The organism is Salinicola sp. MH3R3-1 (genome assembly GCF_001937155.1).
Classification (GTDB): domain Bacteria; phylum Pseudomonadota; class Gammaproteobacteria; order Pseudomonadales; family Halomonadaceae; genus Salinicola; species Salinicola halophyticus.
In genome coordinates, this window is sequence record NZ_MSDP01000004.1 from 113446 (window position 1) to 170625 (window position 57180).

The window sequence follows — 57180 nt, forward strand, 5'->3', positions numbered from 1 at the left end:
AAGAAGTGGAAGGCCAGCGCGGTGAAATCCGAAGGGCCATAGCCGGGAATCAGCCCCGCAGAGAGCCCGACGAAACCGATGATGCCCGCCACGATACTGCCGGGAATCAGGCTGGCACGCAGCCAGGGGAGGCGGCTTCGCAGCAGGCTGCCGACAACCAGCAGGGCGGCGATCAGCGCAAAGGCGATGACGCCATGGAAAGTGCTGCCCATGATGTAGTCCTCGTGATTGACGTTGTTATGGTCGGGTCATGCGAAATCGTCGAGTCATACTAAAGTTCGGGTGCGTGGCACTACAGGACAGATTTCCGATCTCGTCGAGACAGGCCTTGAGGCCGATTTTTCGGGACCTTGCCACAGACACAGACTCAGGTCTCGAACTGCGGCACCGAGAATAGCGTAGCGAGTCGGTGAAGTGGCTGGTCGACGAAAAAGGAACTGGCGCAAATCTTGCAGCGTATGGAGTTCAGCCACGGGGCGGGACTCGGCATGCTCGATCACTACTTTCATCTCGATTTCGATATTCAGCGTGGCCTGCAGGAACAGCTGCGCGAGGCGCTGCTGGATGCCATTCATACCGGAACGATTCCCGCCGAGGAGGCGCTGCCCTCGTGCCGCAAGCTGTCGCTGCAGCTGGGGATTTCGCGCAATACGGTGGCACTGGTCTACGAAGGGCTGGTGGAAGATGGCTATCTGATCAGCCGGCCGCGCAGCGGTTACTACCTGCACGATGCCTATCAGGAATCCGGCGCCTGCCACGAGTCCGATGCCCTCGAATCGGGCCGAAGAATGGGCGACGAAGTCGTGGATGCACCAAGCTGGGGCGGCCGGTTCACCCATCGGCCCAGCCATCTGCAGGGCGTCCTGCGCCCCGGCAACTGGATGAACTACGAATTTCCCTTCGTTTACGGCCAGCTCGATACCCGGCTGTTTCCCCTGGAGCAGTGGCGCGAGACATCGCGACGGCTGCTGGGCGGACGGCGCGAGCGCCATTGGCTGAGCGATCGCTACGATCAGGACGATCCGATGCTGGTCGAGCAGCTGCGAACCCGAGTGCTGCCCAAGCGCGGCATCCATGCGCGCAGCGACGAGATCCTGATCACCCTCGGCTCCCAGAACGCGCTGTTTCTGATCGCCCAGCTGCTGTTCGATGCGCGGACGCGGGTGGCGATGGAGAACCCCGGCTATCGCGAAGCCGCCAACGTCTTCCTGCGCCAGGGGGCTCAGCTCAGTTATCAGCCGATCGACGGCGAGGGCATGTGCCTGGACGCCGCGGCCGCGAAGAGCGATTACCTTTACGTGACGCCCAGCCATCAGGGACCCACCGGGGTGACCATGAGTCGGCGGCGGCGCGAGGCGTTGATCGAGCAGATCCAGCGTCGCGATCAGATTGTGCTGGAGGACGACTACGATGCCGAAGTCAATTTCGATCGCCACGCCCAGCCGGCATTGAAGGCGAGCAGGGCCGGCTCCCGTGTGATCTACATGAGCAGTCTGTCGAAGCCGCTATCGCCGGGCCTGCGGCTGGGCTACGTGGTGGCCGACGCCGAACTGATCGAGGAGCTTCGCGCCCTGCGCCGGCTGATGTATCGCCACCCGCCGACCGGGCTACAGCAGCAGCTGGCGCAGTTTCTGTCCCAGGGGCATTACGACCGTTATCTCAGGCTGTTCGCCGACGAGATGCGTCATCGCTGGGAGATCATGGATGCCGCCATCGGGCAGGATCTACCCGCCTGCCGTCGAGTCGGCGGCGACCATGCCAGCGTGTTCTGGCTGGAAGCCCCCCAGTCGGTCGATACCCAACGGCTGGCGTGGCAGGCCGCGCAGCATGGGGTGCTGATCGAGCCCGGTTTCCAGCACTTCTTCGATCAGGCCCCGCCGCGTAACTTCATGCGCCTGGGGTTCGGCGCCATCGATGCCGAGCACATCGCGCCGGGCATCAGCCGATTGGCCCGCGCTTTCGGTTAGGCAAGCCTCTTGCGCGCATTCAAACGCCTGCGTTCATCCAGATGACGGCGACCGGCATGTCGCCGGTCGCGTGTCTGTGTCTGGTCTTATGAGACCGATCAGCCAGCCGCAAACTCGCCCAGCACCTGATCGAGAATGCCCAGACCCTCGGCGACTTCCGCTTCGCTGACGATGCACGGCGGTACGACGTGGATCCGATTCTCGACCACGAACGGCAGCAGGCCCTTGGCGATCAGCGCGTTCTTGATCACCCCCATCTCCTTGGCCGGTAGCGGCGTGCGGGTGTGGCGATCGCTGACCAGCTCGAGGGCGTGGAAGACACCGAGGCCGCGGGTTTCGCCGACGATGGCGTGATCCTTCACGAGTTGCTGGAGCCCGGCGGCCAGCGAGCCGTTGCCGACACGGTCGGCATTTTCCACGATGCCTTCGTCGCTCATGGCATCCAGCGTGGCGACGATCGAAGCCATCGCCAGCGGATGGCCCGAATAGGTCAGGCCGCCGAAGAACATGTGATCGTCGAAATGGCGGCAGATCGCGTCGGAAATGATCACCCCGCCAGCCGGCACGTAGCCGGAATTGACGCCCTTGGCGAACACGATCAGATCCGGCTTGGCGCCGAAATGCTCGAGGGCGAACCAGCGTCCGGTGCGGCCGAAGCCGGCCATGACCTCATCGAAGATCACCAGAATGCCGTATTGATCGGCGAGCTTACGCACGCCTTCGAGATAGCCCTTGGGCGGAATCAGCACGCCGGCGGTGCCGGGAATCGACTCCAGCAGGATCGCGGCGATGGCGGTCGGCCCCTCGCACTCGATCACTCGTTTGAGATGCTGCAGCGCTCGCTGGCACTCCTCTTCTTCGTTGCCGGCCCAGAAGTCGCTGCGGTAGAGGAACGGGTTGAAGAAGTGAGCGTGTCCGCGGGCGAATTCGTTAGGAACGCGGCGTGGATCGCCGGTAGCGACGATCGCCGCGCCGGTATTGCCATGATAGGAGCGATAGGCAGACAGGATCTTGTCGCGGCCGGTGACGCTGCGCGCCATGCGCATGGCGTTCTCGTTGGCATCCGCGCCGGCGTTGGTGAAGAACACCTTGCCGAAGCCGGATGGCGCGCGTTCGAGAATGCGCCTGGCCGCTTCCCCGCGGGCCAGGTTGGCGTGCGCCGGGGCGACGGTGGTCAACGTCTCGGCCTGGGCCTGGATGGCGGCGATCACTTTGGGATGCTGGTGACCGATGTTGGTATTGACCAGCTGGCTGCTGAAATCCAGATACTCCTTGCCGGCATAATCCCATAGCCGGCAACCCTTGCCCCCCGCAATCACCATCGGCGACAGATTGCCCTGCGTCGACCACGAGTGGAACACGTGCTGGCGATCGAGCTGGTGGACGTACTCATTGGACACGTCTTTGCGGGTGATGGTGTCGGTCATGGCGGAGTTCCTGCTGTTGAGGGTGGCTGACTAATATCCGGTTGCCGAAGCGTGTCGGGTTGCTGGCGTAGGTCGACGGCTAGACGACGAGCAGATCAGGAGAAAAAGGGCCGACGCCTCCGGTCGAACGCGACAGCTCTGGCGATGATTTCGATATCCTGATTCAAGACTAGGGGGCGAGGATCGAATCGCGTAGAGCCAGAATTCAGCGGCGGTCGTGACAGTCGCGTGCTGAGTCGCTCACCAGGCTATGTCGTAAGGGCGGCGCGGCGATGTCCCGCTGCGGGGAGGAAACTGGCTCTACCCCGGCGCCGGGTGGCTGGTTAGGGTTACGGCTCGCGGCGTGAAGCGCCGTGGACGCTCGAAACCCACAGGCCAGCGGAGGAGTCAGCAGTATGATGTCATCGGTGCCCCAGCTGTGGCCGGCCATCGGTCTGGCGTGCTTTGCCGGACTGGTCAGGGGATACTGCGGGTTCGGCTTTGCCATGCTGCTGGCTCTGGGGCTGACGTTGTTTTTGCCGCCGATCGAAGCCGTGCCGTTGGCGTTGCTGCTGGATTTGGTCACCAGTGCCGGGCTGTGGCGCCGCGCCGTTCGGCTGGCCGACTGGCGACGCCTTCAACGGCTACTTTGTGGCATGGTAGTGGCGACCGGGGTCGGCGTGAGCCTGATTGCGACGCTGCCGGCCGCGCCGATGCGGATTGCGGTCGCCCTGCTGGCGCTGGCCGGTGCGTCGGCCCTGCTGCTGCGGCGTGAACCACGCCCGGACATGGGCGAGATCGAATCGGGCCCGACCGGACGCGAAGCGAAGGGAGGCGGCTGGCCGAGCGTGATGGCCGGCGGCGTTTCCGGGCTGTGCATGACGTTGGCCTCGTCCGGCGGGCCACCGTTGATGCTCTACCTGCTGCATCAGCGCCTGCCGCCGGTGGGCTTGCGAGCCACGGCGATCCTGTTCTTCGCCGCCAGCAGCAGTGCGTCGCTGGTCGGATTGGGCCTGGCCGGCGAGTTGAGCCGTGAAACGCTGGCACGGGCTGCATGGCTCCTGATACCGGCACTGATCGGCAATCTGCTGGGGCAATGGGTGTTCGAGCGCTCGAAGCCACGCTCGATGAAAGTGACCGTGGCGCCGCTGCTGATAGCGCTATCGGTCTGGGTGCTGGTTCGGGAAGCGCTTGCTCGTTGAAGGCGCCCGGAATCAACGCCGCCGATAAATGACGGGTGCGGATAAGCACCCGTTCCATCGAAGTCTGACGAGGAGAATATCGTGAACGATGTCGTTTTCATTACCGGGGCCACCTCCGGATTCGGTCGCGCCGCTGCCCATCGGTTTGCTCGTGCCGGCTGGTCGCTGGTGCTGTCCGGGCGTCGCGGCGAGCGGCTCGATGCGCTCAAGGCCGAGCTGTCCGACAAGGTAGACGTGCACACCGTGGTGCTGGACGTGCGCGACGACGAGGCCGTGCAGCGGGCTGTCGATGCGCTGCCGGAAGCGTTCAAGCGCGTGCGTACGCTGATCAACAACGCGGGGCTGGCGCTGGCGCCGCAGCCGGCACAGAAGGTGGCGCTGAAGGACTGGCATACGATGATCGATACCAACGTCACCGGGTTGGTCAACGTCACCCATGCGCTGCTGCCGACGCTGATCGAAGTCGGTGAAGGGGCGACGATCGTCAACGTCGGTTCCATCGCCGGCCAGTGGCCCTATCCGGGCAGCCATGTCTACGGCGCGTCCAAGGCGTTCGTCCAGCAGTTCAGCTACAACCTGCGCTGTGATCTGCAAGGGACCGGCGTGCGGGTGACCGATCTGGCACCGGGCATGGCCGAGACCGAGTTCACCCTGGTGCGCACCGGCGGCGATCAGACGGCTTCCGACAAGCTGTATAACGGCACCACCGCACTGACCGCCGAGGATATCGCCGAGCAGATGTTCTATATCTCGACCTTGCCGGCGCACATCAACTTCAATCGTCTGGAAGTGATGCCGACGCGTCAGGCCTGGGCGGCTTTCGCGGTCGATCGCGACGACTGATGGTGGTCCGGGAGCCGGCGCGGTAACGTGCCGGAGAGCGGGCCGGCGAGCGTGCCGGCGAGAGGACATACGCAAGAGGCCCGAGTCTGTCATTGACAGGCTCGGGCCTCTTTTTTAGGCGCTTATTCCAAACGCTCTGGCATCACGGCTGGCCAGATGCCAGGCGATGAAGCTAGACACTGGGGTTCTGCTCGATGCCCTGAACGTACCAGGGAGAGCCATCGCGCAGCGCGCGCTTCAGATGCCAGGTCTCGTTGAACTCGGTCTCTTCACCGTTCTCCTCGAGCACGCCATGGAACAGTACGGTCGCTTCGGCTTCGTCCTTGATCTCCTGCACGCTGCCCAGTTCCGCGAACAGACGCACGATCTCGGTGCGGTTGTTGGCCGGCTGCGCCATGCGCTCCGCCTTCAGCAGATTGTAGAGCTCGGGGGTCACATACTCCTGGATCTGGCTCAGGTCGTTGTTGTCCCAGGCGCGCTGCAGGGTAGTGAAATGCTCCTTGGCACCGGTCAGGAAGCGTTCGCGGTCGAACCACTGCGGCTCGGTGGCGATGCCGCCGGTGCTCGTTCCGGTGGCGTTGCCGCCCATGAACGCGGACGGCTGCGACCGGGTCTCTAGCGGCTGAGCTTCCTGCGATGCGTCGCGCGGCTGACCGCCGTCGCGATGGCCGGCCGGGGCATGGCGTCGACGCCCCGCAATGAGCCGGAAGGCGATGAATGCCACCAGCGCGATCAGCAGCATGTCCATCATCCGGAAGCCGTCGAAGGCACCGCCGAAGAACAGCGATGCCAGTAGGCCGCCCGCCAGCATGCCGGCCAGCGGCCCGGCGAAGCGCGACAGGCCGGCGCTCGGCTGACGCGGCGGCGCGGCAGCGTTGCTGCGGGTCGTGGTCGGCTGCTGTACCGAGCGCGAGTAGGAGCCGAAGCTCTTGCCGCCGCCCATTCGGCGGGCTTCGGCGTGATCGACCGCGGCACCGAAGCCGAGCAGGCCGACCATCAACATGACGAGCAGATGCCGCATGGCGTTCTCCTGAAAATCATCGTTATCCGGGACGAGTGCCGGCTTCTCGATCGGTATCGATCAGATGCACTCGTTACTGCGAGCATTATTGCAGACCCTCATGAATGGAAGCTGAACGAATCGGCGTGGGACCGGATTCTTTAGTCGGGGTCGTTCAACCTCGGCCATTCAACCTCGGCCATTCAGTCACGGCTGTTTAGTCACGGCTGTTCAGTCACGGTCCTGCTCGCGCCGACGGAAGACGGGTTTGCCCGGTTTCGATTGGTCCGGCGCGTAGCGATATCCGGCGACGTCGAACCCGGTCAGTGCCGCGGGCTTGTCGATCCGTTCACGGATCAGCCAGGCCGCCATCAGCCCGCGGGCCTTCTTGGCATAGAAGCTGATAATCTTGAACTGGCCGTTCTTCTCGTCCTGGAATACCGGGGAGACGACTTCGGCCTCGAGCGTCTTGAAGTCGATCGCCTTGCTGTACTCGTTGGAGGCGAGATTGACCAGCGTCGAACTGCCGCTGGCGGCCACCGCCTTGTCCAGATCCTGGGTCAAGCGATCCTGCCAGTAGGCATACAGGTCCTTGCCGGCGGCATTCTCCAGACGGATCCCCATTTCCAGCCGGTAGGGCTGGATCAGATCCAGCGGTCGCAGCATGCCGTAGAGCCCGGACAGGATCCGCAGGTGGTCCTGAGCGAAGGCGTTGTCAGCCTTGCCGAAGCTGGCCGCTTCCAGGCCGACGTAGACGTCGCCCTGGAAGGCCTGCGCCGCGGGCTTGGCATTGTCGAGCGAAAACGGCGTCTTCCAGTCGGCATAGCGGGCGGCGTTGAGCCCGGCGAGCTTGTCGCTGATGCCCATCAGTTCCGACAGCTGCTGGGGAGAGTATCCACGCAGGATGTCGATCAGTTCCCGGCTCAGATCGAGATAGTCGGGCTGGGTGACGGCGGATGTCGTCGAGGGTGTCTCGAAGTCCAGCGTCTTGGCCGGAGAGAGGATACTGAGCATGGCGTTGCCTACCGTAGCGTGTGGAAGTCGGGAAACAGGTCTTCGGCGGATATCAGGGGCAGGGGTTGGAGATCCGCCGGTGCACGCCCTCGATCGCTTCCAGCACCTCGTCGGAGAGCTCGAGCGAGTCACTGCCGATATTGGTCTCGAGCTGCTCGAGCGTGGTCGCGCCGATGATGTTGCTGGTGACGAACGGCCGCGACGTGACGTAGGCCAGCGCCATCTGAGCCGGATCGAGGCCGTGCTCGCGGGCGATGTCGACGTACGCCTGGGTCGCCTCGTTCGCCAGTTCGGAGGTGTAGCGGGAGAAGCGTTCGAACAGCGTCAGCCTGCCCTTGGCTGGCTTCTGGCCGTCGAGATACTTGCCCGAGAGCACGCCGAACGCCAGCGGAGAGTAGGCCAGCAGGCCGACGGACTCGCGATGAGCGATTTCGGACAGGCCGATCTCGAAGCTGCGGTTGAGCAGATTGTATGGATTCTGGACGCTGGCGACCCGCGGCAGGCCTTGGGTTTCGGCCAGATGCAGGCAGCGCATGACGCCCCAGGGGGTGTCGTTGGAAAGCCCCACGGCGCGGATCTTGCCGGCATCCATGGCCTCTTTCAGCGCGCCCAGGGTCTCTTCCAGCGGTGTGGCATCGCTGTCGTCGCCGGGCAGATAGCCCAGCTGGCCGAAGCAGTTGACGTGCCGGTCCGGCCAGTGGAGCTGATAGAGATCGAGATAGTCGGTCTGCAGGCGCTTCAGACTCGCGTCCAGTGCCTGGTGGATCTGCTCGCGGGTATGGCGCGGGCCACCACGCAGATGCTCCATGCCCCGGCCGGCCCCTGCTGCCTTGCTGGCGATGATCAGATCGTCGCGCTTGCCACGTTTCTGTAGCCAGCTGCCGATATAGGCTTCGGTGCGTCCCTGAGTCTCGGGCTTCGGCGGCACCGGGTACATCTCGGCAGCGTCGATGAAATTGATGTCGGCGGCGATGGCGCGGTCGAGTTGCTCATGGGCTTCGGCTTCGGTGTTCTGCTCGCCGAAGGTCATCGTGCCGAGGCACAGGCGCGAGACCTGCATGTCGGTGTTGCCGAGAGGGCGTCGCTGCATGTTGCGCTCCAGAGGGTAAAAACGCCGGGTCGAGAGGAACCGGACCGTGACGAAAAAGGCGGTGAAAATCGTATGTTACTGGCGCCGCTGTGAGGCGGCAAACCCGGCCCGGGCGTCAGGGGTTGAGTCGCTGCCCGGGCAGGCGTATTCTTGCGGCCTTTCGCCGCTCGGCCCCGGTCGAGCGCGCCTGTGTAAAGTCGATTCCGACGCGCCATAGATTGTAAGAAGCGGCACGCTGTCCAGGCAGCGTGCGCTCATAGAGAACAAGAGGCGTCCAGATCGACACGGTAGTTCGGACCGTTAACGGATCCCAGTCTCCAGGGTCACTGTCAGTTATGCCACAGACGTTTTCTTTCTTTACGCGCTTCGAGTTTCAGCTGGCCACGCAGCTTAGCCATACGCGCTGGATGACGGGCTCGCCGGGCAAGCAGCGCTTCATGCTGCGCTGGTTCAAGCGTTGCGCCGACGCCGGTCACGTACCGGCGCGTTCGCTCTACGGTCGCGTCCTGATGCATCGCGGGATCTCGCCGAGGGACAAGTCGACCGGTGCTCGCTATGTGCTGCAGGCGGCCCAGCAGGGCGATAGTCACGCTCAGTATCAGGCCGGACGCATCTATGAGCTGGGCTGCTCGCAGTATCAGCCCAACGTGCATCACGCAGTGACATGGTATGCGCGGTCCGGCGAGAATGGCCATCTCCAGGCGGCGCAGCGGCTGGCCGATGCGTATCGCCGCGGTGAGCTGGGCTTGCCCCATGACCCTGCGCGCGCGGACGAGTGGCAACGCTGGGCGCTCAATCTCGCCGCAGACGGACCCAACGGCGAGACGCCTGCCGCGCTCGCCACGCACTGACCGCCCGCAACCGTCGGAGCACTCCGCTTGCATCCCGTCACCCTCCGGTGGCGGGATGAAGTCACGCCCCAACGCTGTCATGATGATGCCTCATCGGCGTCGCAAGATGAGACGGCATCATGGAGAGGGAGCCCGCAACGTGTTGCTGCCCACCCTGCTAGACATCGAAGCTTCCGGTTTTGGCCGTGGCAGTTATCCCATCGAGATCGGCCTGGCCCGGCCCGATGGGAGCCGCTGCGCGTTTCTGATTCAACCCGGCGAAGAGTGGACGCACTGGGATCCCAAGGCAGAGCTGCTGCATGGTATATCCCGATCGCGACTGATGCGTGAAGGCCACCTGCCGATCGAAGTCGCTCGCTGGCTCAACGACGAACTCGCCTCCATCGGCATTGCCTACAGCGATAGCTGGGGCTACGACAATACCTGGCTGTCGCTGCTGTTCGACCAGGCCGGGATGCTGCCGCGATTTCGCCTGGAGGCGTTGCGGCGGTTGCTGAGCGAAGCGCAGACCGAAGGCTGGGCCGCGGCCAAGGAGCGGGTCATCGAAGCCCACGGCATCCGTCGCCACCGGGCCGGCGACGACGCCCGCCTGCTGCAGCTGACCTACAAGGCGACGCTGAATCTCGAATAGCGCCTTTCTCGAATAGCGCCTCCTCGAACGGCCACTCATCGAACAGCGTGCGGGGCGGGCGGAACGGCCCGCGTCGATTGCCGCGCGCCAGGTCGCCCCATGTTCATGCCCCAGGCTCATGAAGGCGCGGCGACGACTCAACCCTTGCCGCTGACGCTCAACAGGATCTTGCCGATATTGGCGTTGTCCGACAGGTGCTGCATCGCGGTTTCCGCTTCCTGCACCGGCCAGGTGCCGGCGATCAACGGTTTGATCTCGCCGCGGCTCAGTCGGGGCCAGACGTGCGCGTACAGCGCATCGAGAATCGCGCCTTTGGCCTTCGCCGAACGAGAGCGCAGGGTCGATCCGATCAGCCGTTGACGCTTCATCAACATCCGGCCCAGATTGACCTGCGCTTCCAGTCCGCCCATCAGGCCGATCAGCACCAGGCGGCCATCGGCGTTCAGAACCGCCAGATCCTGGGCGATATAGTCGCCACCCACCGGATCGAGAATCATGTCTGCACCACCCCAGTCCTTCACCGCGTCGACGAAGCTGCCGTCATGGCGATTCCAGCCGGCGTCCGCGCCCAGCCGATAGCAGGCTTCCAGCTTGTCGGCGCTGCCCGCGGTGACGAAACAGGGGTTGCCGAACGCGCGGCAGAGCTGAATCGCGGCCGTCCCGACGCCGCTGGCGGCGGCGTGCAGCAGTACCCGCTGGCCCGTCTGAACCGCGCCTTCCATGTAGAGGTTGAGCCAGGCAGTCGCGAAGACTTCGGGTAGCGCGGCGGCCTCGCGCAGCCCCAGCTCCTGGGGAATCGGCAGTACCTGCGCTTCGTTGACCACCACCTGCTCGGCGTAGCCGCCGCCGGCGAGCAGGGCGCAGACCCGGTCGCCGTGTCGAAAGCGTTCGACGTCACGGCCGGTCTCGGTAATCGTTCCGCTCACTTCCAGTCCGGGAATCTCGGACTCCCCCGGCGGCGGCGGATAATTGCCGCCGCGCTGCATCAGATCGGCGCGATTGATGCCTGCCCAGGCGACATCGATGCGCACGTCGTTGGCGCCGAGCGGGCCCGGATCCTCGTGGTCGCGCCAGATCAGCCGCTGGTCGTCGATGGCAATGGCTTGCATGCGAAATCCTCCTCCTTGATGGATACGGTGGCGTCGATGAGGTGACGGTCGCGTCACGGGCTCGGTGCTTGTCGAACCGGCGCTGCCGAGAATCGACGCTTTCGGCGACCGTCGCTTTCGCTGACCGTCTCTTTTGAACGGCGCTCGGTTTGAACGTGGCCTTTCGATACGCCGCCGATACTAGACATTGGCACCGTCAAGTTTGGCACTTTCGGCGAGCCGGTCCAGCAGGGTTTCGATATCGCCCTCGGCCAGCAGCGTGCGGCGGGTCGAAACGTCGAGGAAGCCGTGTTCGACCGTGGTGTCGAGGAAGGTCAGCAGCGGCGAGTAGAACTCGGCGACATTGAGCACGCCGAGCGGTTTGGTGTGGAGGTCCAGATAGCGCCAGGTCCAGATCTCGAACAGCTCTTCGAGCGTGCCGATACCGCCGGGCAGGGCGATGAATGCGTCGGCATGTGCCGCCATCGCGGCCTTGCGCTCGTGCATGTTGTCGACCCGGATCAGCCGGCTCAGGCCGTGATGCGAGACTTCGCGCTGCACCAGATGCTCGGGCATTACGCCGATCACTTCACCGCCCTCGGCGAGACAGGCGTTGGCCAGTTTGCCCATCAGACCGTTGCGGGCGCCACCGTAGACCAGGCCCCAGCCGCGCCTGGCAATCGCCGCGCCCAGAGCTTCCGTCGCCTCGGCGAAACGTGGATCGTTGCCTTCGCGTGACCCCAGATAAACACAGATTTGCACGCTGTCACTCCTGAACGAAGAAAGAGGATGGGAACGGTGGCGATCAGGGAATGCTGGCAGCGACGTCGTACTCTGCGTCGAGCCAGCGACCGATGGCGTTGTCGCCGCAGAGATGATGGGCGTACTGCGTATGCAGGCAGCGCACCTGATCCCAGTTGGTGATACCGCCGACGCCGCGTTCACGCATCAATTGCGAGTAACCGCGCTGTTCGACCGCCTCGCGTTGCGCGTCGGTCATGAAATTCCAGCGCTGGCGGACATAATCGGCGTGGCTCTGGTGATAGCTGGCGAGCCATTCGGGCTCCTGTTGCAGCCGAGCTTCCAGCTCCTTGATCACGCCGCTGGCCTCGAGCCGCGACAGCACGACCTTGAGCCGCTCGCAGGAGAGCCAGTAAAGGGTCGGGAAGGGCGCGTCATCGACGATCGGTGCCATTCGCAGCACCAGCGGGCGGCCGAGGCCATCGGTGGCGGCGACTGCCTCCAGGCCTCGGGGCGGGCGACCCAGCTGCTCGGCGATCGTCGCCAGTTGCGCTTCGGTCGGTGCCTGATCGGGATGAATCACCATGGGAAGAATCCCGTATGGCTAGGTCCGGTATGGCTAGGTCCGTTATGGCTTGGGCCAGTATGAATTAGTCCAGCATGACCTCGGTCCAGCATGATTTCAGTCCAGTATGATCTTGTGGGAGCGAGCCACGGCGCGGTAGAAGGCCTGGCTCAGCTGCATCGGCGTGGGCGAATAGAGGTAGTCGCGCAGCAGATGGTCGCGGGCACGCTCGACCAGCACGGTATGCAGCCGATTGAACGGCGCATCATAGTCGTAGGGATCCGGGCCCGGCAAACGCAGGTGCGGATAGTCGGCCAGACGCTCCAGGAAATAGTGCTCCAGCACACGCTCGACCGCACGATGGCGTTCATGATCGTCGGGATCGATCCACAGGTCGAAGTCGATCGACATGCGAGGGTTATCCTCGTCGCGCCAGATCCGCAGTACGAGCTGCGGTCAGGGCGATCAGGTCGGTGGTTGCCAGCGACAGCTCCAGGCCGCGACGACCGCCGCTGACATGGACCGTTTCCAGGTTGATGGCGCTCTCATCGATGAAGGTCGGCAGCGACTTCTTCTGGCCCAGCGGGCTGATGCCGCCGACCAGATAGCCGGTGCTGCGTTCGGCCGTGGCGATCTCGGCCATGCGCGCCTTGCGCGTGCCGGCGGCCTTGGCCAGCGCCTTGAGATCCAGCGAGGCATCGACGGGCACCAGCGCGACCACCAGACGACCATCGTCGAGCTGAGCGAGCAGCGTCTTGAACACACTGGCGGGAGTTAGCGCGAGCGCCCGAGCGGCGTCCAATCCGTAGGATTCCGAGTCATTCTCCAGCTCGTAGCTGGTGACCTGGTGGGCAATGCCGTGGGACTCCAGTAGCCGTATCGCGGGTGTCATGAACCAACTCCTGGGGCCTCGACAGCGGGCGGGAAGCCCGGACATGTTGCCAAGCTGATCACGCGATGGCGACGCCTTTGTCGTCGACGCTGCCATGGCGATGAATGGACGATGTGCCCTGGCCGATCATTATGCAAGACGCGAGACGTGACTGTCGCATGCCGAGTTGCGGGCTCTCTCGATGACCGGCTCGACGATGGCCGGCCCGATGATTGGCTGGCCCGACGATTGCCTGGCCCGAGGATTAATTGGCTTAGTGTCGGTCCGGATCCCGGGCTCGTCACTACACCAGGCGCTGGCCGCGATAGTCCTGCCATGCTTCGGCCAACGGTGCCGCGAGACACTCCCGCAGATGGGCGGGCAGTGAATCGCGCGCCGTCTCGAACGCCTCGAATTCGCGATTGTGCAACCAGCAGTAGGCCCAGGCACAGGCCTCGTCGTCGTCCCGGGGGCGGGGCTTTCCCGGCATCTGCACCAGCAGGAACAACGACGTTCTCGCGGCCCAGCGCGGCGGGGTAGCGTCGCCGCTCCAGTGCGTCAGCGTGGCACCGTCCGGCGTCGATTCGGGCTCCCCCAGCTTGGCGATGCGCGCCGTATCGGCCAGAATCATGGCCAGACGGTCGGGATCGGCCTGTCCCAGCAGGAGCCAGTGCCCGACCAGTTTCGAGTTGCCGGCCAGCACCCGAGCGTAGAAGGGTCGGGGGGAAGCATTGTCCGCAAGGTCAGGCCGCTCGCACATGTTCGTCAATCCATTTCGATGATGAGATCACTATCGTGAACTTCGATTTTGCCACGCGTATCGATCGCCGCCAGCACCCTACCAAGAAGTGGCAGCAGTACGATGAAGATGTCCTGCCGCTGTGGGTCGCCGACATGGACTTCCGCTCGCCACCGGCCGTGCTCGACGCGCTCGAGTCGCGTGTCGAGCACGGCGTGTTCGGCTACGGCGGGGTGCCGGAAAGTTTAAAGCAAGCGCTGAACGACTGGAGCCGACACCATTACGACTGGACGATCGACACCGCGTGGCAGCTGTGGGTGCCCGGTGTGGTTCCGGCGCTCAATCTGGCGGCGATGGCGTTCAGCGAGCCGGGCCAGGGCGTGCTCACCGCGACTCCGATCTATCCGCCGTTTCTGAGCGTGGCCGACAATGTCGGTCGCGAGGCGCAGACATTCGAACTGGCCGAACCCGTGACAGCCGGCGGGCCCTGGCGGCTCGATCTCGAGGCGCTGGAGGCGGCGATCCAGCCCAATACTCGCGTGTTGCTATGGTGCCATCCGCATAACCCTACCGGGCGCGTGTGGAGTGCCGATGAGCTCCAGGGGCTCGCTAGACTGGCGGTGCGTCACGATCTGATCGTCGTTTCCGACGAGCTGCACTGCGATCTGATTCTCGATCCTTCGCAGCCGCACCGTCCGCTGGGCCAGCTGTGCCCCGAGCTGGCGGATCGGCTGATCACGCTATGGGCACCGTCCAAGACGTTCAATATTGCCGGGCTGTCGGCCGCCTGTGCAATCATTGCCGACGATGACCTGCGGCGGCGGTTCCAGATCGCGGCTGCCGGCCTCATGCCCGGCGTCAACGTGCTCGGCTTGAGCGCATCGCTGGCGGCCTATACCGACTGCGAAGCGTGGCGTCAGGCGTTGCTGGGCGAGCTGCGAGACAACCTGGCCATGGTGGAAGCGCATGTTTCGCGCTGGCCGGGCGTCACGATGTCGACACCGGAGGCGACCTATCTGGCATGGCTGGATTTTCGTCACAGCGCGTTGGCCGATTCGCCGCAGCAGCACCTGCTCGAGGAAGCACGGGTAGCGCTCTCCGACGGTGCCGATTTTGGCTGGCCCGGATTCGTCAGGCTCAACTTCGGTATGCCGCGGAGCTGGCTGGAGGAAGCACTGCTACGGCTGGATCGTCTGCTTTCCGATTGAGACCAAGAAGATAGCCGGCGCCGAGAACGTTGGGCGCCGGCTATCGTCGGGCGTGTTCAGTAATCGAGCATGTTCAGTAAAGCATGGCGAACAGTCGGCGGCGGTAGGTGACCGTCAGCGGATGCTCGGCACCCAAGGCGTCGAAAACGCGTAGCAATGTCTTGCGGGCGGCGTCTTCGCCATAGGCGCGGTCGCGTTTCATCACCGTCAGCAGCGCCTCGAGTCCGGTCTCGTACTGGCCGTCGGCGATCTGGCGCATGGCACGCTGATACTGGGCTTCGCTGTCGTCGCGTTCACCCAGCGCATCGATCTCGGCCTGACTCAAGGCTTCCTCGCCGAATTCGATACGCGCTCGCACGCCGCGCGCCTTCGCCGCATCGCGGTGTTCCGGCGGCAGATTATCGAGAATCTGCTTGGCCTCGTCGGTCCGGCCGGCGGCCACTCTTACGCCGGCGAGATCGATCTGGTAATCGTAATGTTCCGGATACTGCTGGATCAGTTCCTGATAGATCGCCTCGGCGGTGTCGGTGTCGCCAGAGGCCAGTGCCGCTTCGGCCATCTCTTCAGGGCTCTGCGACGCTTCGGCCGGCGCCTCGAGATACTTGCCCAGCCATTCACGTATCTGCTTCTCGGGCAGCGCGCCCTGGAACTGGTCGTAGAGCTGGCCCTGGGAAATCAATTTGACGTCCGGCACCGAGCGTACGCCCAACTGCGAGGCGATCTGGGGAAAGGCCTCGGTATCGAGGCGCGCCAGCACGAAGGCCCCGGCATACTCTTTGGCGAGTTTCTCCAGCACCGGTTTCAGCGTCTGGCACGACTCGCTCGAATTGGCCCAGCTCTGCAGCAGCACCGGATGTTGCATCGAACCATCGAGCACGACCTGCTGAAAGTTTTCCAGCGTGACGTCGACGATGACGTCTTCCGCGGCAACGGTGTTGCCGGCGCCATTCTGACGGCTTTCTTCGGGGCCGGTCAGCGGCTGTCCGGTACGTGGATCGACGATAGCCATGTGAAAAACCCTTGATGTTCGATTCGAGATTGATGAGTGTTATGTGGGTCATGAGTCGCCGATTCAACCCCCGACGTTCGACTCACCCTTTGGAATCCGCTATCTCGATGGATTTATCTCGCCTACTCAAGCGCACGCTGGTCTTCGTGCTGGCGCTCTTGCTCTTCATCGTCGTGCTGCTGTTGGGACCTGGCTACATGCTGGCTTCCCAGCAGGTGCCGATGCATGCCGACTGGCAGGGCGCCGATCGTTCTTCGAGTGGATTGGCGCCGGATCCGGGAGAGGCTCGCGAGGCAGTCGTTCAGGTCTATGCGGCGCGCACCTTCGAGTGGCGCGGCGCATTCGGCGTGCATACCTGGATCGCGACCAAGGCCGAGGGTGCCAGCCGCTATCGCGTCTATCAGGTACTGAGCTGGCGTCGGCCCACGGTGGAAACGGGCTATGCGCAGCCGGATCGCCAATGGTACGGCAATCCACCGACGCTGCTGGCGGATATCCGAGGAGACCAGGCGGCGCGGGCGATCGACGGGATCGAGCGTGTGGTGCCCGACTATCCTGATTCTGATCGATACCGGATCTGGCCCGGACCCAACAGCAACACTTTCATCGCCTGGGTAGTGCGGCAGGTGCCCGAACTGTCGGTGGACTTTCCGCCCAACGCGATCGGCAAGGATTATCTCCCCGGACAGCTCGTGGCGCGAACGCCCACCGACACCGGCTACCAGCTATCGCTGGGCGGTCTGTTCGGCGTCATGCTGGCCTGGGACGAGGGCTTCGAGCTGGACCTGCTGGGGCTGACGGTCGGCGTCGACTGGCAGTCGCCGGCGCTCAAGCTGCCCGGTATCGGCCGCGTCGGCATGGCGCAGCCCACCGGCAGTGCCGGAGAGCGCGAAGTCGAGCAGGAGATGCCGTAGCGCCATGTCTCCGCGTTCCGGCTCGCCCTCTTTTGCTAACCATCTCTTGCTCGTCGCGTCATGCCGCTCGTGGTCGCCGGGTCATTCGGTCGCGGCGGCCTGAGGAATCTCGTCGACCCCGGCACGGGCTTCGGCCTCGACGAAGACTCGCTTGACGCTCTCGTTTTTTTGCTTGATCTCGCTATCCAGCTTGGCAATGGTGCTTTCGATCCGCTCGGCGGGCGTGCCGCGGGCGAAACGCACGCTGAGATTGACCAGGATGAAGTTCGGACCCATGTGCATGGTCAGCACCTCATTGACGCCTTCGACACCGTCGGCTTCGGCGGCAAGCTGGCGAATGCTCTCGACGACGTGCGGATTGGCACTCTCGCCGATTAGCAGGCCTTTGGTCTCCATCGCCAGCCAGATTGCAGTACCGCCGAGGATCAGGCCGATGATCACCGAGGCGATACCGTCGAACAGCAGAATGCCCGTCCACTGGGACAACGCCACGCCTGCCAGTGCCACCAGCAGGCCGAGCAGGGCGGCGGAGTCCTCGAAGATGACCACGAACATCGAGGGATCCTTGCCCCGGTGCACGGCCTCTACGTAGCTCCATTTGCCCTTGGTCTTGCGGAATTCATTGAGTGCGAAGGCCCAGGAGGCGCCCTCGAACAGAATGCCCAGGCCGAGCACGATATAGTTGACCAGCGGCGACTCGATCGGCTCGGGGTGGAGAATATGCATCACCCCCTCGTAGAGTGAGACGCCGGAGCCGACCGCAAAGATCAGCAGGGCGACCACGAAGCTCCAGAAATAGACTTCCTTGCCATGACCGAAGGGAAATTGCGGGCTGGGTGGCTGTTTGGCCCGTTTCATCCCGAACAGCAGCAAAACCTGATTGCCGGTGTCTACCACCGAGTGGATGCCTTCGGAAAGCATGGCCGAGCTGCCGGTGATGGTGGCTGCGACGAACTTGCTGATGGCGATGAGCAAGTTGCCGCCCATGGCGGCGTAGATGACTGGTTTGGATTCCGCCATGTCATTGACTCCCTGTCAGATGGTTTGCAGTTCGGTGGGTACGCTGTGATCAGCGACCCGAATCCGGCCAGTCGATGGTGTTTTCACGACCGTCCGGCAGTACCTGCCAGAAGCGGTCGGGGTCGTCACCGGGTTGCCAGCCGCCGAGAGAACAGCGTGCCTCGCAGCCCAATTCACGCGCGGCGTCGCGGGCGCAGTCGGTATCTCGCGGCCACGGCGTGGCATCGCAATCGAACCACAGGCTGGCATAGCGGTCTGCCGCACGCTCGACGAGCATGACGCCGATGGCGCGTTCGGCGCCCGCTGCCCTGCCGCGCCAGATTCCCTTGCCGGCGCGGTCGAGGGTCATCTCGCCATCGCCGAGTGCCTCGCGCAGCCACCGGGTGATGGCGTCGATATCGGCGACCGCCAGGTAGATTTCGATATCAGGAAAACGCTCCATGGGTTCCTCAGGCAAATAGCCGCTCGAGTGTGGCTTCGTAGATGCGGCTCAGGGTATCGAGGTCGTCGGCACGGATGCGTTCGTTGACCTGGTGGATAGTGGCATTGACGGGACCCAACTCGATCACCTGTGTGCCCAGTGTAGCAATGAAGCGACCGTCGGAGGTGCCGCCGGAAGTCGAGAGCGCCGGGCGGTGCCCGGTGATCGTCTCGCAGGCTTCCTGCGCGGCCTCGAGCAGCTCGCCCGCCGCGGTCAGGAAAGGCTCGCCGTTGAGCGTCCAGTCGAGCTGGTAGTCGAGCCCGTGCGCGGCGAGCTTTTGCTCGACCCGCTCGCGCAGCTGATCCTGGGTGACTTCGCTTGAGTAGCGGAAGTTGAACGTCACTTCCAGTTCGCCGGGGACGACATTGGTGGCGCCGGTCCCCGCGTAGAGGTTGGAAATCTGGAAGCTGGTCGCCGGGAAGAAGTCGTTGCCGGCATCCCACGGTTCGTTGACCAGCTCGGACAGCACCGGCAGCGCCTGGTGAATCGGATTGCGCGCCAGATGCGGGTAGGCGACGTGGCCCTGAATACCGCGCACGCGCAGCACGCCGCCCAGCGATCCGCGGCGGCCGTTCTTGATCACGTCGCCGAGCTGTCGGGTCGAGGAAGGCTCGCCGACGATGCAGTAGTCCAGCGGCTCGTGGCGCTCGCGCAGACGCTCGACGACCGCGCGGGTACCGTGGATTGCAGGCCCTTCCTCGTCGGCCGTGATCAGGAAGGCGATCCGGCCGTGATGATCGGGATGGGCGGCAACGAAGCGCTCGGCTGCCGTCACCATGGCCGCCAGGCTGCCTTTCATGTCGGCGGCGCCGCGACCGCAGAGAAAGCCGGCGTCATCGATGACCGGCTCGAACGGCGGATGATCCCATTCGCGCTCCGGGCCGCTGGGCACCACGTCGGTATGGCCGGCGAAGGCCAGCAGCGGGCCGTGCTGGCCGCGTGTCGCCCAGAAGTTTTCGATGCCGCCGATCGTCATCCGCTCGATCTGAAAGCCGATGTGCTCCAGGCGTTCGATCATCAGTGCCTGGCAGCCGTGATCGTCCGGGGTCACCGACGGTCGCTCGAGCAGTTCGAGCGCCAGCGCCAGCGTGGCCGAGCGGGCGGTAGACGGTGACGCTATCGTCCGTGACGCTTGAGACATGCCTTTCTCCAGGGCGGCCGACCGGCAGGGCCGGATCAATTGTGAGCGTGAAGGGATTCGTTGAGGGCGACTGCACTCTTGTTGGTGCGGCACTCCAGGCGACCGGTCACCGAGTGTCGCATGAACAGCAGATCGTCCTGGCCCGCGAGTTCCCGGGCAGCGACCGTTTGGACCGCCTCGCCCCGATCGTCGAGCACGGTGACCTTGGCGCCGGCCGTGACGTACAGCCCGGCTTCGACGGTGCAGCGGTCGCCCAGCGGGATGCCGAGGCCGGCGTTGGCGCCAATCAGGCAGTTTTCGCCGATCTTGATCACCACGTTGCCGCCGCCCGAGAGCGTTCCCATCGTCGAGCAGCCGGCGCCCAGATCCGAGCCCTTGCCGACGAACACGCCAGCGGAGATACGGCCTTCGACCATGCCCGGGCCTTCGGTGCCGGCGTTGAAGTTGCAGAAACCCTCATGCATGACCGTGGTGCCTTCGCCCAGGTGCGCGCCGAGACGCACGCGGGCGGTATCGCCGATGCGGATCCCTTTGGGCACGACGTAGTCGGTCATCTTGGGGAACTTGTCGACACAGTCCACGGAGAGCGGACGTCCGGCGAGACGGGCCTTGAGACGACGTGCCGGCAGCTCTTCGACATCGATGGCGCCTTCGTTGGTCCAGGCGATGTTCTTGAGCAGACCGAACATGCCGTCGAGCTTGACGCCATGGGGCTTGACCAGTCGATGAGAGAGCAGATGCAGCTTGAGATAGACCTCCGGCACGCTGGTCGGCGCGCGATCCTCATCCAGAAAGACCGCAACCAGCGGGCGCTGCGCGTCGGCAAAGGCCTCGGCGATGTCGGCCTGATCGTCGTCACCGGCGTCGCGCAACGCCGTCGCGAGCTTGGCGGTGTGTTCCGGCAGAAAGCTGACGACGTCGGCGGCTTCGTCGGCGCCCAGCGCCTGGCGTGCGGCCGTTACGAGGTTGTCGTCGGGCTGGTGCAGCGGTGCCGGATAGTAGATTTCGAGCCAGTCGCCCTGGCTGTTCTGGGTGCCGATTCCTAGCGCGAAGCTCAGCATCGCAGGTTCCTCATGATGGTCGAAAAGTCGTCGAGATCGTCAGTGCGGGCGGCATCGCTCGGGTCTCTCTCAAGAGACCAGCATGCTCAAGAGACCAGCGCGGCGTAGCGGTCGGCGTCGAATCCGACGATCAAGGTGTCTTCGCTGCCGCTCTCGGTATGCTGCCGGTCCGTTCGTTGCAGGATCGGGCGCTTGATCAGGGTCGGGTTGGCGAGCATCAGCTCACGGGCCCGCTCGGCGTCGAGTGGCTGCTTGTCCGCGGGGTCGAGCTGGCGCCAGGTGGTGCTGCGAGTATTGAGCAGCGTCTGCCAGTCGGCGCCGGCGAGGAAGGCATCCAGTTGCCGTGGATCGAGGCCATCCTCGCGCAGATCGTGAAATCGATACGCCACGTCCATCGCATCGAGTTGGCGCCGGGCCTTGCGGCAGGTATCGCAGGTCTTGATGCCGTAAACGGTGATGGTCATGTCACGAGCCCGTTGTGCGCTTCTCAGAAAGCGGCCGATTATAGGCGCCCGCGGACGGGAGCTCAAAAAATCGTCAGAAACGACGTTTGATATGACGGCAGACGCCCGAAGAAACGCTGCCAAGAACAGTGGCCGCCCATGGCGGCGAACAGACGGCTTCGCTGCCGCGGCGGCGTGCTACACGTCGAGCACCTCGTACAGGCGCGCCCGCAGACGCGCCTGGGCTTCCGGGTCGGTCAGCGGTTGCCCGCGCTTGTCGGTGATGAAGAAGACGTCTTCGACTCGCTCACCGAGGGTGGCGATCTTCGCCGTCGACAGGGCGATGTCCTGCTCCATGAAGATGCGACCGACGCGGGCCAGCAAGCCGGGGCGGTCGGGCGCGATCAGCTCCAGCGAGGTGCGGGCGTTGGCCGGGTCCTGCTCGATGATGACTTCGACCGGGACCCGAAAATGCTTCAGCTGGCGCGGGGTGTGGCGGCTGACGATCTGTGGATAGTCATCGGGATCGTCCAGCTCTTCCACCAGATGGCGACGAATCGTTTCCAGGCGCGCGGGATCGCGGATGGCGTCGTCGTCGTCATCCAGCAGGATGAAGGTGTTGAGCGTCCAGTCGTCGCTGGAGGTGGCGATGCGGGCATCGTGGATCGACAGGCCCAGCTGCTCGATGGCGGCAGCGGTGGCGGCAAACAGGTCGTCCGCCGAGCGGGTATGGATGAAGAGTTTGGTGCCGCCTTCGGTCATGTCCTCGCTGGGGGCGCTGACCAGGATCAACGGCAGATGATCGTCGTGATGGGCGAGGATGCCCTGGGTCTGCCAGGCGACTTCGCTGGAGGTGTACTGCAGGAAGTAGTCTTCGCCGAAGGTTTGCCACAGCCGGGTGACGCGTGCCACGTCGGCGCCGACTGCCCGCAGCAGCCCCAGTGCTTCCTGGCGGGTTTCGCTGACCCAGCCCTGGCGATCGACGGTGTTATCGAGGCCGCGGCGCAGCACGCGGCGAGTCTCGGTGTAGAGCTGGCGCATCAGCGACGCGCGCCAGCCGTTCCAGAGCGTCGGATTGGTGGCGCTGATGTCGGCGACGGTGAGTACGTAGAGGTAGTCGAGATGAGTTTCGTCGCGCACGGTGCGAGCGAAGCCATGAATCACGTCCGGGTCGGAAATGTCCCGCTTCTGGGCCGTCTTCGACATCAGCAGGTGATGTTCGACCAGCCAGGCGACCAGCCGGGTGTCCCAGTTCGACAGCGCATGACGGCGGCAGAACTCGGCGGCATCGACCGCGCCGAGCTCCGAGTGGTCGCCGCCGCGGCCCTTGCCGATATCGTGATAGAGCCCGGCGATCCACAGCAGCTCGAGCTTCGGCAGCTTTTGAATGACATCGATGGCAACGGTGTATTCGTCGGTGTCGCGCTCCTCGCGAAACCGTTGCAAGAAGCTGAGCAGGCGCAGGGTGTGCGCATCGACGGTGTAGATGTGGAACAGGTCGTGCTGCATCAACCCGATCGCCTCGCCGAACTCCGGGAGGTACTTGCCCAGCACCCCGTAGCGGTTCATGCGCGTGAGCTGGGTCGGCACGTCGCCGCCGCTGCGCAGCAGTTCCATGAACAGGCTCTGGTGGCGCAGGTCGTCGCGGAATGTATCGTCGATCAGATGGCGGTGATCGCGGATCTGGCGAATGGTGTCGGCGCGCACGCCCTCGATCTCCGGATGCTGGGCCATCAACAGGAACAGCTCGAGCAGCGCGTCGGGCCGATGCACGAAGACGTTGGGGTGGCGATGCTGGATGTAGCCGCCTCGAATTTCGAAGCGAGCGTTGATCGGCTTGATCGCCAGTGATTCGCCAGCGTGGAGAATCACTTCGTCGAAATGCTGCAGCAGCATGTCGTTGAGGCCGGCCAGGGCGGTGACGTGCCGGTAGTAGGCTTTCATGAACTGCTCGACGGCCAGTCGCTGCGGCGTGTCGACATAGCCGAACAGCTTGGCCAGAGAGCGCTGATGATCGAACAGCAGTCGATCTTCGGCACGGCCGGCGATCATGTGCAGGCCGTAGCGAACCTGCCATAGAAAGGCCTGACCCTGGCTCAGAATTCTGAGTTCGGCATCGTTCATGAAGCCCTGGGCGACGACATCCTCGTAGCGCAGCGGCCCGAAGTGGCGCTTGGCGACCCAGCCGATCATCTGAATGTCGCGAAGTCCTCCCGGCGCGCTCTTGAGATTGGGCTCCAGGTGATACTCGGAATTGTTGTGCTTGTAGTGACGAGTGATCTGCTCCTGCCATTTGCCCTCGAAAAACGCTGCCGACGACCACATCTGCTGGGTCGACAGGCGTGCTCTCATGGCTTCGCGCAGGCTTTCCGGTCCCGCCAGGGTCCGGGTTTCCAATAGATTGGTGATGATGGTGATGTCGCCGCGGGCCTCGCGTTCGCAGTCGGCGAGCGAGCGCACGCTCTGTCCGACCTCGAGACCGATATCCCACAGGAAGGTGATGAAGCCGGCCAGCGATTCGCGGTAGGGCGTGTCATCGTCGTGTCTCAGCAGCAACAGCAGGTCAATGTCGGAGTGGGGATGGAGCTCGCCGCGGCCGTAACCGCCCACCGCGAGCAGGGCGACGTTGGCATCCGGCCAGTCGAAACGCTCCCAGGCGACCTGCAGCAGCCGGTCCAGGCACCAGGCGCGGCCGTAGACCAGGTCGCGCACATCGGCGCCGTTGCGGAAGCGTTCATCCAGGCGATCGCGGATCGTCTGCAGTGCCTGCTTGAACAGCGGGATCGGGTGCCGTTCCAGCGCCAGCGCCTCGCGAAAGGCCGCTGCATCGAAAAGGGTCGTGTCCGGATGAAAGCGGTAGTGATGCAGCAGCATGCGGCGGGCGTCTCCCAGGGTGAAACGGTAGCGGGACGAAGCGGTGGCGGGGCGATCAAGCCTTCAGAAAGCTGAAGTCTTCATCGGAGCGGGCGGTCAGGACTTCCACCCCGGACGCGGTCACCAGCAGGGTGTGTTCCCACTGAGCCGACAGGCTCTTGTCCTTGGTGACCGCGGTCCAGCCATCCTTCAACACCTTGGTGCGATAGCCGCCGGCGTTGAGCATCGGCTCGATGGTCAGGCACATGCCCTCGGCGAGTTCGGCATCGGCCTCTTCGGCGTAACCGTCGTAGTGCAGCACCTGGGGTTCTTCGTGGAATCCGGCGCCGATACCATGGCCGCAGAAGTCCCGGACCACGGAATAGCCGGCTTTCTCGGCATGATCCTGGATGACTCGGGCGATGGTCGACAGCTTGACCCCCGGGCGAACCTCGGCGATACCTTTATACAGGCTCTCCCGAGTGACACGGCAAAGGCGCTCGCCCTGGATGGTATCGCCGATCACGAACATCATGCTGCTGTCGCCGTGGTAGCCGTCCGGCGTCTTCACGGTGATGTCGATATTCATGATGTCGCCGTTCTTGAGCTTCTTGTCGGCATCGGGGATACCGTGACAGACGACGTGATTGATCGAGGTGCAGATCGACTTCGGAAAGCCGTGGTAATCGAGGCAGGCGGAGACCGAGCCGAGCTCCTGAACGATGAAGTCGTCGCAGAGTCTGTCCAGTTCTTCGGTGGAAACGCCGACGCGCACGTGGGGCGTGATCATTTCCAGTACCGCGGCGGCCTGACGGCCGGCTTCGCGCATCTTTTCGATCTCTTCAGGCGTCTTGCGTGGAATGTTCATGCGTTCTCGCAATGGGGGGCGATGGGGAAGATGAAGAGTCGCGAAACAGGGTGGACGTCCCCCGGGATGCCGGGGTTAAGACGTCTGTCGGCTTCATCTTGCGTGCGTTCTATGGTATAAATCCGCGCGCTTGACTGCAATTGCCCGTCTATCAGTCCCGAAGACTGCCTGTCTGTCAGTCCTCGAGACGAGACGGTCAGGATGGCCTGCGACAGCATTCCATCGGCACGAGCGAGTAGCGACGACGGCATTCGAGTGAGTGCTGCGTCATAAAAAACACACACGCACCGGCACATGGTCCCGGGTGCCGCGTTGGCCTAGCCAAGCGGTCGGATCCATGGGGTGTGTGGAAGCCTAACCCGATTCTTCAGGAGTCATCATGGCACAAGTCAATATGCGTGACCTGCTCAAGGCAGGCGCACACTTCGGTCACCAGACCCGTTACTGGAACCCGAAGATGGGTCAGTACATCTTCGGCGCACGTAACAAGATCCACATCATCAACCTCGAGCACACGCTGCCGGCTCTGCTGGAAGCAACCAGTGTCGTCGAGAAGATGGCGTCTTCCAGCAACAAGATCCTGTTCGTCGGCACCAAGCGTTCCGCCAGCAAGATCATCAAGCAGGAAGCCAATCGTGTGGGTCAGCCGTTCGTCAACCATCGCTGGTTGGGCGGCATGTTGACCAACTTCAAGACCATTCGTCAGTCGATCAAGCGTCTGCGCGAACTCGAAAGCATGCGCGAAGATGGCACGTTCGAGAAGCTGACCAAGAAAGAAGTTCTGATGGCGACCCGCGAGCAGGACAAGCTCGAGCGTTCCATCGGCGGTATCAAGGACATGGGCGGCCTTCCGGACGCGCTGTTCGTGATCGACGTCGACCATGAGCGCATCGCGATCAACGAAGCCAACAAGCTGGGCATCCCGGTTATCGGTGTCGTCGATACCAACTCCAACCCGGATGGCGTCGATTACGTCATTCCGGGTAACGATGACTCCATTCGCGCCATCCAGATCTACGTTCAGGCCATCGCCGATGCCTGCGGCAAGGCGAAGGAAGGCAACCCCGACGAATTCGTCGAGGTGAGCGAGACTGACGAGACCAGCGAAACCAGCGACGCCGCCCAGTAAACGAGTTGGAAAACGGCGTCGAGTCTGCGCTGGGCGTGCCATCCAAGGGTGGCAATCGTCTGGCTGATACCGGCCAGATCAACAGCGCAGACTAAAAGGGGGCCCAAGAGCCCCCTTTTTACACCCGCGACGACGCACAGCTAGCGCCGTCGCTAGATGAAACCGCGATTCTCAGGGGTAGAACATGGCAGCTATCAGCGCTTCTCTAGTCAAGGAACTGCGCGAGCGTACCGGTCTCGGCATGATGGAGTGCAAGAAAGCACTGACCGAAGCCGATGGCGACATCGAGCGTGCGATCGAAGATCTGCGCAAGAACTCCGGCCTGAAGGCCGCCAAGAAGGCAGGCCGTATAGCCGCCGAAGGCGCGATCCTGACCCAGGTTGCCGAAGACGGCAGCTACGCCGCGATGCTGGAAGTCAACTCGGAAACTGACTTCGTGTCCCGCGACGACAACTTCCGTGGCTTTGCCAACAAAGTGCTGGCCAAGGTTTTCGAGACCAAGTCCGAAGACATTGCCGCGATCATGGATGGTGAGCTGGAAGACGCTCGCAACCAGCTGGTGCAGAAGATCGGCGAAAACATCTCCGTTCGTCGTGCGGTTGTCGTCGATGCGCCGGAAGGCGGTGTCGTCGGTGCCTACGTCCATGGTGATCGTATCGGCGTTCTGACCGTGCTCACGGGCGGCAACGCGGAAGTGGCCAAGGACATCTCCATGCACGTGGCCGCGATCAACCCGGTCGTCGCGCGTCCAGACGATATGCCGCAGTCACAGCTCGACAGCGAAAAGGCGATCATCCTGGCCCAGCCGGACATGGCGGGCAAGCCAGAGCAGATCGCTGAGAAGATGGTCCAGGGCCGTCTCAAGAAATACCTGGCGGAAAACAGTCTGACCGAGCAGCCGTTCGTCAAGGATCCGAACCAGACCGTCGCCGAGTATGCCAAGACGGCGGGCGGTGAAGTGGTCGGTTTCACACGCTTCGAAGTTGGTGAAGGTATCGAGAAGGAAGAAGTCGACTTCGCCAAGGAAGTGAGGGAACAGGCTCGCCGCAGCTAAGTCCGACAGGCTGCGTCTTGCAGGGCCAAGTTTCAAGCAGTGCCCGGAGCGGGGGCGTCAGGTATCATCCCCTGGCCTCGGCTCCATCCCATGGCGTGCGCGAAAGCGCACGCCATTGCGTATCCGGTAGATGAGAAGCCATCTAGCCGATTGCCGAACCGACTCGCTATCTCCAGGAGAGAGAGACATGACCGACGTCATCGACCGAACCGCCAAGCCCAGTGAGCGTGGCGATAAATCCGAGCGCGGTGATAAATCCAAGTACAAGCGCATATTGCTGAAGCTGTCGGGCGAGGCGCTGACCGGCGAGCAGGAGTTCGGTATCGATCCCAAGGTGCTCGATCGCATGGCACTGGAAATCGGGCAGCTGGTGGGTATCGGTGTCCAGGTCGGTATCGTGGTCGGTGGTGGCAATCTGTTCCGCGGCGCTGCACTGCACGCGGCGGGCATGGATCGGGTCACCGGCGATCATATGGGCATGTTGGCCACGGTGATGAACGCGCTGGCGATGCGTGACGCTCTCGAGCGCTCCAACATCCGCTCGCGGGTGATGTCGGCGATTCCCATGAGTGGTGTCGTCGAGCATTATGACCGCCGTTCCGCGATTCGCTATCTGACGTCCGGGGACGTGGTCATCTTTTCGGCGGGTACGGGTAATCCGTTTTTCACCACCGACTCGGCGGCTTGCCTGCGCGGTATCGAGATCGATGCCAACGTGGTGGTCAAGGCCACCAAGGTCGACGGTGTCTACGACAAGGATCCGGTCAAGCATCCGGATGCCGTCAAATATGAGCAGCTCAGCTACGATGACGTACTGGACCAGAAGCTGGGAGTGATGGATTTGACCGCCATCTGTCTGGTGCGTGACCATGACATGCCGGTTCGTGTCTTCGACATGACCAAACCTGGCGCCCTGTTGAATCTGGTGGTCGGTGGGCGAGAAGGCACGCTGATTGATTGAGGTTTAGGACATGATCGACGATATCAAGAAAGACGCTGGCGCGCGGATGCAGAAGAGTCTGGAAGCGCTCCAGAGCAATTTCCACAAGATCCGCACGGGGCGAGCACATCCGAGCATCCTCGACGCGGTCATGGTGGAGTACTACGGCAGTCACATGCCGATCAACCAGGTCGCCAACATCATCATCGAAGACGCCCGTACTCTGGCGGTGACGCCTTGGGAGCGTTCGATGGTTCAGAAGGTCGAGAAAGCGATCATGACGGCGGATCTGGGGTTGAACCCGGCCACCGCCGGCACCGTGATTCGCGTGCCGATGCCGCCGCTGACCGAGGAGACTCGCCGCCACTATATCAAGCAGGCGCGTGGCGAGGCCGAGAATGCGCGGGTGGCGATCCGCAACGTTCGGCGTGACGCCAATGGCGATCTCAAGACGCTGCTCAAGGATAAAGAGATCACCGAGGACGATCAGCGTCACGGCGAAGAGGAGATCCAGAAGTTGACCGACAAGCACGTCAGCGAAATCGATCGCCTTCTGGAAACCAAGGAACACGACCTGATGCAGGTATAAGGGTCGGGGCGCCCCGGTTCGTCCGCGGGCGCCACCAACCACCTGTCTTGCGAGCTATCATGACAGACATGCAGTCGCGTGACGCTCAGGCGCTGCCGTCGATTCCACGTCACGTGGCGATCATCATGGACGGCAATAACCGCTGGGCGCGCGCTCGGGGTCTCTCCAGCGCACAGGGGCATCGTGCTGGTGTGGAATCGCTGCGCGCGGTCATCCGGCGCGCGGCGGAGCGGCGTATCGAGACCCTTACGCTATTCGCCTTTTCCAGCGAAAACTGGCGCCGACCGTCGGCCGAGGTCAGTGCGCTGATGGAGCTTTTCATGCTGGTGCTCAAGCGTGAGGTCAGGAAGCTCCACGAAAACGGCATTCGACTCACCATCATCGGCGATCGTCAGCGCTTCTCGTCATCCTTGCGAAAGCATATGGAGCGTGCCGAAGCGCTGACGCGCGACAATTTCGGGATGCACCTCGTGGTGGCCGCCAACTACGGCGGTCGCTGGGATATCGCCTCTGCAGCCCAGCGCCTGGCGCGCAAGGTCGCCGATGGCACGATGAGTGCCGAAGCGATCGACGAGGCGGCGCTGGATCGGGAGATATGTCTGAGCCAGGAACCGCCGATCGACCTCTGCATTCGTACCAGTGGGGAACAACGAATTTCAAATTTCCTGTTATGGCAGTTGGCCTACGCGGAGCTCGTCTTTGCCCCTGAGCTGTGGCCCGACTTCGATGGATCGAGGTTCGACGCGGCGCTGGAGACCTATCAGCAACGTCAGCGCCGATTCGGCATGAGCCAACAGCAAGCCGAGGTTCAAGGTGCTTAGACAGCGCATCCTCACGGCGCTGGTTTTGGCGCCGCTGGCTCTGGCCGGCCTGTTCGGGCTCTCGGGCGGCAGCTTCGCCGCATTTACGGCATTGGTGCTGCTGCTCGGTGCCTGGGAGTGGGCTCGGCTGGCTGGTTTCGACGACCTCAAGCCTCGGCTGATCTATACCGTGGTGCTGGGGCTGGTACTGCTGATGGCCTGGTGGGCGGACTGGGTATCGGCGCAGTGGCCACTCTGGATTGCCGCTGCCGGCTGGCTGGCCAACGCCTGGTGGGTCTCGCGTTATCCCCAGGCGAGCGATCAGTGGCAGCCGCCGTGGCGTCGTCTCGCCATGGGTGGCTGGGTGCTGGTTCCTTGCTGGGTAGGGCTCTACCAGTTGCGCCAGGACGGCAGCGAGTGGTTGCTGTTCGTGCTGCTGCTGGTCTGGGTCGCCGACATCGGCGCGTACTTTTCCGGGCGCCGCTTCGGGCGTCGCAAGCTGGCGCCGCACGTCAGCCCCGGCAAGTCCTGGGAAGGAGTCTACGGCGGCTGGGTCGCGGTTGCCGTCCTGGTTTTCCTTTATGCGCTGTGGCTTTCGCTCGATCTTCATCAGACGCTGGCGCTGCTGGTCGTTGCGCTGGTGGTGGCTTTCGTCTCCGTCATCGGCGATTTGCTCGAAAGCATGCTCAAGCGCTTTCGCGGCCTGAAAGACTCCAGTCAGCTGCTGCCGGGGCACGGCGGCATTCTCGATCGTATCGATAGCCTGACCGCTGCCGTTCCGCTCTTCGCTCTGATTCGCCCCTGGCTGGGATAGCGCACCGATGCCTTCATCTTCTACCCGCAAGGTCACCCTGCTGGGGGCGACCGGTTCCATCGGTCGCAGCACCCTGGACGTGATCGCGCAGCAACCCAACGCCTATGAGCTTTATGCGGTCACGGCCCATCGCTCGCGCGAGGCGCTGCTCGATATCTGCCTGCGCTTTGCACCGACCCGGGCGGTGATCGGCACCGAGTCCGATGCCGAGTGGCTTCGAATGCAGTTGCGCGAGGGCGGGCGAGGCGATATCGACGTCAGTCATGGCGAGGCGGGGCTACTGGAGGTCTCGCGCGCCGCCGAGGTCGACACCGTGATGGCGGCGATCATCGGCGCGGCAGGGCTGCTGCCGACGCTGGCGGCAGTGGAGTCGGGCAAGCGCGTGCTGCTGGCCAACAAAGAGGCGCTGGTGATGTCCGGCGGGCTGTTCATGGACGCCGTGACCCGCCATGGCGCGACACTTTTGCCCATCGATTCGGAACATAATGCCATCTACCAGTGTCTTCCTATGCAGCATCGCGGCGGGCTGTCGCGACATGGGGTGTCGAGGCTGCTGCTGACCGCGTCGGGCGGGCCGTTCTGGAAATGGCCGTTGGCGGAGCTCGAAGCCGTCACGCCGGATCAGGCATGTGCGCATCCCAACTGGTCGATGGGCCGCAAGATTTCGGTCGACAGCGCCACGATGATGAACAAGGGCCTCGAGCTGATCGAGGCGTGCTGGCTGTTCGATGCGACGCCTGCACAGATCGAGGTGGTGGTGCATCCGCAGAGCATCGTCCACTCGATGGTCGGCTATGCCGATGGTTCGGTGCTGGCGCAGATGGGCAATCCCGACATGCGCACGCCGATCGCCTACGGGCTGTCCTGGCCGTCGAGGATCGAAGCTGGCGTCGAGCCGCTCGATCTATTCGCGATCTCGCGGCTCGATTTCGAAGCGCCGGACGAATCACGGTTCCCGTGCCTGCGGCTCGCCCGTGAAGCCATGCAGGCGGGCGGCACTGCGCCGGCGACGCTCAATGCGGCAAACGAGATCGCGGTACAGGCGTTTCTCGACGAGAAGCTCTCTTTCCTCGATATCGCCCGGCTGGTGGACGCCACGCTGGCGGCGACCGAGGTGCGCGCGGCGGATTCGCTCGACGTGGTATTGTGCGAGGATGCTCGGGCGCGACAACTGGCCGAGCGCCTGTTGCATCAACGGTCTTTCTAGAGGGGGCAGGCGTGATGGATGCGATCCAGAACGTACTGGCGGTCATTGTCGTACTCGGCCTGCTGATCACGTTTCATGAGTTCGGGCACTTCTGGGTGGCGCGGCGCTGTGGCGTCAAGGTGCTGCGGTTCTCGGTCGGGTTCGGCAAACCGCTGTGGTCGCGATTCGATCGCCAGGGTACGGAGTATGCCATCGCCGCGATTCCCCTCGGCGGCTACGTCAAGATGCTCGACGAGCGGGAAGGGCCGGTCGCGCCGCAGGAGCTGGATCGCGCGTTCAATCGCAAGAGCGTCTGGGCCCGGATCGCGATCGTGGCGGCCGGGCCCATCGCCAATCTGCTGCTGGCGCTGGTCGCCTACTGGGCGCTGTTCGTTTACGGCTCGACCACGGTGGCACCGGTCATCGGTGACGTGGCGACGGACTCGCTCGCGGCGCAGGGCGGTTTGCGCAGTGGCCAGGAGATCGTCAGCATCGACGGCCGCGAGACGCCGTCGTGGAACGAGGTCAATCTGCAGCTGATCTCGAAGATCGGTGCCGATGGCGAGCTGCAATTCACCACGCGAGACCCTTCGGGCGGCGCGACCCGGACACACGACGTACCGGTGCACCAGTGGCTGGTGCGCCAGGATCCGCCGCAGCCGATGTCCTCGCTGGGTATCACGCCATGGCGCCCCGAGGTGCCGGCGATACTGGGCCAAGTGCTCGAGGATGGCCCGGCGAGCCGTGCCGGGCTGCAGGCGGGAGACAGGATCGTCAGCGTCGACGGCAAGCCGGTCGGCGACTGGGTCGCCTTCGTCGATGTCGTGCGCAGCCATCCCGGTGCCGATCTCTCACTGTCGGTCGAGCGGGACGGTGCGGCTCGCAGCGTGTCGCTCACGCCGGAATCGAGGAAGGCCGAAGACGGCGAGAGCATCGGCTACGTCGGCGCAGCGTCGCAGACGGTCGAATGGCCGGAGTCCTATCGCCGCGAGATCCGCTACGGACCGGTCGCGGCGATCGGTCAGGCGCTGAGCAAGACCGGTGAAATGACCTGGCTGACCGCCGACTCGATTCGCAAGATGATCGTTGGCTGGATATCGCCCTCGAATCTGTCGGGGCCGATCACTATCGCTCGCATTGCCGGTGACTCGGCGCGTAGCGGGGTCGAGACCTTCGTCGGATTTCTAGCCTATCTGTCGATCAGTCTCGGCGTGCTCAACCTGCTGCCGATCCCGGTGCTCGACGGTGGCCACCTGGTCTATTATCTGATCGAGCTGATTCGGGGTAAGCCGGTGTCGGAAACGGCGCAAGCCATGGGGCTGCGCGTCGGGGTCGCCTTGGTGGGGTGTCTTATGGTGATGGCGCTCTACTTTGATTTGATGCGGCTGTAGTTATTGGGATGACGTGAGTGACAGCAGTGTAATGCGACGTTGGCGCAGCGGTTCGTCAGCGGTCGCCGCCGCAGTGGTGGCGCATGGAAAGACCCCGGGCATGGCGAGCAATGCGCTTGTCAGTCGTAGGGAGAAATGTATAAGGTGCCTGTTCGATACGCGGGCAGACCCCACAGAAGCGACTGATTGAATGAAACTCAAGACCATCGGATTGGCAGGACTACTGCTGGCCAGCTCTCCCGTTGCGCTGGCAGCACCTTTTGAGATTTCGGATATTCGTGTAGAGGGGCTGCAGCGCGTCTCGGCCGCATCCGTTTTCAACGCTTTCCCCGTCAGTGCCGACCAGTCGGTAGACGATCAGCAATTGGGCCAGGCGGCTCAGAAACTGTTCGATACCGGATTGTTCGACGACATTCGGCTCTCCCGTGACGGTGACGTGCTGATCGTCAACGTGGTCGAGCGGCCGTCCATCGCCGAGATCAACATCGACGGCAACTCCCAGATTTCCGATGACGATCTGCGCAAGGGTCTGACCGATGCCGGCCTCGCCGAGGGTCAGGTTCTGCAGCGCTCGACGCTCGAAGAGATGCAGCGCGAGCTGGAGCGTCTCTATCAGTCCCAGGGGCGTTACAGCTCGAACATCAAGACCTCCGTCGAGCAGCTCGAGCGCAACCGTGTCCGCGTCAACATCAATATCAACGAAGGTGAAGTCGCCAAGATTCGCCAGATCAACGTCGTCGGCAACGAGGCCTACGACGATGGCACCCTGAGCGACCTGTTCCAGCTCGAGGACAAGCCCGGCTGGTTCTTCGGCTGGTTCTCCGACGACGAATACTCCCGCGAGGCGCTTTCCGGCGATCTGGAAACGCTGCGCTCCTGGTATCTCGACCGGGGCTACGTCAACTTCGCCATCACCTCGACCCAGGTGTCGATCAGCCCGGACAAGTCACGAATCTTCGTCACCATCAACGTCGACGAGGGCAAGCGTTACAAGCTCGACAAGATCAACTTCGATGGCGATCTGAAAATCGACGAGTCGACCGCACGTTCGTTGGTGACTGCCAAGCCGGGTGAGTATTTCTCCCAGAGCAAGCTGACCGAATCCTCGGAAGCGTTGCGCCAGAAACTGGGTGCAGAGGGTTTTGCCTTCGCCGACATCAAGGCGGTGCCTACCGTCGATGACGCGGGCGATACCGTCGATATCACCTTCCGCGTCGATCCGGGGCGTCGCGCTTACGTGCGCCGGATCAACTTCGAAGGCAATACCACGACCCAGGATGAAGTGCTGCGACGCGAAATGGTGCAGATGGAAGGCGCGCCGGCTTCTACCGACCAGATCTCCCAATCGCGGCAGCGGCTCGAACGTCTCGGCTTCTTCAAGCAGGTCGATGTCGACACCCGCCCGGTCGCCGGTGAGCCCGACCAACTGGACGTGACCTACAACGTTCAGGAGCAGCCGTCGGGTTCGATCTCGGCCAGCGTCGGTTTCTCGCAGACCGCCGGTGTGATCTACGGGGCGGCGCTGTCCCAGAGCAACTTCCTGGGCACGGGTAACCGCGTCAATATCGGCGCGCAGCGAAGCGATACGTTCACCAATATCAACTTCGGCTTCACCGACCCGTACTGGACGCTCGACGGCATCTCGCGTGGCTACAACGTCTTCTATCGCGAGACCGATTACGAAGACTCCGATATCTCGACCTACTCGACCGATTCCTACGGCGGCAACATCAACTTCGGTTATCCGATCAACGATCTGTCGCGGCTGAACTTCGGTGTCGGGCTCGAGAATCTGTCGCTCGATACCTACGACGACACGCCTTCCGAAATCGTCAAGTACACCGACGACCAGGGCGAAGACTTCTTCAACTACAAGCTAACGGCGAGCTGGACCCGCAACAACCTGAATCGCGGGATCATGCCGACGTCCGGTAGCTACCAGCGGGTCTCGCTGGAAGCGGCGCTGCCGGGTTCGGATGCGGAGTACTACAAGCTGCGTTACCGCGGGCAGAAGCTGTTCGAGCTCAACCCGGACTGGTCGCTCAAGTTCGGCAGCAATCTCGGCTATGCCGATACCCTGGGGTCCAACGATCCTTATCCGTTCTACGAGAACTTCTACTCGGGTGGCCTAGGCTCGGTGCGCGGCTACACGGGGAATACGCTGGGGCCGAAGACCACCAAGCGCGGCGATGGCGACGACGACACCCTGGGTGGCAACATCCTGGTCGAAGGGTCGGCGGAGCTGATCTATCCGTTCCCGTGGATCGAGGATCGCCGTTCGCTGCAGACCAGCATTTTCCTCGACGGGGGTAATACCTTCCTCTCCGACTGCTACGAAGTGGTGCCCGGCGATGGCCCGTCCAGCTGTAACAGCGGTGTCAGTCTCGACGACCTGCGCTACAGCGTGGGCCTGGGGCTCTCCTGGCTGACGCCGGTGGGGCCGCTGACCTTCAGCGTAGCCAAGCCGTTGAACGAGGAAGATGGCGACGATCCGCAGGTGTTCCAGTTCTCGCTGGGGCAGACCTTCTAGCATCAGTGAATCACGGCACCTCGACGGTGCCGTGAGTTCGATCAGATAATTTCCAGATAGTCATTCAGATTCATTCCAAGGAGATGTCGCATGCGCAAGATCGCAGGAGTTCTCGGACTCGGTTTGTTGACCATGGTCTCCGTGCCAGCCATGGCCACGGAAGTGGGCGTGCTCGACTGGCGTGAAGCCTTGATGTCATCCGATTCCGCTCAGGCGTCGATGAATCAGCTGAAGAACCGTATTGGTGCGCAGCAGCAGCAGGCGCAATCGCTGAGCCAAGAGCTGCAGAAGCTTCAGCAGCGGCTGCAGAAGGACGGCGACGTGATGTCCGAATCCGAGCGCAATTCGGTGACGCAGCAGTTGCGCGAAAAGGGTGGCAAGTTCCAGGAGCTGCGGGGCCAGATATCCCAGGCGCAGAAGCAGGCCGAACAGCAGTATCTGAAAGGCGCCAAGCCCCAGCTCGATCAGGCGATCCAACGCGTCGTCGACGAGCATGACCTGGACATGGTGATCGACCGTGATGCCGTGGTCTATTCCGGTGATGGCCTCGATATCACCGATGAAGTGACGAAGATATTCAACTCGCTCAAATAATGGTTCAACCCGGCGCCCGTTCATGAACAGAGATGCTGCTACCTCCTACACGCTCGGCGAGCTTGCCGAGCGTCTAGATGCGCGCGTGGTCGGTGACGCCAATGTGCGTGTCAGCGGGCTGTCTACGCTGACCGACGCCGGTTCGACGGACCTGGCGTTTCTCGCCAACCGGGCTTACCTCAAGTATCTGGCAGAAACGCATGCGGGCGCCGTACTGGTCCACCCCGCGCACGGCGGGAGCTGCCCCTGTCCGCGGCTGGAACTGGACAATCCTTACCTGGGTTACGCCAAGCTGTCGCGGCTGTTCGATCCGCTGGTCAATCAGCCCTCTCGCGGGGTGCACTCGACGGCGTCGGTATCGCCGACAGCAACCCTCGGTGAGCGAGTCGAGGTCGGCGCCTACTGTGTCATCGAAGACGGCGCCGAGATTGCCGACGACTGCGTCGTTGGCGCCGGCTCCTTTATCGGTGCCGATACTCGCATCGGCACGGGCTCCCGACTGCATGCCAACGTCACGCTCTATCATGGCGTGCTGGTCGGCGAGCGCGCCATTCTCCACAGTGGCTGCGTCATCGGCGGCGACGGCTTCGGCTTCGCTCATGATGGCAAGCAGTGGGAGAAGATCGCGCAGCTGGGGGGTGTCATTCTGGGCGACGATGTCGAAGTTGGCAGCTGCTCCAGCATCGACCGTGGCGCACTGGGCGATACGTTGATCGGCAATGGCGTCAAGATCGATTCTCAGGTTCAGATTGCCCATAACGTGCAGATCGGTGATCACAGTGCGTTGGCGGGTTGCGTGGGTATCGCGGGGTCCACCAAGGTCGGCCGCCACTGCCTGCTGGGCGGCGGCGTCGGGCTTTCCGGACATCTGACCCTGACCGACGGCGTGCAGGTTACCGGCATGAGCCTGGTCACGAACTCGATTCTCGAACCCGGTATTTATTCCTCGGGGACGGGCTCGATGTCGAATAGTCAGTGGCGAAGAAACGCCGTGCGCTTCAAGCAACTCGACGAGATCGCCAAGCGTCTGACGCGTCTCGAACGCGATATTCGCGACACTTGACGGCTCTGGACGCCGTTCCCGGGCAATCTCGGTCGTGTGTCCGCAAGGCTGGCAGTCGTCAGGTGCGCCTGTATAATGCCCGCCCACACGGGTAACCCGCTTTTTCTGCCCGGTGCCTGCCCTCGGTCAGAGTCCTGCCCTTGGTCACAGTCCTGTTTTTGGCCGAGGCCCAGGGCAGGCATTTCGTTATTCTAGAGGTCGTATTGATGATAATGGACATCAACCAGGTTCGTGAGTATCTACCCCATCGTTATCCGTTTTTACTGGTAGATCGCGTGATGGAAATCACGCAGGGCGAGTCGATCGTTGCACTCAAGAACGTCAGCATCAATGAGCCTTTCTTTGACGGACACTTTCCGCACCATCCGATCATGCCCGGTGTGCTGATCATCGAAGCCCTGGCCCAGGCCTGCGGTATTTTAGGCTTCAAGACCGTCAACAAGATGCCCGCCGATGGCTACGTCTACTATCTCGTCGGCAGTGATAACGTGCGTTTCAAGCGTCCGGTCATGCCGGGCGATCAGCTGCGACTCGAAGCCAATGTCATCAAGGGCAAGCGGGGCATCTGGAAGTTTGCCTGCCGTGCCACGGTCGGCGGTGAGCTCGCCTGCGAAGCCGAAATCATCTGTGCCGAGAGGAAAATCGCTTGATCCATCCCTCCGCCATCGTCGACCCCACCGCCCGTCTGGCCGATGACGTCGAAGTCGGTCCCTTCAGCGTGATCGGCCCCGACGTCGAGATCGACGCCGGCTGCGTGATCGGACCGCACGTGGTGATCAAGGGTCCGACTCGTCTCGGCAAGCGTAACCGGATCTTCCAGTTCGCGTCGGTCGGCGAAGACTGCCAGGACAAGAAGTACGCCGGAGAGTCGACCCGGCTCGAAATGGGCGACGACAATGTCGTGCGCGAAAGCGTGACGATCCACCGCGGCACGATTCAGGATCGCGGCGTCACCACGATCGGACACCGTAATCTGTTCATGGCCTATTCTCACGTCGGCCACGACTGTCTGATCGGCAACGACTGCATTCTCGCCAACCAGGCCACCCTGGCCGGTCACGTGACGCTGGGTGATTTCGCGATCATGGGTGGGCTTTCGGCCATTCATCAGTTCGCCCACATGGGGGAACATTCCATGGCGGGCGGCGGTTCGATCATCTCGAAGGACATTCCCGCTTTCATCATGATCAACGGCAACCCGGCCGCCGCCCATGGCCTGAATTCGACCGGCCTGAGGCGCCGGGGCTTCTCGGAGGAAGCCGTGCGCGCGCTGAGTGAAAGCTATCGCCTGGTCTACCGCAAGGGGCTGACGCTCGAGCAGGCCATCAGCGAAATCGAGAGTCGCTTCTCGCTCGACGAGACGCGCCGCTTCGTCGACTCGCTGAGATCCTCCAAGCGCGGTATCACGCGCTAGACGTCATCTGGCCTGGCCTGGCGACTATTGGCTACTAACGACTACTAGTCGGGCCTTGCCTGTGAGGTTTCGGGCCGCCGGTTATCCAATCTGACCTTTTTCACAGGAGCCGGCGTATGCGCGTCTATCTGGTGGCGGGCGAGCTCTCCGGGGACATCCTCGGTGCCGGTTTGATGCAGGCACTGAAACGGCGCCACCCGGGGATCGAGTTTCGAGGCATCGGCGGGCCGCGCATGCAGGCGCAGGGGCTCGAGTCGCTCTACCCGCTGGAGACCCTGTCGGTCATGGGGTTGGTCGAGGTGCTGAAGCATCTCCCGGGACTGATCAAGATTCGCCGTCATCTCAAGCGTGACGCGCTGGCCTGGCGGCCCGATATCATGGTGGGCATCGACGCGCCGGACTTCAATCTCGACCTCGAGCGTCAACTGCACGATCACGGCATTCGCACCGCGCACTATGTCAGCCCGTCGGTCTGGGCCTGGCGGCAGGGCAGGGTCAAGACGATCGCCAAGGCGGTCGACGGGATGCTGACCTTCCTGCCGTTCGAAGCCGATTTCTATGCCGAGCACCGGGTGCCGGTCGCCTACGTCGGCCATCCGCTGGCCGACGAGATGCCGCTGGTCAACGATCGAGCGGCGGCCCGCGACGCGCTCGGACTCGCCCCAGGGGTGCCGACGTTGGCGGTGCTGCCGGGTTCGCGCAGCAACGAAATTCGGTTTCAGGGGGAGATGTTCCTGCGCGCGGCATCCGCGCTGCGCCAGCGTCTCGGCGCGCTGCAGGTGGCGATCCCGGCGGCATCGCCGGAACGACACCGCGAGCTCGAGGCGTTGCTCGAACAGTTTCCGGATCTCGCTGCCGAGACGCTGATCGTCGAGGGGCGCTCGCGTGAGGTGATGACCGCCGCCGATGCGGTGCTGCTGACCTCCGGCACCGCCGCCCTGGAGACCATGCTCTGCCATCGGCCGATGGTGGTCGCCTACCGCATGGCGCCGGCGACCTACTGGCTGGCGCAGCGGCTGGTCAAGACGCGCTGGATCTCGCTGCCCAATCTGATCGCCCAGGAGACCCTTGTGCCCGAGCTGATTCAGGAGGCAGCGACTCCCGAGTCGCTGGTCGAGACACTGCTGCCCTGGTTCGAGGACGAATCTCTACGCCTGGAGCTGGAGCGTCGTTTCGCCGGCCTGCACGCCGAGCTGCAGCGCGGCGCCAGCGAGCGAGCCGCCACAGCCGTGACCTCGCTGGCCGAGCACGGGACGCTGGACGTCCAGCCCGAAAGCGTTTGACGAGGGAAGCCATGCCATCGAAGTCTTCGACAACCGTCTGGCCGGAGATCATCATCGAGTACGATGGACACCTGATCGCCGGCGTCGACGAGGTCGGTCGAGGGCCGCTGGTGGGATCGGTGGTAGCCGCCGCCGTGATCCTGGACCCGGCCCGGCCGATCGAGGGTCTGACCGACTCCAAATGTCTCAGTGCCGCTCGCCGCGAGGCTTTCGATCTGCAGGTCCGCGAGCGCTCGCTGGCGTTCGCGATTGGCGAGGCGTCTCCGCGGGAGATCGATTCGCTCAACATCTATCACGCCACGCACCTGGCGATGCGACGGGCGATCGACGCGCTGCCGATCCCGGCCGAATATCTGCTCATCGACGGCAATCGGTTGCCCGGCCATGACTGTCCGGGGCAGGCCGTGATCAAGGGCGATCTGCGCCATCCGGCGATCAGTGCGGCGTCGATCGTGGCCAAGGTAGCCCGCGACGCGCAGATGATGGCGCTGGATGCGCGTCATCCGGATTATGGTTTCTGTCGTCACAAGGGCTACTCGACGCCGGAGCATCTCGATGCGCTGGCGCGGCTCGGCCCGCTGACGGAACATCGCTGCTCCTTCGCGCCGGTTCGCGAATGGCTGATGCCGGTGTAGCCGGCGGGCCTGTTAGAATCGAGCTGAGCGATTCGGCTGGGCGGTTCGGCTGGGCGATTCTGGCGGTCAGTCGCCCATTGTGGCCGGTGGGACGTTTAGGCATGCTGATCGTCTCGCATCGCCGGACGCTGTCGTCGTCTGTCATCCGGTGCCCGCTAGCACGCCGGAATCCTGTACCCAACGTCTGAATTCATTCGCCGCCTGACTCGAGTTCGTCATGACAACACCTTTCGTTCACCTTCGTGTCCACAGCGAATACTCCCTGGTCGATGGCCTGGTCCGCCTCAAGCCGCTGATCAAGGCCACGGCCGAGACCGGCATGCCGGCGGTGGCCGTGACCGACGACACCAACCTGTTCGGCCTGGTCAAGGTCTACAAGGCCGCCCAGGGCGCCGGGCTCAAGCCGATTATCGGTGCCGACCTGTGGCTACACAACGCCCACGACGAGAGCCATCCCTATCGTCTGACCCTGCTGGCGATGAACGATACCGGCTACCGCAATCTGACCGAGCTGATCTCACGGGCCTGGACCGAGGGCCAGCGCCAGAACATGGCGATCCTCGACAAGTCCTGGGTGTTCGAGCAGAGCGAAGGGCTGATTGCTCTTTCCGGCGCCCGCGAAGGCGAGATCGGACGCTTTCTGATCGCCGAGCATATCGACACCGCGCGCCAGCTGCTGGAGGAGTGGTGCCGGCACTTTCCCGGCCGTTTCTACCTGGAGCTGCAGCGTACCGGTCGCCAGTACGACGAGGAGTGCGTGCACCATTCGGTCAGGCTGGCAGGCGAGAGCGGTACGCCGGTGGTGGCGACCAACGACGTGCGCTTTCTCCAGCGTGAGGACTACTGGGCCCACGAGACGCGCGTCTCGATCGGCGAGGGCAAGGCGCTGGAAGATCCTCGGCGCGAACGACGCTACAGCGAAGAGCAGTATCTCAAGACCCCGGAAGAGATGGCCGAGCTTTTCGCCGACGTGCCCGAGGCGCTGGAAAACAGCGTCATGATCGCGGCGCGCTGCAGCGCCAGCGTGCGCCTGGGCGAGATATTCCTGCCCGAATATCCGATCCCCGAGGGGCTGACCCAGGACGAATTCTTCCGCAAGATTTCCCATGACGGCCTCACCGACCGCCTGAACACGTTGTTCGCGGGCGACACGCCGATCTATCCGGGCCGCTCGCTGGCCGAGCACGAGCCCGCCTACCGCGAGCGGCTCGACTTCGAGCTCGATATCATCCTCAAGATGGGGTTCCCCGGTTACTTCCTGATCGTGATGGACTTCATCCAGTGGGCCAAGGACAACGACATCCCGGTGGGGCCGGGACGCGGCTCCGGGGCGGGCTCGCTGGTCGCTTACGTGCTCAAGATCACCGATCTCGACCCGCTGGAATACGATCTGCTGTTCGAACGCTTCCTCAACCCCGAGCGGGTGTCGATGCCCGACTTCGACGTCGATTTCTGCATGGAGAAACGCGATCGGGTCATCGACTACGTGGCCAATCGCTACGGCCGTGATGCGGTCTCGCAGATCGTCACCTTCGGTACCATGGCCGCCAAGGCGGTGGTGCGTGACGTGGCGCGTGCCCAGGGCAAGCCCTACTCGATGGGCGACAAGCTCTCCAAGTTGATCCCGTTCGAGGTCGGTATGACGCTGGCCAAGGCGATCGAACAGGAGCCGCAGCTCAAGGAGTATCTCGAGTACGACGAGGAAGCCGCCGAAATCTGGGAGATGGCACTCAAGCTCGAGGGCATCACGCGCGGCACCGGAAAGCACGCGGGCGGCGTGGTGATCGCGCCGACCAAGCTGACCGACTTCTCGCCGCTGCTGTGCGACCCGGATGGCTCTGGCCTGATGGTGCAGTTCGACAAGAACGACGTCGAGGACGCCGGGCTGGTCAAGTTCGACTTTCTCGGCCTGCGTACGCTGACAATCATCGACTGGGCGCTGGAAATGGTCGATGTAGTGCGCGCCCGCGACGATGTGGGCCCGCTCGATATCAGCACCATCCCGCTGGACGACAAGCCGACCTTCGACATGCTCAAGAAGGCCGAGACCACCGCGGTCTTCCAGCTCGAATCCCGCGGCATGAAAGAGCTGATCAAACGCCTGCAGCCGGATTCGCTGGAGGACATGATCGCGCTGGTGGCGCTGTTCCGTCCCGGTCCGCTGCAGTCGGGCATGGTGGACGACTTCATCAACCGCAAGCATGGCCGCGCCGAGCTCGCCTATCCCAGTGCCGATTATCAGCACGAACTGCTCAAGCCGGTGCTGGAACCGACCTACGGCATCATCCTGTATCAGGAACAGGTGATGCAGATCGCCCAGGTGCTGGCCGGCTACACGCTCGGCCAGGCCGACATGCTGCGCCGCGCCATGGGCAAGAAGAAGCCGGAGGAGATGGCCAAGCAGCGCCAGGGCTTCATGGACGGCTGTGCCGACAATGGCATCGACAAGAATCTGGCCGGCAACCTGTTCGATCTGGTGGAAAAGTTCGCCGGTTACGGCTTCAACAAGTCGCACTCGGCGGCCTATGGCCTGGTGTCGTACCAGACCGCCTGGCTCAAGGCACATTATCCCGGCCCGTTCATGGCCGCGGTGCTCTCCACCGAGATGGACAACCTCGACAAGGTCGTGCCGCTGATCGAGGAGTGCCGGCATCTCGGGCTGACGGTGACGCCGCCGAACGTCAATGTCGGTGCTTACAAATTCACCGTCGACGAGAGCGGTCAGGTCGTTTACGGGCTCGGCGCGATTCGCGGCGTCGGCGAGGGGCCGATCGGCGCTATCGTCGAAGCGCGCGAGGCGGGCGGCGAGTTCACGGACCTGTTCGACTTCTGTCGTCGCATCGACGGCAAGCGCATGAACAAGCGCACCCTCGAAGCGCTGATTCGCTCTGGCGCGGTGGATACGCTGGGCCCGTCGCGTGCGGTGCTGGCGGCTTCTCTGGAGGCCGCGATCAAGGCCGCATCGCAGAACCAGACCAACCAGAACCTGGGCATGATCGACATGTTTGGCGAGGCTTTCGCCGAGCCCGTCGACGATGGCGACATCTACGCTGACTATCGCCATGCCCGCGACTGGAGCGACAAGGAGCGTCTGGCCGGGGAGAAGGATACCCTTGGCCTCTATCTCACCGGCCACCCGATCGACGAGTACGAACACGAGCTGAAGCGCTTCGTGGCGACCCGGATCGTCGATCTCAAGCCCTCCCGCGAGCCGCAGCGCGTGGCCGGGCTGGTGGTGGCAATGCGCACCATGAAATCGAAGCGTGGCGATACCATGGCTTTCCTCACGCTGGATGACCGCACCGGGCGGATCGAGGCCTCGCTGTTCGGCGAGATGTACGATCAGGTCCGCGGGCAGCTGACGGCCGAGCAGGTGCTGATCGTCGAGGGGGAAGTGTCCAGCGACGACTACTCCGGTGGCCTGCGTCTGCGCAGCAAGGACATCACGCTGATGGCCGACGCCCGTGCCCGCTTCGGTGAAGCGGTCGAGCTCTGCGTCGACGGTGCTCAGCTCAACGGCCGGTTCTCTCGATCCCTGCACGATAGCCTCTCGCCATGGTTGAGCGACTCCGGTCTGCCGGTGCGGGTGCGCTACCGTAATGCCGAGGCCAGCGGCTGTTTCGAGCTGGCGCCGAACTGGAAGGTCTCCCCCAGCGATGAACTGATGACCGCGCTTCGCGGCGTCGAAGGTTACGAAAAAGTCGCGCTTCGCTATCGGGGTGGCTAACGTGTGGCGGTAGGGTGCCTCCTTGCGAACACGCATGAAGGTGCGATAATAGTTCGTTTCGCGGCACGCCAGTCGCCCGTGTTTCAGAAATCCGCTCTGTTTCAGAAATCGAAGCCTGCCAGGATCACAGTAGAAGCTCTATGAATCCCAACTATCTAGACTTTGAACAACCGATTGCCGAACTCCAGGCCAAGATCGAAGAACTGCGTCTGGTCGGTAACGATAGCCGCATCAGCCTGAGTGACGAGATCGGCAAGCTCGAAGAGAAGAGCCGTAAACTCACCGAACAGATCTTTCGCGATCTGACCGCCTGGCAGGTGACGCAGCTGTCGCGGCATCCTCAGCGCCCCTACACGCTCGACTATCTCGCCAGCGTCTTTACCGATTTCGACGAGATGCATGGCGATCGTCATTTCTCCGACGACGCCGCTCTGGTCGGTGGCGTGGCACGTCTCGACGACAAGCCAGTGATGGTCATCGGCCACCAGAAGGGGCGTGACGTCAAAGAGAAAGTGCGGCGCAACTTCGGCATGCCACGGCCTGAAGGGTATCGCAAGGCGTGCCGACTGATGGAGACGGCCGAGCGCTTCAAGATGCCGGTACTGACTTTCATCGACACGCCCGGCGCCTATCCCGGTATCGATGCCGAGGAGCGTGGGCAATCCGAAGCGATCGCCTACAATCTGGCGGTGATGTCGCGGCTGAAAACGCCGATCATTGCCACCGTGATCGGAGAGGGCGGCTCCGGCGGAGCGCTTGCCATCGGCGTCTGCGACGAGCTGCAGATGCTGCAATACTCCACCTATTCGGTGATCTCGCCGGAGGGTTGCGCCTCGATCCTGTGGAAGAGCGCCGACAAGGCCTCTGAAGCGGCTCACGCGATGGGTATCACCGCCTCGCGTCTGAAAGAGCTCGGATTCGTGGATTCGCTGATCGACGAGCCGCTGGGTGGCGCGCATCGCAATCCGCGCAAGACGGCCGATCGGGTCAAGGACGCGTTGACGGGCAGTCTCGATCGGTTGCGGGCGATGGATACCGAGACGCTGCTGGAGCGCCGGTATCAGCGCCTGATGAGTTACGGCGCTCCAGCCGCTTGACGGCTCTTCCTGCGCTCGCCCACACGGCGTTGAGTCGGAGCGCAGCAAAGACAGCGGCCGAAGGCCGGCCCGGCGGGCGAGCGTAGCGAGTCATACCGGCTTGGCATGCTCATTGACACCCACGTTAACTCCGCTGCCTCGCCGGTTTTCGTCTTGTGGGGCTTCGCTCGGGGCGAGCCCTCTAGATCGTCAAGTTCCCAAGAGAATCTCGCTCTATTTTCGAGGCCTAGCATCATTGCCGCAGCACGTAGGAGTCCGCCGTGCGACCTTCCCTCGAAGATCTCATTGATAGAGCCCTGGCACGTCATGTGTCGGGGCGTGTCGTCTGGGTGGCACTCTCCGGTGGTCTCGACTCTTCTCTGCTGCTGAGCGTGGCGGCACCGCTGGCGCGCCAGCGCGGCGTCGATCTGCGGGCGATTCACGTCAATCACGATCTGCAGGCGGCGGCGGGCGACTTCGAAAGCCACTGTCGCGAGCTGTGCGATTCGCTGGCCGTATCACTGGTCGTTGCCTCGGTTACCGTCAGCCCGGCGGGGCAAGGAATCGAGGCCGCCGCCCGCGACGCGCGTTATCAGGCATTTTCCCGTCATCTCTCTACCGGTGACCGCCTCTGGCTGGCGCAGCATGCCGACGACCAGGCCGAAACGCTCCTGCTGGCGACGCTTCGTGGCAGCGGCGTACGTGGCCTGGCGGGCATGCCTGTAGTGCGTCAGTGGCGAGGCCTCGCCGTCGAGCGTCCCTGGCTGGGTCTGGCGCGATCCGAGCTGGCACGGGAGGCGGCACGCCGTGGCGTGGCATGGTGCGAAGATCCCACCAACGCCGAGGTAAGGTTCGATCGCAACTATCTGCGTCACCGCGTGCTGGCACCGTTGCGACAACGCTGGCCAGGCGCTGCCGAGGCACTGGCACGAAGCGCCGGTCATCTGCAGGAGACCGACGAGCTGCTGGGACAGCTGGCCGAGATCGACCTGGCTGAGGCGGGGGGCGATCCCGGCTGCCTGCGGCTGTCGACGCTGCGCGGGCTTGTCTCTTCGCGTCGACGCCTGCTGATTCGTCACGCGCTCGAGCGCCTGAGCTTGCCGACGCCGCCGGCGGCACGCCTGGTCGAGCTCGAACGTCAGCTGACCACGGCAGCGGTTGACCGTCTGCCATCGCTTGTCTGGGCCGGGGGCGAAGCCCGGCTATGGCGGAATCATCTCTACTTGCTGGCGCCCCAGCCACCGATCGATCTGTCCTGGCAGACGACCTGGGATGGCGTCTCGTCGCTGGAAACACCCTGGGGACACTACTGTTGGGTGCTACGGCCGGCTCGAGGTGGCGCGACAATGTCGCTGCGGGTCGGCCTGCGCCAGGGCGGCGAACGTCTCTGTCTGGCCGGGCGTGGCAGGCGCGATCTCAAGCGTCTGCTGCAGGAAGCCGGCGTCCCGCCGTGGCAGCGGGGTCGCCTGCCACTGGTGTGGTTTGGCGACGAACTGGTAGCGGTGCTCGGCGTTGCGTCAGCGCAAGGCTGGTGTCAGACGCGCTAGATCGACGTCACGGGCTGTATGTCAGCGTCAGTCCGGCACTCTGTTGAAAGGCGGCTTCCTGTTCGAGATCGTTGAGCAGCAGTGCCTGAGGCTTGGCGTCGGGCAGCCGCAAATGCAGATTGTCGCCGTCGCAGATTAGTTGGAAGTCGACGGGGGCCTGTTCCGGGCGAGCGTGATTGAGCATCACGGCGAGCCGCAAGAGCCGCGCCAGCCGCTGGTAGGTGAGCTGTACGGCATCGGGCAGCGCTTCGAGCTCCTTCTGCGCGAATTTACGCCGATGAGCTCGAACCAGAAACGCCAGCGCCTGTTGCTCGGGGCGGGAGAAACCGGTCAAATCGGAATACTCGAGCAGGTAGGCGCCATGGCGATGGAACTGGCTATGGGAGATTGCCAGACCAATTTCGTGTACCTGGGCCGCCCAGAACAGGAACAGACGCTGCTCTTCACTCAGCGACCAGCCATCGCGGACCTGATCGAAAGCCGCCATGGCGCTCTGCGCCACGTGGTCGGCGTGGGCCGTCTCGACGCTGTAGCGTCGCATCAGGGATTCGATGCTATGCCGCCGGGAATCCTCGGGCGTGCTACGGCCGATTAGATCGAACAGCACGCCTTCGCGCAGCGCGCCATCGGAGTAGCGCATGCGCTTGAGGTCGAAGGCTTCGAATACGGCACACAGAATCGCGACGCCGGCGGGAAACACCCGCGCGCGATCTTCCTTCAGGCCGTCCATCGCGACCTTGTCCAGATTGCCGAAACCGATCAGGGTCTTGCGCAGCTTCATCAGTGCGTCGCGCTCGATCAGCGTGGCATCGCCATCGCCCCTGGCGCCGATGACGGCGGCCGCCGCCTTGATTGTACCGCTGGAACCGATCGGATCCTGCCAGCCCAGCTGGCAGTAATGTCGCTGGATATTGGCCAGTTCGGACATCGCCGCCATCTCGGCGCGCCGAAAGCGCTTCTCGCTGATATCGCCGTTGGCGAAAAACGTGCCGGTATAAGCGACGCAGCCCATGTGAAGACTTTCCAGCGCCTGGGGCTCGAAGTCCTCGCCGATGATGAATTCGGTGGAACCGCCACCGATATCGACGATCAAGCGTCGGCCGTGAACCTCGGCGAGCGCGTGCGCCGCGCCCAGATAGATCAGGCGCGCTTCTTCACGTCCGCCGATGATCTCGATCGGATGGCCGATCAGCGCCTCGGCGCGATCGATCAACTGGCGGGCGTTGTAGGCCGCACGCAGTGCGTTGGTACCGACGATTCGCAGGTTGGCGGCAGGGACGCCGTCGAGAAAAGGCGCGAAACGCTCCAGGCAGGCCAGGGCTCGCGCCATGGCTGCGTCGGTGAAGTTCTCGTCCGCGTCGAGGCCGGCGGCGAGCTGGACTTTCTCACCCATCTTGGCGACGACCTGAAGCTGGCCGTCTTGATAGTTGGCGACCAGCAGGTGGAAGCTGTTGGAGCCGAGATCGATCGCGGCCAGGCGCCGCGTTTCGTCGTTGGCGGTCGACTTCCCGCTCATGGCGTGGCGTCCTCGAAAACGGTCATGAAATGGGTGGCTGCGGCGTGTCGTCCGATTGTGCAGCGTTCTCGGCGAACGCTGCGACAGCGCTGGATGGGCCAAGATTGCGGGGGGCGTCCGGCCTTGTCAATCGCCCGCGCGGCGGGCATGCTGGCGACAGCGGGATGTCCATCGATAGAGACACGAGTTCATGCAACCACAGCGACGCCATCTGGATAACGAGGCTTTCGAGCGTCAACGCGAGGAACGGGCCATACCGTGGCTTGCGGTTTTCGTCGCCGACTGGTGTCAGCCCTGCGAGACCTTGCTGTCCCGCCTCTCCTCCGCGCCAGCAGGGCCGATTCGTGATCTGGCGGTGGGCGTGGTCGATGTCGATCGTGAACCGGCACTGGCCGAGCGATACGGGGTCAAGGGGACGCCGACGCTGATCCTGTTCATCGAGGGCGAGCCCCGGCTCACACGGGTTGGTGCACTGTCGGAAGCGCAGCTGTTGCAAATCGGCGAAGAAAGTACGCGCAATTGATCGAACCCGTTGGCGATGGCCGTACACGGTCGCTATTGGGGGGCTTGCTTTCGGCAGATAGCTTGTCTACCATCTGGACGTTCACCTGTTCCGAATGCTTCTCGACCGCCTCGCGGTCCCCCAAGTCGTCAGTCAATCCCAGTCCCAATCATCGGCCAGTTTCGATCTTTGGACAGTGACAACGCTCCCGGATGACTCTTTCCGTGAGATTGCAGGCGAATCAAATCGCTCTCCCGGCATCCTCGCGACATGGCAAGTCGGTACCCGGCCTGTTTCGACGTAGCGCCGAGAGGCCATGCGAAATGTATGACCCCTGGGACGACTGAACGCGCCGCGCGGCGTCTGAATCGACCGCCTCTTGTCCTCCTTTTCTATCTCGGCAAAAGTCATTGCCTGCGACACGAGCCATCTTTGACGAACTCATGAATCTAACCGAACTCAAGCAAAAATCCGTTCCTGAACTGCTGGATATCGCCCGTGAAATGGGTATCGATAATCTGGCTCGCTCGCGCAAGCAGGACATCATCTTCGCCATCCTGAAGAAGCACGCCAAGAGCGGCGAAGACATCTACGGCGATGGCGTCCTGGAGATTCTGCAGGACGGTTTCGGTTTCCTGCGTAGCGCGGATTCTTCCTATCTGGCTGGCCCCGACGACATCTATGTCTCGCCGTCGCAGATTCGTCGTTTCAATCTGCGCAAGGGCGACTCGATATCCGGCAAGATCCGTCCGCCGAAAGAAGGCGAGCGCTACTTCGCGCTGTTGAAAGTCAACGAGATCAACTTCGACAAGCCGGAAAACGCCAAGCACAAGATCCTGTTCGAGAACCTGACGCCGTTGTTCCCGCAGGAACGTCTGCCGATGGAGATCGGCAATGGCTCCACCGAGGACATCACCGCTCGCGTGATCGACCTCACGTCACCGATCGGCAAGGGCCAGCGCGGCCTGATCGTGTCGCCGCCCAAGGCCGGCAAGACCTTGATGCTTCAGAACATCGCGGCGTCGATCACGCGCAACAATCCCGAATGTCACATGATCGTGCTGCTGATCGACGAGCGCCCCGAGGAAGTGACGGAAATGTCACGGACGGTGCGTGGTGAAGTCGTGGCCTCGACCTTCGACGAGCCGCCGGCACGCCACGTTCAGGTCGCCGAGATGGTCATCGAGAAGGCCAAGCGTCTGGTCGAGCACAAGAAGGACGTGGTCATTCTGCTCGACTCCATCACTCGTCTGGCGCGTGCCTACAACACCGTGGTGCCGTCTTCCGGCAAGGTGCTGACCGGTGGTGTCGACGCCCATGCGCTCGAGAAGCCCAAGCGCTTTTTCGGTGCGGCGCGTAACATCGAAGAGGGCGGCAGTCTGACCATCATCGCCACGGCGCTGGTCGATACCGGCTCGAAGATGGACGAAGTGATCTTCGAGGAGTTCAAGGGTACCGGCAACATGGAAGCCCACCTCGACCGCAAGCTGGCCGAGCGCCGCGTCTACCCGGCCTTCAACATTCGTCGTTCCGGTACGCGTCGCGAGGATCTGATCGCCTCCGAGGAAGAAATGCAGCGGATGTGGATCCTGCGCAAGCTGCTCAATCCGATGGACGATGTGGCGGCGACGGAGTTCCTGATCGATCGTCTCAAGGATACCAAGACCAATCTTGAATTCTTCGAAGCCATGAAAAGACGTTGATTCTGGCTGGCTGCACTCGATGACACTGCGTTGGAAAATCGCTCAAGCTGCTCATTTACTCCAGTAAATTCCGCACTTTCGCGATTTTCCGCCTTGTCTCATCTTCGTTCGCTCAGCCAACTTTCAACGCTTCGTGAGATATTCGGGGCAAAGCAGAAAATGGAGGGCAGCATGTTATGCTGCCCTTTTTGCGTTCTTGGATAGTGGATACGGGCAACGTCATGAAATATCACGATTTGCGGGATTTCATCGCGGCGCTGGAGCAGCGTGGTGAGTTGAAGCGTGTCAGTGTCGAGGTGGACCCGTATCTGGAGATCACCGAGATCTGTGATCGCACGCTGCGCGCCGGCGGTCCCGCACTGCTGTTCGAGAACGTCAAGGGCAGCGAGATGCCGGTGCTGGGCAACCTGTTCGGGACCCCCGAACGCGTCGCTTTGGGCATGGGGCAGGAGAGCGTCGAGGCGCTGCAGGAGGTCGGCAAGCTGCTGGCTTTCCTGAAGGAGCCGGACCCGCCCAAGGGGCTCAAGGATGCCTGGGACAAGCTGCCGATCTTCAAGCAGGTCATGAGCATGGGGCCGAAGACGGTGCGTTCGGCGCCCTGTCAGCAGGTCGTGTTCGAGGGCGAGGACGTCGACCTGGATCGCCTGCCGATTCAGCACTGCTGGCCGGGCGATGTGGCACCGCTGGTGACCTGGGCGCTGGTCGTGACCAAGGGGCCGCACAAGACGCGCCAGAACCTGGGCATCTATCGCCAGCAGAAGCTCTCCCGGAATCGGCTGATCATGCGCTGGTTGAGCCACCGCGGTGGCGCGCTCGATTTCCGCGAGTGGCAGCAGGCGCACCCGGGGGAGCCGTTTCCCGTGGCGGTGGCGCTGGGCGCCGATCCGGCAACGATTCTCGGGGCGGTGACGCCGGTACCGGATACGCTTTCCGAATACGCGTTCGCCGGGCTGCTGCGCGGCTCGCGCACCGAGCTGGTCAAGTGCGGTCACGCCGATCTGGAAGTGCCGGCATCGAGCGAGATCGTGCTGGAAGGCTTCATTTATCCGGATGACATGGCGCCCGAAGGGCCCTATGGCGATCACACCGGGTATTACAATGAAGTCGAGAACTTCCCCGTGTTCACCGTCGAGCGCATCACCCATCGTCGCGATCCGATCTATCATTCGACCTACACTGGTCGCCCGCCGGATGAGCCCGCCGTGCTGGGATTGGCGCTCAATGAAGTGTTCGTGCCGATTCTGCGCAAGCAGTTTCCCGAGATCGTCGATTTCTATCTGCCGCCGGAGGGCTGTTCCTATCGGATGGCGGTCGTGACCATGAAGAAGCAGTATCCCGGTCACGCCAAGCGAGTGATGATGGGGGTCTGGAGTTTTCTACGCCAGTTCATGTATACCAAGTTCGTGATCGTGCTGGATGACGATGTCGATGCGCGCAACTGGGAAGATGTGATCTGGGCCATCACCACGCGCATGGATCCGGCCCGCGACACGGTCTTGGTCGAGAATACGCCCATCGACTATCTTGATTTCGCTTCGCCGACCGCGGGGCTGGGCTCCAAGATGGGGCTGGATGCCACCAATAAGTGGCCGGGCGAGACCACTCGCGAGTGGGGCGAACCCATCGTCATGGACCCGGCTGTCAAGTCGCGCGTCGATGAGCGGTGGGAGAGCTACGGTATCGATATCGCGGCGCCGTCGGCGCGAACGGGAACCTCGAGCAAAGATGGGGCGGCATGACGGCAAGTAGTGAAGTGGACATGACGATCAGGACATTGACCTGCCAGGTGGAAACGGTCGAAGACCTGACCCCCGACGTATTTCGGGTCGTACTCGAGGGGCGGGTCGAGGCGATCAGCCATGCGCCGGGCCAATATCTGGAACTGGAGTTGCATGAAGGCACCTGGGTGCCTTTTTCGATTGCCTGCGCCGACAATGGTGAGGGTCAGTTGGAGCTGCATATCCAGCACTGGCCGGAGCGCACCCACTCGGCGAGACTGCGCGAGTTGCTGACCCATCGCAATCGATTGTCGGTGCGGCTCCCTAGTGGAGACTGTTTTCTGCCGGCGGGAGGCGGGCAGCCGCTGTTGCTGATCGCGGCCGGCACCGGCTTTGCCCAGCTCAAGGCGATCGTCGAAGCGGCATTGGCCGAGAACCCCGAGAGAGACATCTCGATCTGGTGGGCGGTGCGCGAGCGGCGCGACCTATATGCCGAATCCCTGGCGCGGCAATGGGCTCAGACGTATTCGCACGTCCATTTTCATGCGGTGGTCGAGGCGGCGGAGACCGAGTTCGAAGCGCTGCCGGGCATTCACTGGCATCGCGGGCGTATCGACGAGGCGCTGGCGGCAGCGTTCGAGACACTCACGGGCCTCGAGATCTACATCGCCGGTTCACCGGGCATGGTCTATGCCTGCGTCGACACCCTGGCGCCATTGGGTCTCGCGGAACATCAGGTGCATTCGGACGTCTTCAGCTATGCCCCACGGGTGCCCTTTCTGCCGCTGCCCGAGGGGGACCCGACCCAGCCGCCACTGACGCCGGGCGAGGCGCACGCGACATCGGAACAGGGCGCAGCATCGAACAAGGGCGCGGCATCGAAGAAGGGTGAAGCATCCAAGAAGAGAGAGCCATGAGCCAGTCTCCGATCCTGATTACCGGTGGCGCTCAACGCTTGGGGCGTCACTGTGCCGAGCGCCTGCTCGACGACGGTCACCCGGTCATCGTCACCTATCGCCGCGAGCGCGATACGCTGGAGGCGTTACGCCAGCGAGGGGCTGTGACGCTGGCGGCGGATTTCGCCAGCGAAGCGGGTATACACGATTTTATCGCCCGGCTGCGCGAGACTACCGCCAGCCTGCGCGCCATCATTCACAATGCGAGTGAGTGGCTGTCGGATCCCGAGCCGGCGGCGGCGGGGGAGACGCTGGAGCGACTGTTTCGGGTCCACATGCAGGCGCCGTATCTGATCAACCTGCACGCCAGAGATCTGCTGGAAGCGTGTCAGGAGCCTCAGTGCGACATCGTGCATATCACCGACAGCATCGTTCGGCATGGGGCGGCGCGTGGAGCGGCGGGACAGGCGGCATATGCTGCCACCAAGGCGGGGCTCGAGAGTCTGACCCGGTCGTTTGCGGTACAGTTTGCGCCCCGAATTCAGGTCAATGCGATAGCGCCGGGCCTGGTCATGCTCAATGGCGATGAAGGCATCGACAGCGATCAGCGGGTACCGGGGCCAGGGGTCGTTTATCAGACGCTGCGCTATCTCCTCGACAACGATTTCGTCACCGGCACCACCGTCGCGGTGGATGGCGGTCGCCACCTCGGCTGACGAGCGCGTATCGCTGCGTCGAGACCGCGGCGGCCGTCCCGTCCCTTCACCAGGCGGCCACGGTGACCGCGCCGCCTCGCTACAGCGACACGGTGTTACTGCGGATCTGAATCAGCTTGCCTTCGTCGATCACCGGCCCTGACGGCTTGCCGCCCGGCGCCCCGGCGCTGGGCTCCATGCTGACGGCGAAGTCGGCGGTTTTCATCAGGCCCAGCATCTTGGTGGGCAGCTGCATGGTCGCTTCGCCCTGAGTCGGCAGCATGCCCAGCGAAACCGGCGTGCCATTTTCCATCATCCACAGCTCGCCACCCTTGCCTTCGGGCATCGGATCCGGCGATACCGCCTGCACCATCATCTTGCCGTCGAGGGTGGCGTTGAGAATCCACGCCGTCTGGCCGCTGGGCTGATTGATCACGAACACGTACTCGCCCGGCATCATGCCCGACTCCTTCGGCGCCAATGTCAGTAAGGCAAGCGCCAGCGCCGCGGCAGTCGCGAGACCGCTGAATGCGCGCCAGAACCCGAGCCGTTGCAGCAGGCCGGTCTTGAGTCCCAGCCGCGTGGCGATACCGGACCACAGCTGCGAAGGTGGTTTGACGGGCTCCAGCTGCTGGTTGAGCAGCTGCAAGTGCTCGCGCCACGCATCCACGCTGTGCTGTAGCCCCGGGCTGACCGCCAGCAGCGCTTCGAATTCGGCGCGCTGGTCGCGATCCAGCGTGCCGAGAACGTATTCTCCGGCTGCCATCTCGCGCTCGTCGGGATCGTTCAAGCCAAACGTGTCATGCATTCCTTCAACCTCTCGAGGCCTCTCCGGACCCAGCTCTTGACGGTTCCCAGCGGTTTGGTCAGATGTGACGCCAGATCGTGGTGGGTCAGTCCTTCGAAAAACGCCAGCTCCAGCGCCTGCCGCTGTTGCGTGGTCAATTCGGTCAGGCACTGCTGCAGGGTTTCTGCCTGCTGATTGATATCGCTCTCGCTCTCGACGTCGGAGTCGCCCGGCAAGGTATCGATGATGGCATCGCCGTCCGCCTCCTGCGGGCGCTGGCGTCTGAGCCAGTCGATTCCGATATTACGCGTCAACGTCGATAGCCAGGTCATCGGTCGCGCCCGCGAGGCGTCGTACTGACCCGCCACCTGCCAGACACGCAGGTAGACCAGTTGCAGGCAGTCCTGGGCGGCGGCTTCCTGACGTACGATACGCAGCAGCTGCGCGTATAGATGCGGACTGGTCGCGCGATAGAGTTTCTCGAAAGCAAGACCATCGCCGCGGGCGCTGGCGTGGAGATTGTCGATCAGCACTTCATGAGGCGGGTAGGCCATGGAGTTCCTTGAAAGGCTTTCTTTTTCTTGTCCAACAGTCTCGCCAACGGGGTCGAACAAGTAAAGCCTGGATGGCGTTGGGATAGCCCGTCGCTTCAAAAGACTTGTCAAAACGCGTCGGAACGTTAGGATAGAGCCACGACTTACTTGAAGACTCTCTGCGAGAGAACGTCATGACCGGACGCCACGACTCACGTTTCATCGACACCGCCCAGGCTTGCGGCGGTGCGATGGCGTTCGCGTTCTCTGGTTATGGCTATTGGTTTAGGACTGGCGTGCCCGCCGGTTGGTCACACTGACCTGAACCTGCGAGGCACGCCCGGAACCGGGCTGCCTCCTCGCAACAAGAACCCCCGGATGGCTGCCCACCCGGGGGTTCTCGCGTTTCGGGTCTGATTCTTGAACTCTATTTTGGAATGAGATCGTTATGGACGCTGCCACATCAGAACTGAAACCGGCCCCATCGACACCGGAGACATCTCCCATCGTCAGCTCGCGAGAGTTGCCGACGGCCGCCGAGCTACGCCGACGCCTACCGCTGAGTGCGGCGCTGGAAGCGCGGATCGGTGCGCAGCGTCGCGCCATACAGGCGATTCTGGACGGCGAGGACGATCGCCTGCTGGTGGTGACCGGGCCCTGCTCGGTGCATGATCCCGTCGCGGCGCTCGAGTATGCCGAACGGCTGGCGGCGCTCAATGCGGTAGTCGGGGACCGGCTGTTGCTGGTGATGCGAGTCTACGTCGAGAAGCCACGCACGACCGTGGGTTGGAAGGGCATGGCCTACGACCCCCACCTCGACGGCAGTGATGACATGGCCGCGGGGCTGGCTATGGCACGACACCTGATGCGCGACATCGCCGAGCTGGGTCTGCCGGTGGCCACCGAGCTACTGCAGCCGATGGCCGGCGCCTATTTCGAGGATCTGCTGAGCTGGGTGGCGATCGGCGCGCGTACCACGGAATCGCAGATTCATCGCGAGCTGGCCAGCGGGCTGGCAGCGGCGGTCGGCTTCAAGAACGGGACCCAGGGCAATGTCGATGTCGCCATTGCCGCGATGCAGTCTGCCGCGCACCCGCATCGCCATTTCGGTGTCACCACGGCCGGCAGTCCGGCGATGATCGAGACATCGGGCAACCCCGCCACCCACCTGGTGCTGCGCGGCGGCCACGACGGCCCCAATCACGATGCCGCCAGCGTGGCTGCCAGCCGTCGCGCCATGGAGCAGGCCGGGCTCAAAGCCAATGTGATGGTGGATTGCAGCCACGCCAACTCGCGCAAGGATCATCGACGGCAGACGGAAGTGCTGTTCGATGTGCTGGAACAGCGGCTGGCGGGGGATCGGAGCCTGATCGGCGTGATGCTCGAAAGCCACCTGTTCGAAGGTAAGCAGGCGCTCAATCCATCGACGCTACGCTACGGCGTCTCGATCACCGATGCCTGCCTGGGCTGGGAAGCGACCGACAATCTGCTGACACGAGTGGCGGAGCGACTTCGCCAGGCCTGATCCGGTGGCTCTTGCAGCGTTACGTCATCGACATCATCCCGTCATATCTTCGGCTTAGCCTCGTCACGACGATCCATCCGTGATGAGTCAGGGGATATGACATGAGTCGGGAAGTCGAAGATCATCGCATTCACAATGAAAGTCATAACACGCCATTCGCAGACATTGTCGAGCGCCACCTTTCGCGCCGTCAGATCCTGCAGGGTGGCCTGGGAGTGGCAGCCGTTTCCATGATGGGGGGATTCGGCCTGGGCGGTAGCCTGCGTGCCTGGGCTCAGGACAAGTCGCCGTTGGCACTAGGATTCGAGTCCGTCCGCGGTTCCCGTACCGATGCCATCGTGGTCCCCGCCGGCTATCGCGCCCAGGTGCTGATTCCATGGGGAACGCCGCTCAATGGCAATGCGACCGAGTGGCAAAAGAGTCTCGCCATGACGCCGCAGCAGCAGGCGAACAGCGTGGGTATGCACCACGATGGCATGCACGCTTTTCCGCTGGATTCGAAGACCGGCTCGCGCCGCTTCCTGCTC

General features: G+C 63.3%; 54 protein-coding genes (2 of these 54 cut by a window edge). 32 read left to right on the forward strand and 22 right to left on the reverse strand.

Annotated features, from left to right (window positions below; all coding sequences use genetic code 11):
* Positions 1 to 212, reverse strand: partial view of a sodium/glutamate symporter gene (locus tag BTW08_RS03100; RefSeq protein ID WP_075561055.1) — the start only. It extends 1192 nt beyond the left edge of the window; the window shows 212 of its 1404 coding nt (coding positions 1-212); the start codon lies at positions 210 to 212; its stop codon lies beyond the left edge, outside the window.
* 246 nt (positions 213 to 458) lie between these two features.
* Between BTW08_RS03100 and BTW08_RS03105 the strand changes: the two genes are divergently transcribed.
* A complete protein-coding gene (locus BTW08_RS03105; protein ID WP_246837632.1) occupies positions 459 to 1967 on the forward strand; it encodes a PLP-dependent aminotransferase family protein in 1509 nt (502 codons plus the stop codon).
* 98 nt (positions 1968 to 2065) lie between these two features.
* Here BTW08_RS03105 and BTW08_RS03110 read toward each other — a convergent pair whose 3' ends face one another.
* Entirely contained in the window at positions 2066 to 3394 is a 1329-nt protein-coding gene (locus BTW08_RS03110; protein WP_075561056.1) for an aspartate aminotransferase family protein, read from the reverse strand.
* A gap of 395 nt (positions 3395 to 3789) precedes the next feature.
* Between BTW08_RS03110 and BTW08_RS03115 the strand changes: the two genes are divergently transcribed.
* Entirely contained in the window at positions 3790 to 4575 is a 786-nt protein-coding gene (locus BTW08_RS03115; RefSeq protein ID WP_210403180.1) for a sulfite exporter TauE/SafE family protein, read from the forward strand.
* Positions 4576 to 4656: 81 nt separating this feature from the next.
* A complete protein-coding gene (locus BTW08_RS03120; protein ID WP_075561057.1) occupies positions 4657 to 5418 on the forward strand; it encodes an SDR family NAD(P)-dependent oxidoreductase in 762 nt (253 codons plus the stop codon).
* A gap of 172 nt (positions 5419 to 5590) precedes the next feature.
* Here the strand turns inward: BTW08_RS03120 and BTW08_RS03125 are convergent, their stop codons facing one another.
* The 3 genes from BTW08_RS03125 to BTW08_RS03135 form a co-directional block, all read right to left on the reverse strand.
* Positions 5591 to 6439 carry a TIM44-like domain-containing protein gene (locus BTW08_RS03125; RefSeq protein ID WP_075561058.1) on the reverse strand — a complete coding sequence of 283 codons (849 nt, stop codon included), beginning with the start codon at positions 6437 to 6439 and terminating at the stop codon, positions 5591 to 5593.
* Positions 6440 to 6649: 210 nt separating this feature from the next.
* Positions 6650 to 7432 (reverse strand): peroxide stress protein YaaA, encoded by a 783-nt coding sequence (gene yaaA / locus BTW08_RS03130; protein WP_075561059.1) that lies wholly within the window; start codon positions 7430 to 7432, stop codon positions 6650 to 6652.
* Between the two features lie 52 nt (positions 7433 to 7484).
* Positions 7485 to 8522, reverse strand: a complete 1038-nt coding sequence (locus tag BTW08_RS03135) for an NADP(H)-dependent aldo-keto reductase (protein ID WP_075561060.1) — start codon at positions 8520 to 8522, stop codon at positions 7485 to 7487.
* Positions 8523 to 8857: 335 nt separating this feature from the next.
* On the opposite strand from BTW08_RS03135, the gene BTW08_RS03140 reads away from it, so the two are divergent.
* Together BTW08_RS03140 and BTW08_RS03145 are read left to right on the forward strand one after the other, a co-directional pair.
* The gene (locus BTW08_RS03140; protein ID WP_075561061.1) at positions 8858 to 9373 is read left to right on the forward strand and encodes a tetratricopeptide repeat protein; all 516 of its coding nucleotides are present in this window, start codon (positions 8858 to 8860) and stop codon (positions 9371 to 9373) included.
* A gap of 139 nt (positions 9374 to 9512) precedes the next feature.
* The gene (locus BTW08_RS03145) at positions 9513 to 10004 is read left to right on the forward strand and encodes a hypothetical protein (protein WP_246837629.1); all 492 of its coding nucleotides are present in this window, start codon (positions 9513 to 9515) and stop codon (positions 10002 to 10004) included.
* Positions 10005 to 10141: 137 nt separating this feature from the next.
* Here BTW08_RS03145 and BTW08_RS03150 read toward each other — a convergent pair whose 3' ends face one another.
* The 6 genes from BTW08_RS03150 to BTW08_RS03175 form a co-directional block, all read right to left on the reverse strand.
* A complete protein-coding gene (locus BTW08_RS03150; RefSeq protein ID WP_075561062.1) occupies positions 10142 to 11113 on the reverse strand; it encodes an NAD(P)H-quinone oxidoreductase in 972 nt (323 codons plus the stop codon).
* A gap of 180 nt (positions 11114 to 11293) precedes the next feature.
* Complete coding sequence (locus BTW08_RS03155; RefSeq protein WP_075561063.1) at positions 11294 to 11854, reverse strand: TIGR00730 family Rossman fold protein; 561 nt, start codon at positions 11852 to 11854, stop codon at positions 11294 to 11296.
* Positions 11855 to 11897: 43 nt separating this feature from the next.
* Positions 11898 to 12419 carry a DUF501 domain-containing protein gene (locus BTW08_RS03160; RefSeq protein ID WP_075561064.1) on the reverse strand — a complete coding sequence of 174 codons (522 nt, stop codon included), beginning with the start codon at positions 12417 to 12419 and terminating at the stop codon, positions 11898 to 11900.
* A gap of 96 nt (positions 12420 to 12515) precedes the next feature.
* A complete protein-coding gene (locus tag BTW08_RS03165; RefSeq protein ID WP_075561065.1) occupies positions 12516 to 12809 on the reverse strand; it encodes a hypothetical protein in 294 nt (97 codons plus the stop codon).
* Between the two features lie 7 nt (positions 12810 to 12816).
* Positions 12817 to 13290, reverse strand: a complete 474-nt coding sequence (ybaK, locus tag BTW08_RS03170) for a Cys-tRNA(Pro) deacylase (RefSeq protein WP_075561066.1) — start codon at positions 13288 to 13290, stop codon at positions 12817 to 12819.
* Positions 13291 to 13573: 283 nt separating this feature from the next.
* Positions 13574 to 14029 (reverse strand): hypothetical protein, encoded by a 456-nt coding sequence (locus BTW08_RS03175; RefSeq protein WP_075561067.1) that lies wholly within the window; start codon positions 14027 to 14029, stop codon positions 13574 to 13576.
* Positions 14030 to 14064: 35 nt separating this feature from the next.
* Here BTW08_RS03175 and BTW08_RS03180 point away from each other — a divergent pair, with 35 nt between their 5' ends.
* Entirely contained in the window at positions 14065 to 15216 is a 1152-nt protein-coding gene (locus BTW08_RS03180; protein WP_075561068.1) for a PatB family C-S lyase, read from the forward strand.
* Positions 15217 to 15289: 73 nt separating this feature from the next.
* Here the strand turns inward: BTW08_RS03180 and BTW08_RS03185 are convergent, their stop codons facing one another.
* Positions 15290 to 16225, reverse strand: coding sequence for a tetratricopeptide repeat protein (locus BTW08_RS03185; RefSeq protein WP_075561069.1), 936 nt, complete (start codon positions 16223 to 16225; stop codon positions 15290 to 15292).
* A 107-nt stretch (positions 16226 to 16332) separates the two neighbouring features.
* Here BTW08_RS03185 and BTW08_RS03190 point away from each other — a divergent pair, with 107 nt between their 5' ends.
* On the forward strand, positions 16333 to 17139 hold the full coding sequence (locus tag BTW08_RS03190) for a DUF3750 domain-containing protein (RefSeq protein WP_075561070.1): 807 nt from the start codon (positions 16333 to 16335) through the stop codon (positions 17137 to 17139).
* A gap of 81 nt (positions 17140 to 17220) precedes the next feature.
* On the opposite strand, the gene BTW08_RS03195 is transcribed toward BTW08_RS03190, so the two are convergent.
* The 7 genes from BTW08_RS03195 to map all read right to left on the reverse strand — a co-directional run bounded on the left by BTW08_RS03195 (position 17221) and on the right by map (position 25006).
* Positions 17221 to 18159: a cation diffusion facilitator family transporter gene (locus BTW08_RS03195; RefSeq protein WP_075561071.1), complete on the reverse strand. Its 939-nt coding sequence runs from the start codon at positions 18157 to 18159 to the stop codon at positions 17221 to 17223.
* Positions 18160 to 18208: 49 nt separating this feature from the next.
* Positions 18209 to 18601 carry a hypothetical protein gene (locus BTW08_RS03200; protein ID WP_075561072.1) on the reverse strand — a complete coding sequence of 131 codons (393 nt, stop codon included), beginning with the start codon at positions 18599 to 18601 and terminating at the stop codon, positions 18209 to 18211.
* Between the two features lie 7 nt (positions 18602 to 18608).
* On the reverse strand, positions 18609 to 19781 hold the full coding sequence (gene dapE, locus BTW08_RS03205; protein ID WP_075561073.1) for a succinyl-diaminopimelate desuccinylase: 1173 nt from the start codon (positions 19779 to 19781) through the stop codon (positions 18609 to 18611).
* A gap of 35 nt (positions 19782 to 19816) precedes the next feature.
* A complete protein-coding gene (gene dapD / locus BTW08_RS03210; protein WP_075561074.1) occupies positions 19817 to 20842 on the reverse strand; it encodes a 2,3,4,5-tetrahydropyridine-2,6-dicarboxylate N-succinyltransferase in 1026 nt (341 codons plus the stop codon).
* 86 nt (positions 20843 to 20928) lie between these two features.
* Positions 20929 to 21306: an ArsC family reductase gene (locus BTW08_RS03215; protein ID WP_075561075.1), complete on the reverse strand. Its 378-nt coding sequence runs from the start codon at positions 21304 to 21306 to the stop codon at positions 20929 to 20931.
* 177 nt (positions 21307 to 21483) lie between these two features.
* On the reverse strand, positions 21484 to 24159 hold the full coding sequence (locus BTW08_RS03220) for a [protein-PII] uridylyltransferase (RefSeq protein WP_075561076.1): 2676 nt from the start codon (positions 24157 to 24159) through the stop codon (positions 21484 to 21486).
* A gap of 55 nt (positions 24160 to 24214) precedes the next feature.
* Positions 24215 to 25006 (reverse strand): type I methionyl aminopeptidase, encoded by a 792-nt coding sequence (gene map, locus BTW08_RS03225; RefSeq protein WP_075561077.1) that lies wholly within the window; start codon positions 25004 to 25006, stop codon positions 24215 to 24217.
* A 379-nt stretch (positions 25007 to 25385) separates the two neighbouring features.
* Between map and rpsB the strand changes: the two genes are divergently transcribed.
* The 18 genes from rpsB to tilS all read left to right on the forward strand — a co-directional run bounded on the left by rpsB (position 25386) and on the right by tilS (position 46778).
* Positions 25386 to 26135, forward strand: a complete 750-nt coding sequence (rpsB, locus tag BTW08_RS03230) for a 30S ribosomal protein S2 (RefSeq protein WP_075561078.1) — start codon at positions 25386 to 25388, stop codon at positions 26133 to 26135.
* Between the two features lie 184 nt (positions 26136 to 26319).
* A complete protein-coding gene (gene tsf, locus BTW08_RS03235) occupies positions 26320 to 27189 on the forward strand; it encodes a translation elongation factor Ts (protein WP_075561079.1) in 870 nt (289 codons plus the stop codon).
* Positions 27190 to 27376: 187 nt separating this feature from the next.
* Positions 27377 to 28150 (forward strand): UMP kinase, encoded by a 774-nt coding sequence (gene pyrH / locus BTW08_RS03240; RefSeq protein ID WP_075561080.1) that lies wholly within the window; start codon positions 27377 to 27379, stop codon positions 28148 to 28150.
* 10 nt (positions 28151 to 28160) lie between these two features.
* A complete protein-coding gene (gene frr / locus BTW08_RS03245; RefSeq protein WP_075561081.1) occupies positions 28161 to 28718 on the forward strand; it encodes a ribosome recycling factor in 558 nt (185 codons plus the stop codon).
* A 59-nt stretch (positions 28719 to 28777) separates the two neighbouring features.
* Positions 28778 to 29539 carry a polyprenyl diphosphate synthase gene (gene uppS, locus BTW08_RS03250; RefSeq protein ID WP_075561082.1) on the forward strand — a complete coding sequence of 254 codons (762 nt, stop codon included), beginning with the start codon at positions 28778 to 28780 and terminating at the stop codon, positions 29537 to 29539.
* On the forward strand, positions 29532 to 30332 hold the full coding sequence (locus BTW08_RS03255; protein WP_075561083.1) for a phosphatidate cytidylyltransferase: 801 nt from the start codon (positions 29532 to 29534) through the stop codon (positions 30330 to 30332). The genes uppS and BTW08_RS03255 overlap by 8 nt, the downstream gene beginning before the upstream one ends.
* A 7-nt stretch (positions 30333 to 30339) precedes the next feature.
* Entirely contained in the window at positions 30340 to 31539 is a 1200-nt protein-coding gene (ispC, locus tag BTW08_RS03260; protein WP_075561084.1) for a 1-deoxy-D-xylulose-5-phosphate reductoisomerase, read from the forward strand.
* A gap of 14 nt (positions 31540 to 31553) precedes the next feature.
* On the forward strand, positions 31554 to 32909 hold the full coding sequence (gene rseP / locus BTW08_RS03265) for a sigma E protease regulator RseP (protein ID WP_075561085.1): 1356 nt from the start codon (positions 31554 to 31556) through the stop codon (positions 32907 to 32909).
* 190 nt (positions 32910 to 33099) lie between these two features.
* Complete coding sequence (bamA, locus tag BTW08_RS03270; RefSeq protein WP_245392202.1) at positions 33100 to 35439, forward strand: outer membrane protein assembly factor BamA; 2340 nt, start codon at positions 33100 to 33102, stop codon at positions 35437 to 35439.
* A gap of 90 nt (positions 35440 to 35529) precedes the next feature.
* Positions 35530 to 36033, forward strand: a complete 504-nt coding sequence (locus BTW08_RS03275) for an OmpH family outer membrane protein (RefSeq protein ID WP_075561086.1) — start codon at positions 35530 to 35532, stop codon at positions 36031 to 36033.
* 22 nt (positions 36034 to 36055) lie between these two features.
* Positions 36056 to 37096 (forward strand): UDP-3-O-(3-hydroxymyristoyl)glucosamine N-acyltransferase, encoded by a 1041-nt coding sequence (gene lpxD / locus BTW08_RS03280; protein ID WP_075561087.1) that lies wholly within the window; start codon positions 36056 to 36058, stop codon positions 37094 to 37096.
* Between the two features lie 206 nt (positions 37097 to 37302).
* The gene (fabZ, locus tag BTW08_RS03285) at positions 37303 to 37746 is read left to right on the forward strand and encodes a 3-hydroxyacyl-ACP dehydratase FabZ (protein WP_075561088.1); all 444 of its coding nucleotides are present in this window, start codon (positions 37303 to 37305) and stop codon (positions 37744 to 37746) included.
* Positions 37743 to 38510, forward strand: coding sequence for an acyl-ACP--UDP-N-acetylglucosamine O-acyltransferase (gene lpxA / locus BTW08_RS03290; protein WP_075561089.1), 768 nt, complete (start codon positions 37743 to 37745; stop codon positions 38508 to 38510). Before fabZ ends, lpxA begins: the two co-directional genes overlap by 4 nt.
* Positions 38511 to 38626: 116 nt before the next feature.
* Positions 38627 to 39793: a lipid-A-disaccharide synthase gene (gene lpxB / locus BTW08_RS03295; protein WP_075561090.1), complete on the forward strand. Its 1167-nt coding sequence runs from the start codon at positions 38627 to 38629 to the stop codon at positions 39791 to 39793.
* 11 nt (positions 39794 to 39804) lie between these two features.
* Positions 39805 to 40428: a ribonuclease HII gene (gene rnhB, locus BTW08_RS03300; protein ID WP_075561091.1), complete on the forward strand. Its 624-nt coding sequence runs from the start codon at positions 39805 to 39807 to the stop codon at positions 40426 to 40428.
* A 217-nt stretch (positions 40429 to 40645) separates the two neighbouring features.
* Positions 40646 to 44155 (forward strand): DNA polymerase III subunit alpha, encoded by a 3510-nt coding sequence (gene dnaE, locus BTW08_RS03305; protein WP_075561092.1) that lies wholly within the window; start codon positions 40646 to 40648, stop codon positions 44153 to 44155.
* 140 nt (positions 44156 to 44295) lie between these two features.
* A complete protein-coding gene (locus tag BTW08_RS03310; protein ID WP_075561093.1) occupies positions 44296 to 45252 on the forward strand; it encodes an acetyl-CoA carboxylase carboxyltransferase subunit alpha in 957 nt (318 codons plus the stop codon).
* Positions 45253 to 45512: 260 nt separating this feature from the next.
* Positions 45513 to 46778, forward strand: coding sequence for a tRNA lysidine(34) synthetase TilS (gene tilS, locus BTW08_RS03315; RefSeq protein WP_075561094.1), 1266 nt, complete (start codon positions 45513 to 45515; stop codon positions 46776 to 46778).
* Positions 46779 to 46785: 7 nt separating this feature from the next.
* Here tilS and BTW08_RS03320 read toward each other — a convergent pair whose 3' ends face one another.
* Positions 46786 to 48294: a Ppx/GppA phosphatase family protein gene (locus tag BTW08_RS03320; RefSeq protein ID WP_075561095.1), complete on the reverse strand. Its 1509-nt coding sequence runs from the start codon at positions 48292 to 48294 to the stop codon at positions 46786 to 46788.
* Positions 48295 to 48484: 190 nt separating this feature from the next.
* On the opposite strand from BTW08_RS03320, the gene BTW08_RS03325 reads away from it, so the two are divergent.
* From BTW08_RS03325 to folM, 5 genes are all read left to right on the forward strand, one after another.
* The gene (locus BTW08_RS03325; RefSeq protein WP_075561096.1) at positions 48485 to 48817 is read left to right on the forward strand and encodes a thioredoxin domain-containing protein; all 333 of its coding nucleotides are present in this window, start codon (positions 48485 to 48487) and stop codon (positions 48815 to 48817) included.
* Between the two features lie 422 nt (positions 48818 to 49239).
* On the forward strand, positions 49240 to 50499 hold the full coding sequence (gene rho / locus BTW08_RS03330) for a transcription termination factor Rho (RefSeq protein WP_075561097.1): 1260 nt from the start codon (positions 49240 to 49242) through the stop codon (positions 50497 to 50499).
* A 221-nt stretch (positions 50500 to 50720) separates the two neighbouring features.
* Positions 50721 to 52238, forward strand: a complete 1518-nt coding sequence (gene ubiD, locus BTW08_RS03335) for a 4-hydroxy-3-polyprenylbenzoate decarboxylase (protein ID WP_075561159.1) — start codon at positions 50721 to 50723, stop codon at positions 52236 to 52238.
* Between the two features lie 20 nt (positions 52239 to 52258).
* Positions 52259 to 53134 (forward strand): NAD(P)H-flavin reductase, encoded by an 876-nt coding sequence (locus BTW08_RS03340; protein ID WP_075561098.1) that lies wholly within the window; start codon positions 52259 to 52261, stop codon positions 53132 to 53134.
* Positions 53131 to 53829, forward strand: a complete 699-nt coding sequence (gene folM, locus BTW08_RS03345) for a dihydromonapterin reductase (protein WP_075561099.1) — start codon at positions 53131 to 53133, stop codon at positions 53827 to 53829. The genes BTW08_RS03340 and folM overlap by 4 nt, the downstream gene beginning before the upstream one ends.
* A 79-nt stretch (positions 53830 to 53908) precedes the next feature.
* Here folM and BTW08_RS03350 read toward each other — a convergent pair whose 3' ends face one another.
* Together BTW08_RS03350 and BTW08_RS03355 are read right to left on the reverse strand one after the other, a co-directional pair.
* On the reverse strand, positions 53909 to 54616 hold the full coding sequence (locus tag BTW08_RS03350) for an anti-sigma factor (protein WP_083627653.1): 708 nt from the start codon (positions 54614 to 54616) through the stop codon (positions 53909 to 53911).
* The gene (locus BTW08_RS03355) at positions 54595 to 55149 is read right to left on the reverse strand and encodes a sigma-70 family RNA polymerase sigma factor (RefSeq protein WP_075561101.1); all 555 of its coding nucleotides are present in this window, start codon (positions 55147 to 55149) and stop codon (positions 54595 to 54597) included. The genes BTW08_RS03350 and BTW08_RS03355 overlap by 22 nt, the downstream gene beginning before the upstream one ends.
* A gap of 427 nt (positions 55150 to 55576) precedes the next feature.
* On the opposite strand from BTW08_RS03355, the gene BTW08_RS03360 reads away from it, so the two are divergent.
* Positions 55577 to 56653 (forward strand): 3-deoxy-7-phosphoheptulonate synthase, encoded by a 1077-nt coding sequence (locus BTW08_RS03360; RefSeq protein ID WP_075561102.1) that lies wholly within the window; start codon positions 55577 to 55579, stop codon positions 56651 to 56653.
* A gap of 101 nt (positions 56654 to 56754) precedes the next feature.
* On the forward strand, positions 56755 to 57180 hold the beginning of the coding sequence (locus BTW08_RS03365) for a PhoX family phosphatase (protein ID WP_075561103.1). 1704 nt of this gene lie beyond the right edge of the window; only the first 426 of its 2130 coding nucleotides appear in the window; it begins with the start codon at positions 56755 to 56757; its stop codon lies beyond the right edge, outside the window.

Coding starts and splice junctions, on each gene's coding strand:
- BTW08_RS03105 (WP_246837632.1), top strand. CDS start 459: ATGGAGTTCAGCCACGGGGCGGGACTCGGCATGCTCGATCACTACTTT.
- BTW08_RS03110 (WP_075561056.1), bottom strand. CDS start 3,394: ATGACCGACACCATCACCCGCAAAGACGTGTCCAATGAGTACGTCCAC.
- BTW08_RS03115 (WP_210403180.1), top strand. CDS start 3,790: ATGATGTCATCGGTGCCCCAGCTGTGGCCGGCCATCGGTCTGGCGTGC.
- BTW08_RS03125 (WP_075561058.1), bottom strand. CDS start 6,439: ATGCGGCATCTGCTCGTCATGTTGATGGTCGGCCTGCTCGGCTTCGGT.
- yaaA (WP_075561059.1), bottom strand. CDS start 7,432: ATGCTCAGTATCCTCTCTCCGGCCAAGACGCTGGACTTCGAGACACCC.
- BTW08_RS03135 (WP_075561060.1), bottom strand. CDS start 8,522: ATGCAGCGACGCCCTCTCGGCAACACCGACATGCAGGTCTCGCGCCTG.
- BTW08_RS03140 (WP_075561061.1), top strand. CDS start 8,858: ATGCCACAGACGTTTTCTTTCTTTACGCGCTTCGAGTTTCAGCTGGCC.
- BTW08_RS03150 (WP_075561062.1), bottom strand. CDS start 11,113: ATGCAAGCCATTGCCATCGACGACCAGCGGCTGATCTGGCGCGACCAC.
- BTW08_RS03160 (WP_075561064.1), bottom strand. CDS start 12,419: ATGGTGATTCATCCCGATCAGGCACCGACCGAAGCGCAACTGGCGACG.
- BTW08_RS03165 (WP_075561065.1), bottom strand. CDS start 12,809: ATGTCGATCGACTTCGACCTGTGGATCGATCCCGACGATCATGAACGC.
- ybaK (WP_075561066.1), bottom strand. CDS start 13,290: ATGACACCCGCGATACGGCTACTGGAGTCCCACGGCATTGCCCACCAG.
- BTW08_RS03175 (WP_075561067.1), bottom strand. CDS start 14,029: ATGTGCGAGCGGCCTGACCTTGCGGACAATGCTTCCCCCCGACCCTTC.
- BTW08_RS03185 (WP_075561069.1), bottom strand. CDS start 16,225: ATGGCTATCGTCGATCCACGTACCGGACAGCCGCTGACCGGCCCCGAA.
- BTW08_RS03190 (WP_075561070.1), top strand. CDS start 16,333: ATGGATTTATCTCGCCTACTCAAGCGCACGCTGGTCTTCGTGCTGGCG.
- BTW08_RS03195 (WP_075561071.1), bottom strand. CDS start 18,159: ATGGCGGAATCCAAACCAGTCATCTACGCCGCCATGGGCGGCAACTTG.
- BTW08_RS03200 (WP_075561072.1), bottom strand. CDS start 18,601: ATGGAGCGTTTTCCTGATATCGAAATCTACCTGGCGGTCGCCGATATC.
- dapE (WP_075561073.1), bottom strand. CDS start 19,781: ATGTCTCAAGCGTCACGGACGATAGCGTCACCGTCTACCGCCCGCTCG.
- dapD (WP_075561074.1), bottom strand. CDS start 20,842: ATGCTGAGCTTCGCGCTAGGAATCGGCACCCAGAACAGCCAGGGCGAC.
- BTW08_RS03215 (WP_075561075.1), bottom strand. CDS start 21,306: ATGACCATCACCGTTTACGGCATCAAGACCTGCGATACCTGCCGCAAG.
- BTW08_RS03220 (WP_075561076.1), bottom strand. CDS start 24,159: ATGCTGCTGCATCACTACCGCTTTCATCCGGACACGACCCTTTTCGAT.
- map (WP_075561077.1), bottom strand. CDS start 25,006: ATGAACATTCCACGCAAGACGCCTGAAGAGATCGAAAAGATGCGCGAA.
- rpsB (WP_075561078.1), top strand. CDS start 25,386: ATGGCACAAGTCAATATGCGTGACCTGCTCAAGGCAGGCGCACACTTC.
- tsf (WP_075561079.1), top strand. CDS start 26,320: ATGGCAGCTATCAGCGCTTCTCTAGTCAAGGAACTGCGCGAGCGTACC.
- pyrH (WP_075561080.1), top strand. CDS start 27,377: ATGACCGACGTCATCGACCGAACCGCCAAGCCCAGTGAGCGTGGCGAT.
- frr (WP_075561081.1), top strand. CDS start 28,161: ATGATCGACGATATCAAGAAAGACGCTGGCGCGCGGATGCAGAAGAGT.
- uppS (WP_075561082.1), top strand. CDS start 28,778: ATGACAGACATGCAGTCGCGTGACGCTCAGGCGCTGCCGTCGATTCCA.
- ispC (WP_075561084.1), top strand. CDS start 30,340: ATGCCTTCATCTTCTACCCGCAAGGTCACCCTGCTGGGGGCGACCGGT.
- rseP (WP_075561085.1), top strand. CDS start 31,554: ATGGATGCGATCCAGAACGTACTGGCGGTCATTGTCGTACTCGGCCTG.
- bamA (WP_245392202.1), top strand. CDS start 33,100: ATGAAACTCAAGACCATCGGATTGGCAGGACTACTGCTGGCCAGCTCT.
- BTW08_RS03275 (WP_075561086.1), top strand. CDS start 35,530: ATGCGCAAGATCGCAGGAGTTCTCGGACTCGGTTTGTTGACCATGGTC.
- lpxD (WP_075561087.1), top strand. CDS start 36,056: ATGAACAGAGATGCTGCTACCTCCTACACGCTCGGCGAGCTTGCCGAG.
- fabZ (WP_075561088.1), top strand. CDS start 37,303: ATGATAATGGACATCAACCAGGTTCGTGAGTATCTACCCCATCGTTAT.
- lpxB (WP_075561090.1), top strand. CDS start 38,627: ATGCGCGTCTATCTGGTGGCGGGCGAGCTCTCCGGGGACATCCTCGGT.
- rnhB (WP_075561091.1), top strand. CDS start 39,805: ATGCCATCGAAGTCTTCGACAACCGTCTGGCCGGAGATCATCATCGAG.
- dnaE (WP_075561092.1), top strand. CDS start 40,646: ATGACAACACCTTTCGTTCACCTTCGTGTCCACAGCGAATACTCCCTG.
- BTW08_RS03310 (WP_075561093.1), top strand. CDS start 44,296: ATGAATCCCAACTATCTAGACTTTGAACAACCGATTGCCGAACTCCAG.
- BTW08_RS03320 (WP_075561095.1), bottom strand. CDS start 48,294: ATGAGCGGGAAGTCGACCGCCAACGACGAAACGCGGCGCCTGGCCGCG.
- BTW08_RS03325 (WP_075561096.1), top strand. CDS start 48,485: ATGCAACCACAGCGACGCCATCTGGATAACGAGGCTTTCGAGCGTCAA.
- rho (WP_075561097.1), top strand. CDS start 49,240: ATGAATCTAACCGAACTCAAGCAAAAATCCGTTCCTGAACTGCTGGAT.
- ubiD (WP_075561159.1), top strand. CDS start 50,721: ATGAAATATCACGATTTGCGGGATTTCATCGCGGCGCTGGAGCAGCGT.
- BTW08_RS03340 (WP_075561098.1), top strand. CDS start 52,259: ATGACGATCAGGACATTGACCTGCCAGGTGGAAACGGTCGAAGACCTG.
- folM (WP_075561099.1), top strand. CDS start 53,131: ATGAGCCAGTCTCCGATCCTGATTACCGGTGGCGCTCAACGCTTGGGG.
- BTW08_RS03350 (WP_083627653.1), bottom strand. CDS start 54,616: ATGCATGACACGTTTGGCTTGAACGATCCCGACGAGCGCGAGATGGCA.
- BTW08_RS03355 (WP_075561101.1), bottom strand. CDS start 55,149: ATGGCCTACCCGCCTCATGAAGTGCTGATCGACAATCTCCACGCCAGC.
- BTW08_RS03360 (WP_075561102.1), top strand. CDS start 55,577: ATGGACGCTGCCACATCAGAACTGAAACCGGCCCCATCGACACCGGAG.